47 protein-coding genes, 1 tRNA gene and 3 pseudogenes (1 of these 51 cut by a window edge) are annotated in these 57671 nt (G+C 72.5%); 32 read left to right on the top strand and 19 right to left on the bottom strand.

What is annotated here, in order from left to right; genetic code table 11:
• The 5 genes from ACQEVC_RS11675 to ACQEVC_RS11695 form a co-directional block, all read right to left on the bottom strand.
• Nucleotides 1–214, bottom strand: partial view of a hypothetical protein gene (locus ACQEVC_RS11675; protein ID WP_432876190.1) — the beginning only. Its footprint begins 218 nt before the window's first position; only the first 214 of its 432 coding nucleotides appear in the window; it begins with the start codon at nucleotides 212–214; its stop codon lies off the left edge, out of view.
• A 244-nt stretch (nucleotides 215–458) separates the two neighbouring features.
• Nucleotides 459–926, bottom strand: coding sequence for a hypothetical protein (locus tag ACQEVC_RS11680; protein ID WP_432876192.1), 468 nt, complete (start codon nucleotides 924–926; stop codon nucleotides 459–461).
• A gap of 655 nt (nucleotides 927–1581) precedes the next feature.
• Complete coding sequence (locus tag ACQEVC_RS11685; protein WP_432876194.1) at nucleotides 1582–2022, bottom strand: DUF4259 domain-containing protein; 441 nt, start codon at nucleotides 2020–2022, stop codon at nucleotides 1582–1584.
• A gap of 616 nt (nucleotides 2023–2638) precedes the next feature.
• The gene (locus ACQEVC_RS11690) at nucleotides 2639–3052 is read right to left on the bottom strand and encodes a VOC family protein (RefSeq protein ID WP_432876196.1); all 414 of its coding nucleotides are present in this window, start codon (nucleotides 3050–3052) and stop codon (nucleotides 2639–2641) included.
• A 133-nt stretch (nucleotides 3053–3185) separates the two neighbouring features.
• Nucleotides 3186–4238 (bottom strand): alpha/beta hydrolase, encoded by a 1053-nt coding sequence (locus ACQEVC_RS11695; RefSeq protein WP_432876198.1) that lies wholly within the window; start codon nucleotides 4236–4238, stop codon nucleotides 3186–3188.
• A gap of 423 nt (nucleotides 4239–4661) precedes the next feature.
• Between ACQEVC_RS11695 and ssd the strand changes: the two genes are divergently transcribed.
• The 8 genes from ssd to ACQEVC_RS11735 all read left to right on the top strand — a co-directional run bounded on the left by ssd (nucleotide 4662) and on the right by ACQEVC_RS11735 (nucleotide 10193).
• Nucleotides 4662–5726, top strand: coding sequence for a septum site-determining protein Ssd (gene ssd, locus ACQEVC_RS11700; protein WP_432891301.1), 1065 nt, complete (start codon nucleotides 4662–4664; stop codon nucleotides 5724–5726).
• Nucleotides 5723–5890 (top strand): hypothetical protein, encoded by a 168-nt coding sequence (locus ACQEVC_RS11705; protein WP_432876200.1) that lies wholly within the window; start codon nucleotides 5723–5725, stop codon nucleotides 5888–5890. Before ssd ends, ACQEVC_RS11705 begins: the two co-directional genes overlap by 4 nt.
• Nucleotides 5887–7116 (top strand): TadA family conjugal transfer-associated ATPase, encoded by a 1230-nt coding sequence (locus ACQEVC_RS11710; RefSeq protein ID WP_432876202.1) that lies wholly within the window; start codon nucleotides 5887–5889, stop codon nucleotides 7114–7116. Before ACQEVC_RS11705 ends, ACQEVC_RS11710 begins: the two co-directional genes overlap by 4 nt.
• Complete coding sequence (locus ACQEVC_RS11715; protein WP_432876204.1) at nucleotides 7113–8234, top strand: type II secretion system F family protein; 1122 nt, start codon at nucleotides 7113–7115, stop codon at nucleotides 8232–8234. The genes ACQEVC_RS11710 and ACQEVC_RS11715 overlap by 4 nt, the downstream gene beginning before the upstream one ends.
• 308 nt (nucleotides 8235–8542) lie before the next feature.
• Nucleotides 8543–9133 carry a type II secretion system F family protein gene (locus tag ACQEVC_RS11720; protein WP_432891304.1) on the top strand — a complete coding sequence of 197 codons (591 nt, stop codon included), beginning with the start codon at nucleotides 8543–8545 and terminating at the stop codon, nucleotides 9131–9133.
• Nucleotides 9134–9154: 21 nt separating this feature from the next.
• A complete protein-coding gene (locus ACQEVC_RS11725; RefSeq protein ID WP_101368449.1) occupies nucleotides 9155–9325 on the top strand; it encodes a DUF4244 domain-containing protein in 171 nt (56 codons plus the stop codon).
• Nucleotides 9322–9690: a TadE family type IV pilus minor pilin gene (locus ACQEVC_RS11730; RefSeq protein ID WP_318398863.1), complete on the top strand. Its 369-nt coding sequence runs from the start codon at nucleotides 9322–9324 to the stop codon at nucleotides 9688–9690. The genes ACQEVC_RS11725 and ACQEVC_RS11730 overlap by 4 nt, the downstream gene beginning before the upstream one ends.
• The gene (locus tag ACQEVC_RS11735) at nucleotides 9687–10193 is read left to right on the top strand and encodes an Rv3654c family TadE-like protein (protein ID WP_432876207.1); all 507 of its coding nucleotides are present in this window, start codon (nucleotides 9687–9689) and stop codon (nucleotides 10191–10193) included. The genes ACQEVC_RS11730 and ACQEVC_RS11735 overlap by 4 nt, the downstream gene beginning before the upstream one ends.
• Before the next feature lie 77 nt (nucleotides 10194–10270).
• Here ACQEVC_RS11735 and ACQEVC_RS11740 read toward each other — a convergent pair whose 3' ends face one another.
• Entirely contained in the window at nucleotides 10271–10813 is a 543-nt protein-coding gene (locus tag ACQEVC_RS11740; RefSeq protein WP_432876209.1) for a hypothetical protein, read from the bottom strand.
• A 206-nt stretch (nucleotides 10814–11019) separates the two neighbouring features.
• A complete protein-coding gene (locus tag ACQEVC_RS11745) occupies nucleotides 11020–11781 on the bottom strand; it encodes a fibronectin type III domain-containing protein (RefSeq protein WP_432876211.1) in 762 nt (253 codons plus the stop codon).
• A 311-nt stretch (nucleotides 11782–12092) separates the two neighbouring features.
• Between ACQEVC_RS11745 and ACQEVC_RS11750 the strand changes: the two genes are divergently transcribed.
• A complete protein-coding gene (locus ACQEVC_RS11750) occupies nucleotides 12093–12797 on the top strand; it encodes a GH12 family glycosyl hydrolase domain-containing protein (RefSeq protein WP_432876213.1) in 705 nt (234 codons plus the stop codon).
• 253 nt (nucleotides 12798–13050) lie between these two features.
• Here ACQEVC_RS11750 and ACQEVC_RS11755 read toward each other — a convergent pair whose 3' ends face one another.
• Both ACQEVC_RS11755 and ACQEVC_RS11760 read right to left on the bottom strand, forming a co-directional pair.
• Nucleotides 13051–13260: a hypothetical protein gene (locus ACQEVC_RS11755; protein WP_107262234.1), complete on the bottom strand. Its 210-nt coding sequence runs from the start codon at nucleotides 13258–13260 to the stop codon at nucleotides 13051–13053.
• A 116-nt stretch (nucleotides 13261–13376) separates the two neighbouring features.
• The gene (locus tag ACQEVC_RS11760; protein ID WP_432876216.1) at nucleotides 13377–15941 is read right to left on the bottom strand and encodes a DEAD/DEAH box helicase; all 2565 of its coding nucleotides are present in this window, start codon (nucleotides 15939–15941) and stop codon (nucleotides 13377–13379) included.
• 59 nt (nucleotides 15942–16000) lie between these two features.
• On the opposite strand from ACQEVC_RS11760, the gene ACQEVC_RS11765 reads away from it, so the two are divergent.
• The 6 genes from ACQEVC_RS11765 (at nucleotide 16001) to topA (ending at nucleotide 24500) form a co-directional block, all read left to right on the top strand.
• Nucleotides 16001–16357, top strand: coding sequence for an STAS domain-containing protein (locus ACQEVC_RS11765; protein ID WP_318398861.1), 357 nt, complete (start codon nucleotides 16001–16003; stop codon nucleotides 16355–16357).
• Between the two features lie 16 nt (nucleotides 16358–16373).
• Nucleotides 16374–16811 carry an ATP-binding protein gene (locus ACQEVC_RS11770; RefSeq protein WP_432891307.1) on the top strand — a complete coding sequence of 146 codons (438 nt, stop codon included), beginning with the start codon at nucleotides 16374–16376 and terminating at the stop codon, nucleotides 16809–16811.
• A gap of 288 nt (nucleotides 16812–17099) precedes the next feature.
• Nucleotides 17100–19475, top strand: coding sequence for a sodium-translocating pyrophosphatase (locus ACQEVC_RS11775; protein WP_432876218.1), 2376 nt, complete (start codon nucleotides 17100–17102; stop codon nucleotides 19473–19475).
• Between the two features lie 286 nt (nucleotides 19476–19761).
• Nucleotides 19762–20304 (top strand): hypothetical protein, encoded by a 543-nt coding sequence (locus ACQEVC_RS11780; RefSeq protein ID WP_432876220.1) that lies wholly within the window; start codon nucleotides 19762–19764, stop codon nucleotides 20302–20304.
• 269 nt (nucleotides 20305–20573) lie between these two features.
• Nucleotides 20574–21251, top strand: coding sequence for a hypothetical protein (locus tag ACQEVC_RS11785; protein WP_432891309.1), 678 nt, complete (start codon nucleotides 20574–20576; stop codon nucleotides 21249–21251).
• Between the two features lie 369 nt (nucleotides 21252–21620).
• Entirely contained in the window at nucleotides 21621–24500 is a 2880-nt protein-coding gene (gene topA / locus ACQEVC_RS11790) for a type I DNA topoisomerase (RefSeq protein WP_432891312.1), read from the top strand.
• A 396-nt stretch (nucleotides 24501–24896) separates the two neighbouring features.
• Here the strand turns inward: topA and ACQEVC_RS11795 are convergent, their stop codons facing one another.
• A complete protein-coding gene (locus tag ACQEVC_RS11795; protein WP_432876222.1) occupies nucleotides 24897–26219 on the bottom strand; it encodes a D-arabinono-1,4-lactone oxidase in 1323 nt (440 codons plus the stop codon).
• A gap of 195 nt (nucleotides 26220–26414) precedes the next feature.
• Here ACQEVC_RS11795 and ACQEVC_RS11800 point away from each other — a divergent pair, with 195 nt between their 5' ends.
• The gene (locus ACQEVC_RS11800) at nucleotides 26415–27059 is read left to right on the top strand and encodes a TetR family transcriptional regulator (RefSeq protein WP_432876224.1); all 645 of its coding nucleotides are present in this window, start codon (nucleotides 26415–26417) and stop codon (nucleotides 27057–27059) included.
• 42 nt (nucleotides 27060–27101) lie between these two features.
• On the opposite strand, the gene ACQEVC_RS11805 is transcribed toward ACQEVC_RS11800, so the two are convergent.
• Nucleotides 27102–28322 carry an amino acid deaminase/aldolase gene (locus ACQEVC_RS11805; protein WP_432876226.1) on the bottom strand — a complete coding sequence of 407 codons (1221 nt, stop codon included), beginning with the start codon at nucleotides 28320–28322 and terminating at the stop codon, nucleotides 27102–27104.
• A gap of 374 nt (nucleotides 28323–28696) precedes the next feature.
• Here ACQEVC_RS11805 and tmk point away from each other — a divergent pair.
• The 6 genes and pseudogenes from tmk to ACQEVC_RS11835 all read left to right on the top strand — a co-directional run.
• Nucleotides 28697–30742, top strand: a pseudogene (gene tmk, locus ACQEVC_RS11810) (dTMP kinase); the annotation flags it as partial.
• A 377-nt stretch (nucleotides 30743–31119) separates the two neighbouring features.
• A complete protein-coding gene (locus tag ACQEVC_RS11815; protein WP_432876228.1) occupies nucleotides 31120–32385 on the top strand; it encodes a DNA polymerase III subunit delta' in 1266 nt (421 codons plus the stop codon).
• A gap of 296 nt (nucleotides 32386–32681) precedes the next feature.
• On the top strand, nucleotides 32682–33008 hold the full coding sequence (locus ACQEVC_RS11820; protein WP_432876230.1) for a YbaB/EbfC family DNA-binding protein: 327 nt from the start codon (nucleotides 32682–32684) through the stop codon (nucleotides 33006–33008).
• On the top strand, nucleotides 33009–33314 hold the full coding sequence (locus tag ACQEVC_RS11825; RefSeq protein ID WP_432876232.1) for a hypothetical protein: 306 nt from the start codon (nucleotides 33009–33011) through the stop codon (nucleotides 33312–33314). It begins immediately after the preceding gene.
• Nucleotides 33314–33997, top strand: coding sequence for a hypothetical protein (locus tag ACQEVC_RS11830; RefSeq protein ID WP_432876234.1), 684 nt, complete (start codon nucleotides 33314–33316; stop codon nucleotides 33995–33997). Before ACQEVC_RS11825 ends, ACQEVC_RS11830 begins: the two co-directional genes overlap by 1 nt.
• A gap of 94 nt (nucleotides 33998–34091) precedes the next feature.
• The gene (locus tag ACQEVC_RS11835; RefSeq protein ID WP_318398850.1) at nucleotides 34092–34940 is read left to right on the top strand and encodes a PSP1 domain-containing protein; all 849 of its coding nucleotides are present in this window, start codon (nucleotides 34092–34094) and stop codon (nucleotides 34938–34940) included.
• A gap of 20 nt (nucleotides 34941–34960) precedes the next feature.
• Here the strand turns inward: ACQEVC_RS11835 and ACQEVC_RS11840 are convergent, their stop codons facing one another.
• The gene (locus ACQEVC_RS11840; protein WP_432876237.1) at nucleotides 34961–36685 is read right to left on the bottom strand and encodes a metallophosphoesterase family protein; all 1725 of its coding nucleotides are present in this window, start codon (nucleotides 36683–36685) and stop codon (nucleotides 34961–34963) included.
• Nucleotides 36686–36891: 206 nt separating this feature from the next.
• On the opposite strand from ACQEVC_RS11840, the gene ACQEVC_RS11845 reads away from it, so the two are divergent.
• Nucleotides 36892–36965 (top strand) — tRNA-Thr (locus tag ACQEVC_RS11845).
• A gap of 420 nt (nucleotides 36966–37385) precedes the next feature.
• On the opposite strand, the gene ACQEVC_RS11850 is transcribed toward ACQEVC_RS11845, so the two are convergent.
• A complete protein-coding gene (locus ACQEVC_RS11850) occupies nucleotides 37386–40391 on the bottom strand; it encodes an ABC transporter substrate-binding protein (protein ID WP_432876239.1) in 3006 nt (1001 codons plus the stop codon).
• A gap of 95 nt (nucleotides 40392–40486) precedes the next feature.
• Nucleotides 40487–40640: pseudogene (locus ACQEVC_RS11855) on the bottom strand (IS5/IS1182 family transposase); the annotation flags it as partial.
• 206 nt (nucleotides 40641–40846) lie between these two features.
• Here ACQEVC_RS11855 and ACQEVC_RS11860 point away from each other — a divergent pair.
• From ACQEVC_RS11860 to ACQEVC_RS11870, 3 genes are all read left to right on the top strand, one after another.
• Entirely contained in the window at nucleotides 40847–41362 is a 516-nt protein-coding gene (locus ACQEVC_RS11860; protein ID WP_432891315.1) for a DUF2231 domain-containing protein, read from the top strand.
• Between the two features lie 296 nt (nucleotides 41363–41658).
• Entirely contained in the window at nucleotides 41659–42234 is a 576-nt protein-coding gene (locus tag ACQEVC_RS11865; RefSeq protein ID WP_432876241.1) for an Hsp20/alpha crystallin family protein, read from the top strand.
• A 15-nt stretch (nucleotides 42235–42249) separates the two neighbouring features.
• The gene (locus tag ACQEVC_RS11870) at nucleotides 42250–43353 is read left to right on the top strand and encodes a glycosyltransferase family 9 protein (protein WP_432876243.1); all 1104 of its coding nucleotides are present in this window, start codon (nucleotides 42250–42252) and stop codon (nucleotides 43351–43353) included.
• Here ACQEVC_RS11870 and ACQEVC_RS11875 read toward each other — a convergent pair.
• Nucleotides 43295–44245: a glycosyltransferase family 2 protein gene (locus tag ACQEVC_RS11875; protein WP_432891318.1), complete on the bottom strand. Its 951-nt coding sequence runs from the start codon at nucleotides 44243–44245 to the stop codon at nucleotides 43295–43297. The genes ACQEVC_RS11870 and ACQEVC_RS11875 overlap by 59 nt on opposite strands.
• Before the next feature lie 299 nt (nucleotides 44246–44544).
• Nucleotides 44545–46554, bottom strand: a pseudogene (gene rfaE2 / locus ACQEVC_RS11880) (D-glycero-beta-D-manno-heptose 1-phosphate adenylyltransferase); the annotation flags it as partial.
• A gap of 172 nt (nucleotides 46555–46726) precedes the next feature.
• Between rfaE2 and ACQEVC_RS11885 the strand changes: the two are divergent.
• Nucleotides 46727–47275: a type 1 glutamine amidotransferase domain-containing protein gene (locus tag ACQEVC_RS11885; RefSeq protein ID WP_346257116.1), complete on the top strand. Its 549-nt coding sequence runs from the start codon at nucleotides 46727–46729 to the stop codon at nucleotides 47273–47275.
• 289 nt (nucleotides 47276–47564) lie between these two features.
• Entirely contained in the window at nucleotides 47565–49193 is a 1629-nt protein-coding gene (locus ACQEVC_RS11890; RefSeq protein ID WP_432876245.1) for an MDR family MFS transporter, read from the top strand.
• Nucleotides 49194–49288: 95 nt separating this feature from the next.
• Here the strand turns inward: ACQEVC_RS11890 and ACQEVC_RS11895 are convergent, their stop codons facing one another.
• Entirely contained in the window at nucleotides 49289–49783 is a 495-nt protein-coding gene (locus ACQEVC_RS11895) for an NUDIX domain-containing protein (RefSeq protein WP_432876247.1), read from the bottom strand.
• A 66-nt stretch (nucleotides 49784–49849) separates the two neighbouring features.
• On the opposite strand from ACQEVC_RS11895, the gene ACQEVC_RS11900 reads away from it, so the two are divergent.
• On the top strand, nucleotides 49850–51481 hold the full coding sequence (locus ACQEVC_RS11900; RefSeq protein WP_432891321.1) for a long-chain fatty acid--CoA ligase: 1632 nt from the start codon (nucleotides 49850–49852) through the stop codon (nucleotides 51479–51481).
• Nucleotides 51482–51613: 132 nt separating this feature from the next.
• Here ACQEVC_RS11900 and ACQEVC_RS11905 read toward each other — a convergent pair whose 3' ends face one another.
• Entirely contained in the window at nucleotides 51614–52558 is a 945-nt protein-coding gene (locus ACQEVC_RS11905; protein WP_432876249.1) for a DUF559 domain-containing protein, read from the bottom strand.
• Between the two features lie 416 nt (nucleotides 52559–52974).
• On the opposite strand from ACQEVC_RS11905, the gene ACQEVC_RS11910 reads away from it, so the two are divergent.
• The 3 genes from ACQEVC_RS11910 (at nucleotide 52975) to ACQEVC_RS11920 (ending at nucleotide 56114) form a co-directional block, all read left to right on the top strand.
• Nucleotides 52975–53889 (top strand): NADP-dependent oxidoreductase, encoded by a 915-nt coding sequence (locus tag ACQEVC_RS11910; RefSeq protein WP_432876251.1) that lies wholly within the window; start codon nucleotides 52975–52977, stop codon nucleotides 53887–53889.
• Nucleotides 53890–54216: 327 nt separating this feature from the next.
• Nucleotides 54217–54720 carry an RNA polymerase sigma factor gene (locus ACQEVC_RS11915; RefSeq protein WP_432876253.1) on the top strand — a complete coding sequence of 168 codons (504 nt, stop codon included), beginning with the start codon at nucleotides 54217–54219 and terminating at the stop codon, nucleotides 54718–54720.
• A gap of 47 nt (nucleotides 54721–54767) precedes the next feature.
• On the top strand, nucleotides 54768–56114 hold the full coding sequence (locus ACQEVC_RS11920; protein ID WP_432876255.1) for a hypothetical protein: 1347 nt from the start codon (nucleotides 54768–54770) through the stop codon (nucleotides 56112–56114).
• Between the two features lie 32 nt (nucleotides 56115–56146).
• Here ACQEVC_RS11920 and ACQEVC_RS11925 read toward each other — a convergent pair whose 3' ends face one another.
• Complete coding sequence (locus tag ACQEVC_RS11925) at nucleotides 56147–57172, bottom strand: NADPH:quinone reductase (RefSeq protein ID WP_432891323.1); 1026 nt, start codon at nucleotides 57170–57172, stop codon at nucleotides 56147–56149.
• Between the last annotated feature and the right edge of the window lie 499 nt (nucleotides 57173–57671).

Genomic DNA, 57671 nt, shown 5'->3' on the forward strand with positions numbered 1-57671 from the left:
CATGATACGGATGAAGCCCTGTGTCCGACGACTCTGAGACGAGGCACCCAAGCCAAAACAGCAGTGCCTTGGTTGAGGGTGGCTGGCTTGTGTTAATGTCCGGCATTGCCGGGATGATCTTGCCTAGGGCAAGATCGAGGTTTCCGATGCCGTCCAGTGATATATGGATGGGCTGCCTTGCCAGCAAATCCCCATATTCGCGGCTTCCGGCCAACCATGAGTTCTGCGTCCGGCCGAGCGAGTCCGACGACAGTGTGAGGATGAAGTAGTGCTTGGAGAGGCTAGGGGAGTGTTGGAGGACAAGAGTGTTGGAGGAGTGTTGGAGGAGCAGACTGCCGAATAGCTCTCATTAGGATCAAGAGCGCCGCGCAAGCGCGGCGCCGCCCGCCGCACTCGGCCTGCTGGCGGCCTCCGGCCGGCATCGGCCGGCGCGACGGGCCACGGGCCTTGTCACCCCGTCAGGGCAGATCGGCGATCGATACGTCGAACCCGGAGGTCTCGTCGCGCAGGGTGACCTGCCACATCTCTGCCGCCGACTCGCAGATCTCGCGGACGATCTTCCAGTCGATCAGGTCACCGAGGAGCGTCACCTCAATGAGCGCATCGCACTCGCTGAGCGACGCTGGTCCGCCCTCACCGATCCCCCAGGAGACCATCTCGCGAACCGAGTCTGGCCGCGTTGTCACCTCCAGCGCGAGAGGCCACCTACGTGGCGGCCCTGGAAGCAAGTCCTGAACCAACTCGTCCAGGTCTGCGCTCAGGTCATGGTCCGCCGATAGATCACAACTCATCCAGCCGACACCATCGCCGGTAGGTACGGCAACTACTGCCGGATCCCGGCGTTGGACCGACGACACCAGACGCGGAAGAACGTGGTGCGCGACGGGATCACCAACGTAGGCGAAGAGAGGCAGTTGGTAGGCCAAGCCGTACTCCTCTCCTGGCTGCCCGCTGGCGGCCTCCGGCCGGCAACGGCCAGGCGCGGCCGGCCTGATCTGCTAAGTCCGAAAATCATTGACCGCCGCCTCGACCCGCAGCCCGATCCCCGTCAGGGCAAGGAGGAACGCGAGGACATGCGGTTCGGTGGACCCGCTGGCGCTCCACATCGTGAACAGGGAGATCAGAAGCCCTGCCACTATCGCCATAGTTCCGAGTACACGTTTGCCAGCCGCTCGCTCAGATCGAAGGTCCACGGCCCGGACGGTACTCGACTTGCATCGAGACTGGCCGCCTGTGGAAGAACAAACGCCTACTTGCGTCGGGACGATCGCCTGGGGGGCCGGCCGCCGTCGAGGGCGGGGCGATCGCTGCCGCGCCGCTTCGCGCCTTGCCACCGGAGTACGTGGTCCAGGCACGCGGTGACCCGGCGACACGGCAAGCCGCCCCGGCCCGAAGGCCGGGGCGGAAAGCCGTACGACGCCGGCCGGCCGCGCGCCCGCCCGGGCCATTCACGGGCCATAAGCCGGTGCCGTAGACGGTCATCAGCGGGCAGGAGCGGGCACCACTACCCCGCCATTGACCAGGCACTCCGGACAGACCGGCGCAGCCGGAAACGATCTTCCAAACTGAAGGTGTCGCCAGCTAAAGCAGGGCGATCTGACCGGGCAGTTCAGACGGACCGGACAGCACTGCACGGAGCTTGTTGATCTGCGGGAACTCACTCACTCCCGCCTCGGCCCACGGGGCCCGCCACTCCGAGTTGTCGCTGAGGACCCGATCTAGTGCCTCGACTGCCAGTTGTGGCAGGTCGTGGTCCAGGTCGAGGGCTTCACCGGCAAGCAGAAAGTCTGGTGCGTACGGCGAGGTTATCGGTTCTCCGCCGGGCATCTGGGACGCCACTATCGCGGCCGCGGCGATGGCCGAGACGGCATCGCAATCGTCGAGGTATCCCGTGTTGAGCGCTGCCGTTGTCAGGGCAGCACGAACAATTGCCGGCCGTTCAGACGGATCGGCATCGTGGAGGTCGCCGCACCAGTCGGCGGCGCTGTCATTGTCAAACGGACCGTCATCCCAGGTGCCCATGTGCTCCTCCACCCGTTTCGGTGAACGATCATGAAGTCAATTGCGGGCGGACGCAAGGGCGCGAGAGCGCTGGCTGTACAGCCAGCGGCACAGCCAAGCCGGCCGACAGGCGTGCGTGACGAACGGCGGCAACCGACAGGGCGAGCAGGTCAGCTACGGTTACCGACGCCGGCCGACAGTAGTCTTGATCTTTGCAAAGCAGAGGTTGGCCTGTGGTCGTGGCGAGTGGCGGCGTGCAACCGGGTCGCCGCCCGGAGTCAGCAGAAAGTCAGCGAACGCCGTACCGCGCGACCGACGACGATCATGCTCCGCAGCACGACCCTCACTTCTGACCACGCGGTACGGCACTCGATCACACTCGGCGCTACGGCCGATCACTCTCCCCCCGACGGGGGTCGTCGCTTTTGCCGGTGAAGCGCATTCACGCTGGTCACGGCCGTCCGGGTATCTCCGGCGCACGTCGGTCGGGCCGACCTGTCCGGGGTTGACGCGGGTCGGGCCACGCCGTCCGTCGCGCGGGTCGCCGACCCAGCGGTGTCGGCCAGGGCCACCCCCGTTGCTACTCAAGTGATCCGGCGCCCCTACTCAATTGTCGAGCGAGCGGCCGAACGGGCAGCTACCCGAAGTCGGCGGCCGTGATGCCGTCGGCGTGCCCGGGCGGCCACTGCACCAACTCGATCCGGTAACCGTCCGGGTCGGTGAGCCACGAGGTCTGCGGGCCGCCCGGGCCGGCGGGCTGTTCCACGGGACCGGGCCAGAGGCCCGCTCTGATCAGCGCCTCGACCGTGCCGGCGAGGTCGTCGACCTGGACGACGAGGTGGCTGAACCCGGTACCGACGTCCACCGGCCCGTCGGCCGGCCGGTGCACCAGCTCCAGCGTGACGACATCCTCGTGCGGGAACTTGAGGACGGTCAGACTCGCACCGTCCCCGACGTCGACGCGACCGACCAAGGTGTATCCGAGCGCGGTGTAGAAGGCGAGCGACGCGGCGAGGTCCGAAACGCGGTACGCCGTGTGGAGGGTCTTCACCAGGCCAACCATACGAGGACGCGACCGAGACGGCTCGGTTCCCGCGGCCCCGTCCGTGGTCAGCCCCTCCCGTCGTACGGCCTCCAACACTTGAAGGCTGGCACCTTCGACGCCGCGCCCCGTCCCCCGGGGGCTACTCGTGATGCAGAGCCCGGGCCAACGTCGTCGCGGCCTGCGCGGTGACCGCCTGCGCCGCCTGGGTGGTTGCCAGCGAGTCCAGCATCGCCATGTCGTGGATGATGCCCTGGTAACGCACCTGGGTCACCGGTACGCCGGCCCTGCGCAGCTTTGCCGCGTACGCCTCGCCCTCGTCGCGCAGCACGTCGGCCTCGTTGGTGGTGACCAGGGTGGGCGGCATGCCCCGGAGCTGCTCGGGGCTGGCCCGCAGCGGTGACGCCATCGGATCGGCCCGTTCGGCCCGGTCCGGCAGGTACTGGTCCCAGAACCACATCATCAGCTCTCGACTCAGGTAGTAGCCGGTGCCGAAGTCCCGATAGGAGGCGGTGTCGAAGTCGGCGTCGGTCACCGGATAGAGCAGCACCTGCCGGGCGAAACGGGGACCGTCGCGCCGGGTGGCCAGCATCGCCACCACCGTCGCCAGGTTGCCGCCCACCGAGTCACCCGCGATGGCGATCCGGGTCGGGTCGAGGCCGTAGTCGTCGCCCTGGCTGGCCAACCACTGCGCCACCGCGTAGCACTCCTCGATCGCGATCGGATACCGCGCCTCCGGCGACCGGCTGTATTCGGGGAAGACGATCGCCGAGTTGGACTGCACCGCGAGTTCGCGGATCAGCCGGTCGTGGGTGAGGGAGTCGCCGAAGACCCAGCCGGCGCCGTGGATGTAGAGCACTGCCGGCAGCATGCCGCCGACTCCGCGCGGCCGCATCATCTCCTGGGCGGCGGAGCGGAGGCGGTCGCCCAACCCCCCACCCGCCCCACCGAACCGGCCGGCGCCCCGGGGCTTGACGATCCGCACCGGTACCTGCCCGGTGGGGCCGCCGGGCACCATGATGTCCTCGATGTCGACCTCTGGGCGGGGGAGGCTGCCCGACTGCATCTCGACCAGCGTCGCCCGTCCCTTCTCCGGAGCGAGCTGGAACGGAAACGGCGGATTCGCCGTCATCCGGATTACCTCCTCCGCGGCCGGTTCCAGCACCACCGAGGCCGTGCTCACGGACTGCGCCATGACGGCTTCCTCCCCCGATCTTCACCGCTGCGTCGCGCGGTAGCGACCCGCACCGCCCGGATACCCCCGTAGGTGGCGAATATGGCCTGGCCGGCGGAGGTCCGCACGCTCCGCGCGATCGTCCGCCGCGCCCTGCCCCCGCATTCCCGCGAAACCCCATCGGGTACGCACACGGCCGCCCGCGCCCGCTGCCGGGACCGCCGCTGACCGCCCCCGGTGCACATACCAGATCCACTGGCTCGACGGGCGTTATCCACAGCCGGTCCAGTTATCCACAGCGCAGATTTCCGGTGCCTGAAACGGAGGTTCGGGACGCCAGGGTGTGGCGGTAACCGGACCGCCCGTTGGAGCCGGATCCCACCGCTGGAGGACGTGATGCCACCGCGTACCCCGGTCCGTCCCGGACCGCGCCTGCCCCTGGTCGTGACCTCGGACAACGAGCTACTCGACGAGCTGCTCCGGCTCGCCGCGGCGGGTGGCGGCGAGGTGGAGGTGGCCGCCGATCCGGCGTCGGCCCGGTCCCGGTGGGCCGCCGCGCCGCTGGTGGTGGTCGGCACCGACCAGGCGCAGGCCTGCCTACGGGCGAGGCTGCCCCGCCGGCCCCGGATGGTTCTGGTGGGCCGTGCCGGGGAAGGGGATGGCGGCTGGGAGGTGGCCGAGCTACTCGGCGCCGAGCACGTCGCCGTGCTGCCGGCGGCCGAGCCCTGGCTGGTCGACCGGTTCGGCGAGTGTGTCACCGGTCAGGGTGCGGTGGGTGGCCCGGCCCGGATCGTCGCGGTGATCGGCGGCCGCGGCGGGGCCGGCGCCAGCGTACTGGCCGGTGGGCTCGCCATCACGGCGGCCCGGTGCGGCCTGCGCACGCTGCTGGTCGACGCCGATCCGCTCGGCGGCGGCCTCGATCTGGTGCTCGGCTGGGAGCAGTTGGAGGGCCTGCGCTGGCCCGCGTTGACCGAAGCGGACGGTCGGGTCGACGCGCCCGCGCTGGTCAGGGCACTGCCGAGTCGGGGCGACCTGGTGATGCTCTCCTGGGATCGCGGCGACCTGCTGGCGTTGCCGGCCGAGGCGATGGCGGCCACCATGGACGCCGGCCGGCGTGGCCGGGACGTTGTCGTCGTCGACCTGCCCCGACAGCTCGACGACGCGGCGGTGATCGCACTCCAAGCGGCCGACCAGGCGTTCGTACTCGTTCCCGCCGAGTTGCGGGCCACCGCGGCGGCGGCCCGGGTGGCCGCGGTCGCCGGGCTGCACTGCGCCAACCTCTCGGTCATCGTGCGCGGCCCGGCCCCGGGCCGGCTCAAGGCTCGGGAGGTCGCCCGGGCACTTGACCTGCCACTGGTCGGCACGCTGCGACCCGAGCCCGGGCTCTGTCGCAACCTGGAACGCGGCGAGGCCCCGGCGGCTGCCGGGCGCGGTCCGCTGGCGGCGCTCTGCCAGCGCATCATCACCGACCTCACCGGTGCGGCCGGCGTTCCGGCCGAGGCGCGATGACCGCCCGGAAGCGGGTCTCCCGGACCGACGCGGCCCAGGGTTGGGTTTCCCGGACCGACGTGGCCCAGGGCAGGGTCTCCCACACCGGCGCGCCGCAGGATCGGGTTGCCCGCACTGACGTGGCCCAGAGTCGGGGCGCCCGCGCCGAGGCGGCCCGGCAATGAGGCACGATCTGGCCGCCCGGGTCCGGCGCCGGTTCGCCGCCGAAGGGACGACCGTGACCCCGGCCGCCGTCGTCGCGGCGGTACGTGCCGAGCCCGGCGCCGCCGTCCTCGGCGACACCACCGTGCTGCGAATGGCCACCCGGGTGCACCACGACCTGGTCGGTGCCGGCCCGCTGACGCCCCTGCTCGCCGACGACCGGGTCACCGACGTGCTGGTCAACGGCACCGAGGTCTGGGTCGACCGGGGCACCGGGCTGTCTCCGGTGTCGGTGCCACTCGGCGGCCCCGACGAGGTACGCCGGCTGGCCCAGCGGCTCGCCGCCGCCTGCGGTCGACGGCTGGACGAGGGCAGCCCGTACGTCGACGCGCGGCTGCCGGACGGCACCCGGCTGCACGCCGTACTGCCGCCGGTGGCGACCAGCGGGCCCTACCTGTCGTTGCGTACCTTCCGCCAGCGTCCGTTCACCCTCGACGACCTGGTACGCCACGGCACCCTGCCTCGCGCCGCCGCCACGTTGCTCGCGGCGGTGGTCGCCGCCCGGCTCGCCTACCTGGTCGTCGGTGGGACCGGGTCGGGCAAGACGACGCTGCTGAACACGCTGCTCGGCCTGGTGCCACCGACCGAACGGATCGTGCTGGTCGAGGACGCTGCCGAGCTGCGGCCCGTGCATCCACACGTTGTCGGCCTCCAGGCCCGCACCTCGAATGTGGAGGGCGCCGGCTCGGTCGGGCTGAGCGACCTCGTGCGCCAAGCCCTGCGGATGCGGCCTGACCGGCTGGTGGTCGGTGAGTGTCGGGGCGCCGAGGTGGTCGACCTGCTCTCCGCCCTGAACACCGGGCACGACGGTGGGGCCGGCACCTTGCATGCCAACGCCCCGGCGGACGTGCCGGCCCGGTTGGAGGCACTGGGGCTGCTCGGCGGGCTGCCCCGGCCGGCCCTGCACGCCCAGGTGACCGCCGCGCTCCAGGTGCTGCTCCAGGTCCGCCGCGCATCGACGGGGCGGGTGCTGGAGGCGGTCTGCCTGTTGCTGCCGGCGGGGCCGGAGCGGCTGGTCACCGTCGTACCGGCCTGGCGCCGGGACCGGGGTCTCGGGCCGGCCGCTCCGGCACTGGCCGCGCTGATCGCCGAGCGGGGAGTGCCGGTACCGCCCCTGCTGGACGCCGCGTCCCGGTCCTGGCCACAACCCTCGCCCGGCCGGCGGGAGATCACCCGGGGGACGCCGTGACCGCCTGGTGGCTGGCGGCCGTCTGTCTGGCCGGCGCGGCGATCCTGGTCGGCTGGCCGGTCGGCCGCGCTCGGGCCCGACGCCGGGCCGTGATCGGCGGGCGCCATGCCCTGGAGAGCACCGCGCGGCGGCCCGACCCGGGAGGCTGGTCGGCAGAGGTCGGTTCGGCGAAGTCACGGGCGTCCTGGTCGACCGTGCTGGATCGGCTGTTGGCCTCTGTGCCGCCTCGGCGGGCCGTGGTCGTCGGTGTCGTGCTGGGTGGCGTCGGCGGGACGCTCGCCGGTGGCCCGGTCGCTGGGCTCGCCGTCGCTGCCTACACCGGACTGGCGATACGCGGTCTGTTGCGCCGCCAGGCCGGCCGGTCGGCCGAGCGGGCACAGCGCCGCCAACTCGACGCACTCTGCGGCCTCGCTGCCGACCTGCGAGCCGGGCTGCCACCGTCGACCGTCATGTTGGCGGCCGACGGGTCGGACCGACTGGCCGGTCTTGCCCGGTCGGCGGTACGCCTCGCCGAGCAGACCGGGGCGCCCTTGGCCGACCTGGTGGAGCGGATCGAGGCCGACGCGCGGGCGATGGGCCGAGGGCTGGCCGCCGCCGAGGCGCAGGCAGCCGGTGCACGTGCCACCGCCTGGTTGCTGGCGGGACTACCGGCCGGCGGCATCGCCCTGGGCTATGGCATCGGCGTCGACCCGCTGGAGATCCTGTTGCACACCCCGATCGGTGCCGCCTGCGCGGTCGGCGCCATCCTCCTGCAACTCACCGGCCTGGTCTGGGCGAGTCGCCTCAGCGGCGCCGGCCGCGCGGACCGGATCGGCAGCGGGGCCGACCGGGACGACTGGGTTGACAGGGTCGACCGGGCTGACGGGGTCGACTGGGTTGACGGGGTCGGTCGGGTTGACGGGGTCGACCGGGCTGGCGGGGCCGACTGGGTTGACGGAAATGCCGGCGGCGCCGACAGATTGCGCGGCGGGTTCGGCGCGGCTGACGGCTCCGGTGGAATCGACAGGTTCGGTGGTGGGTTCGGCGGGCTCGCTGGTGGGGCCGATGAGATCGACGGGTTCGGTGGCCGAGTCGATGAGGCTGGCCGGTTCGCGTCCGTCGCCACCTCGGGGCGCTGACGACGGTGCGGACCCTGGTCCCGGGAGTTCTGACCGGTCTCGCTCTGCTGCTGACGCTGGTCGGGGTGCCCGCCCGCCGGTCGTCCCGACGGCGGCTCTCCGCGCTCGGTCGACTCCGCCAACGACCGCGGCTACGTAGTCCCGCCGGACTGTCCGCTCGGGCAGCCGGGCTGACCGGTCGCCGAGCGCGCCACGTCACGACCCACGCGCTCGACGACCTCGGTGAGCGCGCCGATGGACGGTCTGGACGCGGGTCGGGGCAGAGTCGGCGCGGGTGGGACGAGAGCCGGCCGGGCTGGTCTGGCCGGATCGATCTCGTCCGGCTCGTTGCCGGGTTGGCTGGGCTGGCGGCCGGGGTGCTGCTTGGCGGCTGGTTAGGCGTGCTGCTCGGGGTGACGACGGCGGTCGGCCTCGACCGGTTGCTCCGCCAGCTCGAGCCAGCGGCTGTCCGGCGGCGTCGGCTGCGCGAGTCAGCCGACCTGCCGCTCGCCGCCGACCTGCTCGCGGCGGCACTACGGGCCGGCGCACCGGTCGACCGTGCCGTCTGCGCCGTTGCGGAGGCGCTCGCCGGCCCACTCGGTGAGCGCCTCACCGAGGTCGGCCGGACCCTCCGGCTCGGCGGCACGGCGGAGGAGGCGTGGGCGCGTCTCGGGCCGGTGCCGGGCGCGGAGCGGCTGACGTCGGCGGCGGTCCGCTCCTCGGCGAGTGGCGCGGCACTGGCTGGAGCGTTGACCCGACTTGCCGACGACCTGCGGGCCGACCGGGTGACCCGCGCCGAGGCGGCGGCCCGGCGGGCCGGTGTGCTGATCGTGTTGCCGCTCGGCCTGTGTTTCCTGCCCGCCTTCATTCTCGCCGGCCTGGTGCCGGTGATCGTCGCCGTACTCGGCGACGTGCTGTGACCGATTCGAGAAGGGAACTCAATGCTGCGCAAGTTGATTGCCCGGCTCCGCGGCGACGCCGGGATGAACACCGCCGAGTACGCCGTCGGTACCCTCGCCGCCGTTGCCTTCGCCGGGATCCTGCTGAAGGTACTCACCTCCGGCCGGGTGCAGGCCGCACTGGCGAGCGTGATCGACCGGGCCCTGTCGTGAGCCGGCGCTGGCTGGGCGACCGCGACCGGGGCTCGTTCACCGCCGAGTTGGCGGCCGGCCTGCCGGCGCTGTTGTTGTTGCTGCTCGCCGGGCTCACCGCCGTGAATGCGGTGACCACCAAGGGGCAGTGCGTGGACGCGGCGCGGGAGGCGGCCCTGGCCGCCTCCCGCGGTGCCCCGGGAGTACCTGCCGGTGCCCGGGCGGCACCACCGGGCGCGGAGGTGTCGGTCTCGGTGGACGGCGACCGGGTGGTGGCTACCGTACGGGCACCGGTGCGCGCGCTCGGTGCGCGGTTGCCCCGGTTGACGGTGAGTGCGATCGCGGTGGCGGCGGTCGAGCCTGGTGCACCGGAGCCGCTGTCATGACGGCCGACCGCACCGCGAGCGCGACCCGGGTGCGTCCCGGACTCGACTGGACCCGGCGGGGGCGGGTTCGGTGCCGCCGAACGGTCCAGGGTCCTGATGGGCAACTCCGCTCGACCAGACGCTCCGCAGCAGGCTACCGGCCAGGCCCGAACGGCGGCGGATCCGATCGGGGCAGCGCCACCGTGTGGCTGCTCGCCGTGGGCCTGGTACTGGTGGTGTTCAGCCTTGGCGCGGCGGCGATCGGCGTCGCCCGGGTGGCCCGGCACCAGGCTCGGGTCGCGGCAGACCTCGGCGCGCTCGCTGGCGCGGCCTACGCGCTGGACGGTCCGGATCGGGCCTGTGCCCGGGCGGCGGCCATCGCCGCCGCCAACAGTGCCCGGATCACCGGCTGCACGCTCGACGGGTTCGATCTCCAGGTCACCGCCGAGGTGACGGTCGAACCACTGCCCGGGATGACCAGGGTTGCCCGCGCGACAGCCCGAGCCGGACCGGTCCGGGGGTGAGGGGAGCCAGCCCGGCTGACACGTCGGCGACGATCCGCCCCGGTGCTGCATGCGCTCGGCCGTCTCGTTCGGCTCGGCTACCTCCGGTCGAAGTTCCACTGTCGAGGCAGGTCACCGGCACAGGCGACGCAGCCGAAGTCGTCGTCCCGCACCACGTTGCACAACCCGCAGTCCGGGCAGCGGCGAAAGACCAGGCCGGCGGTGAAGCCGTCCGGGTGCGGCAGTTCGGCGCGGTCGAGCGCAGAGGCCACGGCCGGCCAGGAGTCGAGGTCGGGGCAGTAGCCGGTCGACTGGTTGCTGACATAACTGACGACCCAATGACCGGACGGAGCATTCTGCCCGCCGGCCCGCTCGTGCGTGAAGGCGACCTCCCCGGCACCGAGTACGTCCTGCCCACCGGCGCAGGCGACGTGCTCACTGCGCCTCGGCGCCAGCCGGAGTACACCGGTCAGGTCCACCACGTAGCTGACCGGTTCGGCCAGTTCCGGTACGGCGACCGACGCCACCCAGCGTGCGAAGTCCGCCGGACAGGTGATCCGGTACCCGGCACCTTCCGGGCGGATTCCGGCCCGGATGTCGGCGGGTCCGACGTACCGGTACCGGCGTGCCGGGGTGGCCATGCGCCGACGGTAGCCGTTCGCGGTACCGCCCCGCGAGCGTGAAATCGGCGGTGCACGCCCGATCGACGGCGTTGAGCAGCCCCGGTATGAGCGGTACCGGAACAAGGATCACCCGCTCACCGGGTCGCCGCCCCGACCGCGCCCGGTCAGGAGACCGGACGCGCATGTTGGGTGACGCCTCGCCGAGCTGCTCGCCGGGGCCCTGATTACCGGCTGGCCGGCGGCGTCGGAGGTGGCAGGAGTCGCACGCTGGGACTGCTGCTGGCGTTCCACGACGCGTCGTACGCGACGAGGTAGACCGTCTCGTAGCCGCCACGCGGCGCGATCACGGCGGTGTTGGTGCTGACCTTGGCGTCGACCCTGACCTCGTCCACAACGAACACGTGGTAGACGTGGTATTCGACCACGCCGATGTCATCCGTCGCCGGTTCCCAGGTGACCAGATAGCCGTCCGGGGTGACGGCGGTGACCACCGGGGTTCCCGGCGGGCTGGGCGGGACGGTGTTGTCACCACTGCGCGGGAAGGTCGGCGGCTGCCGGACGGACGCGCGGGCGGAGAACCCGGACGTGTTGCCGGCCGAGTCGCGGGCGGCGACCGAGAAGTGGGTCTGCGCCGCCGTCGGGGCGAGTTGCAGCGTCAGCGGGGAGTTGTCCGGTACGACCCGGGCCAGATACTGCGAATAGAACTGGTCACCCTGGTAGCTGGTGGCCAGGCCGATCCGGCCGCTGGCGAACTGGGCGTCGGTGGCGGTGACCGGGACGGTCCCGAACTGCCCGACCAGGTGGTCGCCCCGGAGTGCGAGCCGCAGCGTCTGCCAGCCACCGATCGCCGCTGTCACCGGGACGGGTGAGGGCAGGACGGCCGCGAGGGCGGCGGTGGTGACCAGCGCCAGGCCGGCGGCGATCGGGGCGTACGGGCGGCGGTCGGGTCGGTGGCGGTCCGCCACGGTGCTGACGGGGACGGACACGGCGACGACCTGCCTTCGGCAACGGACCGGGCGGCGTCGCAGTCGAACGACGGCGACCCGAGCAGCGGTGATAACTGAGCGTGAGGGAAGTCAACCCTCTGCGCGGAAATTTGACTGCGTCAATGCGATCGCGAGGGGCGCGGCTTCGCCCGAATATGGTCGCTGGGCATCTATTGACTTAGTTTGGAGGCAAAACTAAGTTCTCGGTGAGCGATGTCGCGCGCGCCATCTCCAGGCCGCAGTCGAGCCCTCGACTGCTCCGGCTATCCCGGCGTCCGTCCCGTCAGCGCCGGGCCGACAAGGAGGTCATCGTGCTGCGCACCGCACGTCTGACGATCGGCGCGTTCGCGCTCGCCGTCGTGCTGACCGTCACCGCCGCACCCGCGCCCGCCCAGGCCGTCGTCTGGAGTTCCAGCGACCGCTGGGGCACCTGGTCCAGTGGCGGCTACACGCTCTACAACAACATATGGGGCTCGGGATACGGCCCGCAGACCATCTGGGCCAACTCGCCGAGCAACTGGGGAGTCTGGGCCGACCACCCGAACACCGGTGGGATCAAGGCGTACCCGAACGCGACCCGGTACATCGGGCGCCGGGTCAGCGCCCTGGGCAACGTCACCAGCAGCTTCAACGTGACGGTGCCGACCAGCGGCAGCGGCATCGCCTACACCACGGCGTACGACATCTGGACCACTGACCACGGGCACGAGATCATGCTCTGGATGAACAAGTACGGACCGGTCGGCCCGCTCGGCAGTTTCCAGGTCAGGGCATCTGTCGGCGGGCACTCCTGGGATATCTACCGGGGTTCGAACGGATCCAACCAGGTCTACTCGTTCATCCGGACCAGCAACACCAATTCCGGCACCGTCGACATCCGGGGTATCGCCACCTGGATCCGCGACCGTGGCTGGTTCGGTGACGTCACGATCGGGGACGTCCAGCTCGGCTACGAGATCACCTCGTCCTCCGGTGGCCGGGACTTCGTCACCAACAGCTTCTCCGTCTCCGGCTGAGGCCAAGTCCGGCTGAGGCCAAGTCCGGCCGAGGGCAACTCGGGCTCATGGCAGCTCCGGCTGAGGCAACTCGGGCTCATGGCAGCTCCGGCTGAGGGCAACTCGGACTGCGCGGAAGGGACCCCTTCGCGGAAGATCCGCGGGACGGGGTCCCTTCTGTATGTCTCACGGAGGACGGTGCCACGCCTCGGTGGACGGCGCCGCCCTCGGCGGACTGGCCGGTGGCTGACCGGGTGGCCCGCTGCCAACGCCGTCAGCGAATGCTGCCCTCGGTGGCCCGGCGTACCACCCAGCTGTTCAGCACCTGGTGGATGCTGTGCAGCATCTGGTGGATCTGGTCCAGGCGTTCCGCCTGGGCCAGTGCCGCGTACGCCTGCGAGAGAGCGATCTGCTGGTCGACGGTCAGATGTGCCTGGTCGATGGTGTACAGCAGTTCGACGGTCTCGGCGATGGTGTCGGCCACGACGTCCTCCTCAGGCGGATCCGTGGAAGCGCTCCCAGCGTAACTTAACCGGATCCACATAGATCCATGCATGCGAATACCGACTATCCGCGGTCAGCCTGGTGATCGAGCCGCGATCAGGTGTCGGCGGGCTCGGCCGGAGCCATCCTGGCCAGGTTGGTCAGCACCACGTCGAGGACCCGGACCGCCTCCGGCTTGGCCAGCGGGTTGTTGCCGTTCCCGCACTTCGGGGACTGCACGCAGGACGGGCAGCCGGCCTCGCAGCCGCACTCGGCGATCGCGTCCCGGGTCGCGGAGAGCCACGCCGACGCCGCCCGGTACGCCCGCTCGGCGAAGCCCGCGCCGCCCGGGTGTCCGTCGTAGACGAAGACCGTCGGCGCCTCGGTGTCCGGATGGTTGGCCGTGGAGAGCCCGCCGATGTCCCAGCGGTCGCAGGTGGCGACCAGTGGCAGCAGCCCGATCGCGGCGTGCTCGGCCGCGTGCAGTGCACCGGGCACCTCGGCCGCCTCCACCCCGGCCGCCGCCAGCGACTCCGGCGAGACAGTGAACCAGACCGCGACCGTACGCAGCTCCCGGGCGGGCAGGTCCAGCGGCAGGGTGGCCAGCACCTCGCCGGAGGCGAGCCGGCGGCGCTGGTACGACACCACCTGGCTGGTCACGTCGACCTCGCCGAGGAACATCCCGACCGGGCCACAGTCGAGGTAGGAGCGGACCGAGACGACCGAGAGCGAGGTGACGTCCCGGGGATGGGTGGACCAGTCCGGCTCCTCGGCGTGCACCAGCGCGCAGCCGTCGTCGAGATCGAGGTCGTCCACCACGTACGACACGCCCTGGTGCAGGTAGACCGCGCCGGGGTGGACCTGGAAGTGCGACGACGCCGGGTCGACCGTGCCGAGCAGCCGGCCGGTCGACGACTCGACCACGTCCACCGGGGCGCCGCCGGTGCCGCGCAGGTCCACCTCGGGCCGCCCGGTGTGCCGCCAGTACCACCCGGTCGGGCGCCGCCGGAGCGCGCCGCCGGCCACCAGCGCCTCGACCGCCTCCTTCGCCCCCTCGCCGAAGAGTTCCAGGTCGGCCGGGGTCAGCGGGGACTCCGCCGCCGCGCAGCAGAGCTGCGGCCCCAGCACGTACGGGTTGGCCGGGTCGAGCACGGTCGCCTCGACCGGCCGGCCGAACAACGCCTCCGGATGGTGCACCAGATAGGTGTCCAGCGGGTCGTCCCGCGCTACCAGCACCGCCAGCGCCTCCCGGCCGGAGCGCCCGGCCCGGCCAGCCTGCTGCCAGAGCGAGGCCCGGGTGCCGGGATAGCCGCAGATCAGCACCGCGTCCAGGCCGACCAGGTCGACGCCGAGTTCCAGCGCGCTGGTCGAGGCGAGCCCGAGCAACTCACCGCCGAGCAGCGCCTGCTCCAGCGAGCGGCGTTCCTCGCGCAGGTAGCCGGACCGGTAGGCGGCGACCCGGGCGCCCAGGCCGGGCACGGCCTCGTCAAGCGAGCGCCGGGCGGTGGTGGCGATCACCTCGGCCCCGCGCCGGGACCGGACGAAGGCCAGCGTCCGGACTCCGGCCGCGACCGTGTCGCCGAGCAGGTCGGCGGTCTCCCGCAACGCGGAGCGGCGTACCGGGGCGGCGTCGAGCCCGGCGCCCGCCCTCACCTCTTCGGCGAGGTCGGCCGGGTCCGGGCCGCCGGTCGGGGGCGGCAGCAGCGGCGGTTCCCAGAGCGCGAAGGTCAACCCGCCGCGCGGCGCGGTGTCCTCGGTGATTGCGGTGACCGGCAGCCCGGTCAGCCGCTCGGCCGCCGCGGCCGGGTCGCCCGAGGTCGCCGAGGCCAGCACGAAGACCGGTCCGTCCGGTGTCGGCCCGGGACCGCCGGTCGCGCCCCGCTGCCCCGGCACCGACCTGGGGGTACCCGGATAGCGCGCCGCCTGCCGTCGCAGCCGGCGCAGTACGTGTGCCACGTGCGACCCGAAGACGCCCCGGTAGGTGTGACACTCGTCGACCACCACGAACGCCAGCCGGCGCAGGAAGGCGGACCACCTGGCGTGCCCGGGCAGGATGCCGTGGTGCAGCATGTCCGGGTTGGTCAGCACGAACCGGGAGTGCGCTCGGATCCAGTCCCGCTCGGCGCGCGGGGTGTCGCCGTCGTAACACGCCGGCCGTACCCCGTCGAGGCCCAGCGCGGCGACGGCCCGGAGCTGGTCGGCGGCGAGCGCCTTGGTCGGAGCCAGGTAGAGGACGGTGGCCCGGGGGTCGGCGAGCAGCGTGGCCAGCGCCGGGAGCTGGTACGCGAGCGACTTTCCCGACGCGGTACCGGTGGCGACCACCACGTGCCGGCCGGCGTACGCGTGCCCGGCCGCCTCGGCCTGGTGCCGCCACGGCGCGACCACGCCCTGCCCGGCGAGGGCCGCGCGCAGCTCGGCCGGCACCCACTCCGGCCAGTCGACCGCCGTGCCCGGGCGGGCCGGCACCCGTTCGACATGTGTCACCGGGGTCCCGGTCGTGCCGCCGTGCGCCCGGGCGCGCAGCAGGTCCAGCAGCTCACCCGCGCCGGGGCGACCGGTCGGGCGGGAGTCCCCGACCCCGGTACCGGCCGATACTGTTGCGGGAAACGTCACGCCCTGCACTCTCGCACTCTCGTACGTGCGTCGGAAGGCCGGGTCGCGGTCGGGCCGCCGTCGCTGCACGGTCCGCTGGTCGATGGTTAGATGCCCAGGAGCGTTCCTGGCCGGTCAGAGGAGGACTGATGGATCTGTCGCTGACGACCCGCGCCATCGGTGAGTACACGGTGTTGGAGGTTGGCGGCGAGGTCGACGTCTACACCGCTCCGCGGCTGCGCGAACGTCTGGTCGAGCTGATCGACGGCGGGTCCCGGGCGATCGTGGTGGACCTGGGTCGGGTGGACTTCCTCGACTCGACCGGCCTCGGTGTGCTGGTGGGGGCGCTCAAGCGGCTGCGTCCCGTCGGCGGGACCTTCGGGCTGATCTGCGACAAGGAGCCGCTGCTCAAGATCTTCCGGATCACCGCCCTCGACCAGGTGTTCCCGATCTACCCCACGCTGGACGCCGCCACGTCGGCCGACTCCTCCGGTGCCGATGCCTGATGTCGACGGCCGACGCGTGATGTCGAAGGTCAGACTCTCCTTCACCCCGGCCCCGGTCCACGTCCGCACCGCCCGGTTGGTCGGGGTCGCGGTGGCCCGGCGGGCCGGCGTGCCCGAGGAACTGCTCGACGAGGTGCGACTGGCGATCGGTGAGGCCTGCGCCCGGGCGGTCGCCCTGCACCGCCAGTACGGGCTGAGCGATCTCGTGCTGGTCGAGATGTCGGACGGTCCGGCGTACACCGTCCGGGTGATCGACCGGGCGCCGATCGAGGCCGGGTTGGGGTTGGCCGCGCTGCCCCCCGACGAGCTGGCCGACGAGGCGCTGACCGACGAGGCGCTGACGGTGGGTGTCGGGTTTGCCCTGCTCGCGGGCTTTGTCGAGGACCTCCAGGTGCGTCCGGTCGACGAGGGCGTCGGTACCGAGGTCCGGATGGCCTGGCCGCTCGGGCGGTAGCCCGGCTATTCGCCGGCACCCGCATTATCAGAACCGCGCGGCTAACACAGCGACGAAGATCATCGCGACCGGGCGGGTCCTCTGTGTGACCTCCAACACGACGGCCCGCTAGAGTACCCGGGGTTATCAGCAAGTGTGCTGGTCCCGCTCCTGTGGGTGGGGGAGCATCGCCGATCGCGGGGGCAGGTGGGTCGGCGGAACGCTTGCGAATTTGTCGCTCCACGCGTGGAGACGTCTGGCCGGTTCGTCCGCCGGCCGGGCGCGAGTGTTCGGTACAGGAGGACATAGATGTCCGTATATAGGGCCGCTGATGGTGGCGGGCTGTCCCTCGGCGGCGAGAACCTGTCGTACGTCGTCGTCGCGGCGGTTATCGCCCTGGTGGCGCTCGGCTTCGCGGGTGCGCTGACCAAGGCCGTGCTCTCGACCGGCAGAGGCACCGAGAAGATGCAGGAGATCGCGGGCGCCGTGCAGGAGGGGGCCTCGGCCTACCTGCTCCGGCAGTTCCGCACCCTCGCCATCTTCGTCGTGGCCGCCGTGATCCTGCTCTTCCTGCTGCCGGTGCACGACACCGAGGGCAACGAGACGCTGGTGAAGATCGGCCGATCGGGATTCTTCGTGGTCGGTGCCCTGTTCAGTGCGTTCATCGGTGGCGCCGGCATGGCCCTGGCCACCCGGGCCAACCTGCGGGTCGCGGCCGCCGCCCGGGAGCACCAGGGCGGCCGGGAAGCGGCGATGCAGATCGCGTTCCGCACCGGCGGCGTGGTCGGCTTCCTCACCGTCGGCCTCGGCCTGGTCGGTGCGGCGGCGGTTGTCCTGATCTACAAGGGTGACGCGCCGACCGTGCTGGAGGGCTTCGGTTTCGGTGCCGCGCTGCTCGCCATGTTCATGCGGGTCGGCGGCGGCATCTTCACCAAGGCGGCCGACGTCGGTGCCGACCTGGTCGGCAAGGTCGAGCAGGGCATCCCGGAGGACGACCCGCGCAACGCGGCGACCATCGCCGACAACGTGGGCGACAACGTCGGTGACTGCGCCGGCATGGCGGCCGACCTGTTCGAGTCGTACGCGGTGACCCTGGTCGCCGCGCTGATCCTCGGCCGGGCCGCCTTCGGCGAGCACGGGCTGGTCTTCCCGCTGATCGTTTCCACCATCGGCGTGCTGATCGCCATCCTCGGGGTGTTCATCACCCGGCTGCGGGCCGGCGACCGGTCCGGGCTCACCGCGATCAACCGGGCGTTCTACGCCTCCGCGGTGGTCTCGGCGATCCTGGTCGCGGTGATGGCCTTCGTCTATCTGCCGGCCACCTGGGCCGAGCTGCTCGGCAACGAGTGGCGCAGCGCGCTCGGCCTCGCCGAGGGTGCGGCCGAGCCGATCGACCCGCGGATCCTCGCCATCGGCGCCGTGGTGATCGGCATCGTGCTGGCCGCCGCCATCCAGGCGCTGACCGGGTACTTCACCGAGACCAACCGGCGGCCGGTGCAGGACATCGGCAAGTCGTCGCTGACCGGCCCGGCCACCGTGGTGCTGGCCGGCATCAGCGTCGGGCTGGAGTCGGCGGTCTACTCCGCACTGCTGATCGGCGCCGGAGTCTTCGGCGCGTTCCTGCTGGGCGGCGGCTCGCTCACGCTCTCGCTCTTCGCGGTGGCGCTGGCCGGTACCGGTCTGCTCACCACGGTCGGCGTGATCGTCGCGATGGACACCTTCGGGCCGATCTCCGACAACGCGCAGGGCATCGCCGAGATGTCCGGCGACATCGACGAGCAGGGTGCGCGTACGCTCACCGAGCTGGACGCGGTCGGCAACACCACCAAGGCGATCACCAAGGGCATCGCGATCGCCACGGCGGTGCTCGCCGCCACCGCGCTCTTCGGGTCGTACACCGACACGCTCGGCACGGCGCTGCGGGACGCGGGTTCCGACCTGTCGATCGACGGGCTGCTCAATGTGGCCAACCCGCGCAACCTGGTGGGTCTGATCGTCGGTGCCGCGGTGGTCTTCCTCTTCTCCGGTCTGGCCATCAACGCGGTCTCCCGCTCGGCCGGTGCCGTGGTGATGGAGGTACGCCGGCAGTTCCGCGAGCTGCCCGGGATCATGGATTACAGCCAGCGGCCGGAGTACGGCAAGGTGGTCGACATCTGCACCCGGGACGCGCAGCGCGAGCTGATGACCCCGGGGCTGCTCGCCATCCTGGCGCCGATCGCGGTCGGCTTCGGGCTCGGCCCGGGCGCGCTGGCGGCCTACCTGGCCGGCGCGATCGGGGCCGGCACCCTGATGGCGGTCTTCCTGGCCAACTCGGGTGGTGCCTGGGACAACGCCAAGAAGCTGGTCGAGGACGGCGCGTTCGGCGGCAAGGGCTCGGACGCGCACGCGGCCACGGTGATCGGTGACACGGTCGGTGACCCGTTCAAGGACACCGCCGGGCCGGCGATCAACCCGCTGATCAAGGTGATGAACCTGGTCTCGCTGCTGATCGCCCCGGCAGTGGTCGGCTGGAGCGTCGGCGAGGACAAGAACACCGGGCTGCGGATCGGGGTCGCGGTCGTCGCGGCGCTGATCATCGTCGCGGCGGTGGTGTTCAGCAAGCGCAAGCCGGTGGCCATGTCGGACTCCGACACCGGTGCCGGCAGCGGCAGCTCCGACCAGCAGCCGCAGACCGCCAACGTCTGAGGCGGGACAGTCCGGATCCGGGCCCGTCGCGTACGCGCGACGGGCCCGGATCCGTTCGGCGACGGCGGGCCCTCCCACCGGCCGGCTCGGGGCGGACTGATGTCCGGCACCGCTGGCCGGCACCGCTGGCCGGCTCGGGGCGGTTCGACGTGCGGCACCGTCGGCCGGCTCGGGGCGGTTCGAGTGCGGCACCGCTGGCGGGTCGGGGTGGTTCGACGGGTGGTCCGGGGCGGCTCGGCCGATTACCCCCCTCGCGAAGCCCGCTCCAACCCGTACGCTGCAACGCATGCGTACCCCCCGCACGGCATCCGCCGGAAGGTTCACGGCGGCCCTGTGCACGATCGCCCTGCTCCTCGGGGGCTGCGCCGGGGGACCCACCCCGCAGGCCTGGGCCGCCGCGGTCTGCGCGGCACTGGCACCGTGGCGGGCCGAGATCGGGACGCTGACCCGGAGCACCCAGCAGCAGATGACCGCGCAGACCAGTCCGGCGCAGGCCAAGGAGAATCTGGTCCGGCTGCTCAGAGGTGCCGAACAGGCCAGCGAGACCGCCCGGCAGAAGGTGGAGGCGGCCGGCGTACCGGACACCGAGAAAGGTGAGGCGGTCTCCAAGGGCTTCGTCGCCTCGCTGACCGCCGTCCGGGACGCCTACGGCCGGGCCGGCGCGGCGATCGAAGCACTCGGCACCGGGCAGGCCGGCGAGTTCTACGACGGTGTCAAGGCCGCGGTCGACACCCTCAACAAGGAGTACGAATCCAGTTCGCTCGACACCAGCGAGCTGGATTCGGTGGAGTTGAAGCGGGCCTTCGACGAGGTTCCGGAGTGTCGCTGACGCCCCCCGTCCCGCCCGTACCGGCCGAGTCGCCCGACCCGGCCGGCATGGCCTCCGAGCCACCCGAGCCACCCGGCCCGCCCTCGGAGCCACCCGACCCACCCTCGGAGCCGACCGGCCCGATCCCGCCCCAGCCCCAGCCGCCCGGCGTGGCAGCGGGCGAGCGGCCCGAGGCAACGGATGAGCAGCCCCGAACAGCGGGCGAGCAGCCCGGGACAATGCATGAGCAGCCCGGGGTAACGGGCGAGCAGCCCGAGCTGGTCGGGGTGTTGCCGGAGCGACCCGGCCCGGATGCCGAGCCGGCCGGCGCGGCGCGGGAAGGGCCCGAGCGGCCGGACGGGGCGAGGAGTCCGACCACCCCGCCGGTACGGCAGCTCTCGCTCTTCGGGGTGGAGGCCGCCGACCCGTCCGTCGGTGACCTCGCCGGGCTGCTGGCCGGGCCGGGCGAGCTGGTCCGGATGGGTGGCACCGCCCGGATCACCATGGTGGTGGACGCCGCCTGGCGGGTGCACGTACTCGTCGCCGAGCTGGCTCGCCGGGGGTTGACCGCGAGCTGGCTGGGTCGGGTGGCGGAGCAGCACGGGGTGCAGACCTCCTACAGCACCCTGCTCGCCCCGCTGGCGGCGGGTTGGCTGCGTGGCACGGTGAAGCGGCCGCCCGGCAACTTCTTCCTGACCGGTCCCCGGCTGCGGCTCTGGGCGGCGGCGGCCGGCACTCCCGAGCCGCTCGGTTTCGTGCTCCGGCTCGGTGCCGCCGACGAGGCGTGCTGGGAGCCGGTCGGTGCGGCGCTGGCCGCGATCGGCCTGCCGGCGGTGCTGCTCGACACGGGGGCCGGCGGTCCGGCGTACCGGATCACCGGGCGACGCCGGCTGGCCCGGCTGGCGGAGTTGGTGGGTGACCGCCCACCGACCGCGCCGCCGAGCCAGTGGCCGGGTGGTCCGGCGTGAGTACCCTCGATGGAGTACCCGCCGGAGGCCCGGAGGGATCGACCGGTGTCGTATCCCGGACAGCCGGAAGTCAGATTTGTTCGGTTAATCCGGTTAGCAACCCACTGGGTGGGGCATGATCCGTCCGGTTGGTCCCGCACGGATCGCCCGTGGGTGTACGGTGTCGCCGTCCGGCATGACCGCCCGTCCCGTGTTGTTGCACCCGGTGTTACCGCAGCGTAGCGGTGCTCTTCTCGGGCCGCGCAACTCCGCGGTCGGGGAGCGCGTTACGTTGGACGTCTGGCCACCGGGCGGCCGATCCGGCCCCGGCGGCGAGCGCGGACAGGGCGGTCCGCAGGGGGAAAGATCGTGAGTGAGGTCAGGAGAGACGTGCCGAGCAACGCCAGGAGCACCCGTCTGGTCATCGTCGAGTCACCGGCGAAGGCCAAGACGATCTCGGGCTATCTCGGCCCGGGATACGTCGTCGAGGCCAGCCTGGGTCACGTCCGTGACCTGCCGCGCAACGCCGACGACGTGCCCGCCAAATACAAGGGCGAGTCGTGGGCCCGGCTCGGGGTCGACGTCGACAACGGGTTCGCCGCCCTCTACGTCGTGTCGCCGGACCGCAGGCAGCAGATCAGCAAGCTGACCCGGCTGGCCAAGGAGGTGGACGAGGTCTTCCTCGCCACCGACGAGGACCGCGAGGGCGAGGCCATCGCCTGGCACCTGGTCGAGACGCTCAAGCCCAAGGTGCCGGTCAAGCGGATGGTCTTCCACGAGATCACCCGGCAGGCCATCCAGGCCGCGGTGGCGAACCCGCGCGAGATCGACCGCGACCTGGTCGACGCCCAGGAGGCCCGGCGGATCCTGGACCGGCTCTACGGCTACGAGGTCTCCCCGGTGCTGTGGCGCAAGGTCCGCTCCGGGCTGTCCGCCGGCCGGGTCCAGTCGGTGGCCACCCGGATCGTGGTCGAGCGCGAGCGGCAGCGGATGGCGTTCCGCAGCGCGGAGTACTGGGACATCCTGGCCACCCTCGCCGTGCGGGGCACCGCCGAGGGCCCGCGCAACTTCTCCGCCACCCTGGTCGCGCTCAACGGCGACCGGATCGCCAGCGGCAAGGACTTCGAGCCGACCACCGGCCAGGTGAAGCCGGGTGCCGGGGTGATGCACCTCGACGAGGCGGGCGCCCGTGGACTGGCCGCTCGCCTCGACGGGCGGCCTTTCACTGTGACCCGGGTGGACGAGAAGCCCTACCGGCGCCGCCCGTACGCGCCGTTCATCACCTCGACGCTCCAGCAGGAGGCGGCCCGGAAGCTGCGCTTCTCCTCCCAGCAGACGATGCGTACCGCCCAGCGGCTGTACGAGAACGGCTACATCACCTATATGCGTACCGACTCGGTGAACCTGTCGGAGACGGCCATCGCGGCCGCCCGCCGGCAGATCGCCGAGCTGTACGGCGAGCGGAACGTGCCGCCGGAGCCCCGCCGCTACACCGGCAAGGTGAAGAACGCCCAGGAGGCGCACGAGGCGATCCGTCCCGCCGGGGACAACTTCCGCACTCCGGGTGAGCTGGCGAACGAGCTCTCCGCCGAGGAGTTCCGGCTCTACGAGCTGATCTGGCGGCGGACCATCGCGTCCCAGATGACCGACGCGGTCGGCTCCAGCGTCTCGGTGCGGATCCGGGCGGTCTCCGGCGCGGGCGAGGAGGCCGACTTCGGCGCGACCGGCAAGACCATCACCGAGCCGGGCTTCCTGCGGGCGTACGTGGAGTCGTCCGACGACGAGAACGCCGAGGCCGAGGACGCCGAGCGGCGGCTGCCGAACCTGGTCAAGGACCAGCCGCTGACCGCCGAGGAACTGGCCGCTACCGGGCACCACACCCAGCCGCCGTCCCGCTACACGGAAGCGTCGCTGGTCAAGTCGCTGGAGGAGCTGGGCATCGGCCGGCCGTCCACGTACGCCTCGATCATGGCGACCATCCAGGACCGGGGGTACGTCTTCAAGCGCGGCCAGGCGCTGATCCCGTCGTTCCTGGCGTTCGCCGTGGTCGGCCTGCTGGAGCGGCACTACCCGCGACTCGTCGACTACAACTTCACCGCGGCGATGGAGAACGAGCTGGACGAGATCGCCGGTGGCGACCACGCGGCGGTGGACTTCCTGACCTCGTTCTACTTCGGCAGCGAGATGGGTGGCGACCAGTCGGTGGCCCGGTCCGGCGGGCTGAAGAAGATGGTCACCGAGAACCTGAGCGAGATCGACGCGCGCAGTGTGAACTCGATCCCGCTGTTCCGGGACGACGAGGGGCGCGACGTCGTGGTCCGGGTCGGCCGGTACGGCCCGTACCTGCAACGGAGCCTGCCCGGCGCGGAGCCGGCAGCCCGGGACACCGGCGACGGCGGCCCGCCCGAGGACACCTCCCCGGCCGGCGACCGGGCGCCGATCCCGGAGGGTGTGGCCCCGGACGAACTGACCCCGGAGAAGGTGCACGAGCTGTTCCTCGGCGGTGGCGGCGAGCGCAAGCTCGGCGAGCACCCGGAGACCGGCGAGCCGATCGTGCTCAAGTCCGGCCGGTTCGGCCCGTACGTGGCCAGTGGCGAGCGCAAGTCGTCGCTGCTCCGCTCCCAGTCGCCGGAGTCGCTGACGATGACCGAGGCGCTGCAACTGCTCACCCTGCCCCGGGTGGTCGGGGTGGCTCCGGACGGCGCCGAGGTGCTGGCCGCGAACGGCCGCTACGGCCCGTACGTGAAGCGCGGGGACGAATTCCGGTCGCTGGAGTCGGAGGAGCAGCTCTTCACGGTCACCCTGGACCAGGCGCTGGCCCTGCTGGCGGCGCCGAAGACCCGGCAGCGCCGGGCGGCGGCCCCGCCGCTGCGGGAGATGGGCGCGGATCCGCTGACCGAGAAGCCGCTGGTGATCAAGGACGGCCGGTTCGGGCCGTACGTCACCGACGGCGAGACCAACGCGTCGTTGCGGCGCGGCCAGACTCCGGAGGCGCTGACCCTGGAGGAGGCGTCGGAGATGCTGGCCGAGAAGCGGGCCAAGGGCCCGGCGCCGCGCAAGCGGGCGGCCAAGAAGGCGACCGCCAAGAAGACGGCGGCGAAGGCGACCGGCGGCGAGACGGCCGCGAAGAAGGCGACCGCGAAGAAGACGGCGGCCAAGAAGACCGCCGCGAAGAAGACCACCGCCGCGAAGGCGACGGCGGCGAAGAAGGCTCCCGCCAAGAAGGCCGCCCCGCCGAAGGCCACCACCACCGCCGACCCGACCGACTGACCCCTGCACCCGCCCGGTGTGGGTGGGTCGGCAAGATCTTGGCGAGTTGCGGTTCCCTGCGAGCCACAACTCGCCAAGAATCTTGGCTCGGCCTGAAGCCGGCCGGCCGGCGCGGTCAGGTCGTCGAGCCAGTAGACGGTAAAGGCGGCGATCCGTCCGTCCGGTGCCTCGGCGACGATCTCCCGCTCGGCGGAGTAGCCGGGCCCGGTCGTCACCGCCGACCGGTACAGCTCGGCGATCCAGGCCGCGAAGGTCCGCGACAGGCGCGGCAGGCCGGCGGTCCCTCGTCATCGGTCCTCGCAAGCGTCCGAGTAGGGCCGTATCCGCGCATGGGGCTCGTCACCGGGCCGGTATGAGGCATCGCCCGGCCCGGGGGCCGAACGATTTCCGGCCGGGTCAGGCCCCGAGCACCTGCTCGGTGTAGGAGTTCGCGAAGACCCGGTCCGGGTCGAGCCGGTCCCGCACGGCCACGAAGTCGGCGAACCGGGGGTACGCCGGGCGCAGCGACTCGGCGTCCCGGTAGTGCAGCTTGCCCCAGTGCGGCCGGCCGCCCAGTTCGGTGGCGATCCGCTCGAAGGCCCGGAAGTACGGCTCGGCCGGCATCCCGGCGTACTGGTGGATCGCCACGTACGCCGACTCGCGCCCGTGGCCGTGCGAGAGCCAGATGTCGTCCGGGGCGGTGAACCGGACCTCGACCGGGAAGAGCACCCGGAACGGCAACTCGTCGATCACCCGGCGCAGCCCGGCCAGCGCCTCCGGCAGGGCGGACCGGGGCAGGGCGTACTCCATCTCCTCGAACCGGACCCGGCGCGGGGTGCAGAAGACCCGGTCGGAGCGGGCGGTGTAGCTGCGCGCGGTGAGCGCCCGGGCGGAGACGGCGGAGATCGTCGGTACCAGGGCCGGGGCGGCCCGGCCGAGCCGGCAGGCTCCGGCGAAGACGGAGTTGGCGAGGAAGTCGTCGTCCAGCCAGCTCCGGAACCGGGGCAGCGGCCGGTCGTCGGCGGGTACCCGGTTGTTGACCTTCACCTGCACCCGGTCGGTGTACGGGAACCAGTAGAACTCGAAGTGGTCGTTCCGGCCGACCAGGTCGGGCAGCTCGGCGAGCACCTCAGCGAGCGGTGCCGGGCGCTCGTCGGCGCGGAGCACGAAGGCGTCCACGCAGTTCAGGGTCACCTCGGTGATCACCCCGAGGGCACCGAGCCCGACCCGGGCCGCCGCGAAGACGTCGGCGTTCCGGTCGGCGGAGCACTCCAGCAACTCACCGGTCCCGGTGACCAGGGTCAGTCCGGCGACGAAGGTGGAGAGGCAGCCGTAGCCGGCGCCGGTGCCGTGGGTACCGGTCGAGATCGCCCCGGCCAGCGTCTGCGCGTCGATGTCGCCGAGATTGGCCAGCGCCAAATCGTGTCCGGCGAGCACCTCGTTGAGCGCGTGCAGGGTGATTCCAGCCGGTACGGTGATCAGCCGACGCCCGGAATCGACCCGGACCGGTCCGGTCAGCGCGGTGAGATCGACCCGCTGGTCGTCGGCCCGGGCGATCGCGGTGAACGAGTGGCCGCTGCCGACCGGCTTGATCCGCCGGCCGGTGGCCCGGGCGGCCTGGATCGTGGCGACGACCTCGTCCACGGTCGACGGTCGCAGCGCGTCGCCGGTGACGCGCTGGTTGCCGGCCCAGTTGGACCATGAGGAGGTGACTCCGGGTGGTGCGGTACGCCCGCTCATCTGACCTCCCCTGGCTCTGACCAGGTCGCCGATGGACAAACATGAATTAGACTCGCGTCAAGGTGTACCAGGGCGAGTAAATCAGGATCGTCACGGCGAGTAAATACCGATATCCGTTCGGCTCGTTAGTCCGGATAGCGTTTCGAAACCGTGACGCCTAGTAACCTTCACCCCGTCGAAAGGGAGTGGCGACGAGTGTCCACGTCAACCGCCACATCCGGTCCACTGCGCCGCGTACCGGTGCAGGGCCGCAGCGTCGCCCGGGTCCAGCGCATGCTCGACGCCTGTGCCGAGATAGTCGACGAGGTCGGCTACGAGGGGCTGACCACGACCCTGCTCGCCGAGCGCGCCGGAGTGGCCATCGGGTCGGTGTACCAGTTCTTCCCCGACAAGCGAGCGATCGTGCAGGCACTGACCCTGCGCAACATGGAGGCGTACCTGGAGCGGCTCAGCGACCGGTTCTCCCGGGGCGACCTGACCCACTGGTGGGACGGGGTCGACGCCGCGATCGACGAGTACATCACGATGCACCGGAGGGTGCCCGGCTTCCGTACCCTGCACTTCGGCGACGTCGTCGACGTGCACCTGCTGGACGAGGACCGGGACAACAACGGCGTCATCGCCGAGCAGTTGGCCAGGGTGCTGGTCGAGCAGTTCGGCACCGCCGACGCCCCCCGGCTGCGCTTCGCGCTGGAGATCGCGGTCGAGGCGGCCGACGCGTTGATCAAACTGGCGTTCCGGCGCGATCCGGAGGGCGACGAGAAGGTGCTGACCGAGGCGACCGCACTGATCCGGGAGTACCTGCACCGGCACGTCGACGCCGCTCCCTCGGCCGGCTAGCCGGCCACCGGTCCACCAGTACCGCGGCCGGCCGGTGCGCGCTCAGAGAAAGGCCCGGCCCTCGCCGCGATAGGTCGGCACCGTGCCCACGACCCGGTCCGACTCCACCAGGTGCAGTTCGCCGACGTGTTCCGCCAGCTCGCCGGCCTTGGCGTGCCGGAACCAGACCCGGTCGCCGACCCGCAGCGACTCGGCGGCGGCGCCGGTCACCGGGGTCTGCACCTCCCCGGCGCCCTCGGTGCCGGTCAGCCGCAGACCCGGCGGCAGCCACGGGGTGGGCAGCCGGGTCCGGTCGGCCGGCCCGGACGCCACCCAACCACCGCCGAGCAGGGTCACCACCCTGGCGGCGGGACGGCGGACCACCGGCAGCGCGAAGAACGCCGCCGGTCGGGGCCGCCAGCTCCGGTAGGCGTCGAACAGCGTCGGCCCGTACAGGCCCGACCCGGCGGTGATCTCGGTTACCGCCGGGTCCGCCGCGGTCAGTGCGACGCTGCCGGTGCCGCCACCGTTGACGAACTCCAGGTCGGCGTGGTCGCGTACCGCCGCGACCGCCGCCGCGCGCCGGTGCACCAGTTCCCGGTACGACCGCCGTTGCAGCAGCCGGATGGTGGCACCGCGAACCGCCTGCCGGGGCGGTGCGTCGCCGAGCCCGGCGATCTGTGCCTCGTACGCCATCAAACCGACCAGCCGGAAGCCCGGCCGCTGCGCGATGGCGCCGGCCAGCGTGCCGGCCTCGCCGGCCGAGTGCACCGGTGAGCGGCGGATGCCGACGTGCAGCCGGCCACCGAAGGCGTCGGCCATCGGCCGCCAGGACGCGTCCAGATCGAGGCAGGTCCGGATCTCCGCGCGGGAGCCGGCAGTGGCGACCGCGTCGACCAGGTCGAGTTGGGCGGGGTTGTCCACCATCAGGCAGATCTTGGCGGCCAGCTCCGGGTCGGCGGCGAGCTGGGCCAGCGCCTGCCGATCGGTGCTCGGGTAGCCGACCAGCGCGTCGTCGGTCACGCCGCTGCGGACCAGCCAGATCGCCTCGGCCAGCGTGTACGCCATCACGCCGCCCCAGCCGGGTCCGGCCAGGGCCCGGCCGAGCAGGGCCTGGCAGCGCAGCGACTTGCTGGCGACCCGGAGCGGCTTGCCGCCGGCCTGGTCGGTCAGGGCGCTGGCGTTGGCGTCGAACGCGTCGAGGTCGACCACGGCGAACGGTGGTTCGAGGTGCGCGGTCGCCCGGTCCAGGCGTTGGCGCAGGATGTCGCGTTCGGTGGCCATTTGAGCACGCTAACGCCCGAAGCGATAATGCGAAACTGTCTCGCATATCTGGGCGTGGCGTCCGGGGCGACCCGTAGCTGCCCGACGCCGCTTGCCGGGGAGATCCACGATGCGTCCCCTGGGTCCCCGCTCCGGGGAATGTCGGGGTCGGGGCGGATCCGTACCGCGATTAGAGTGTGCTCGGGGGAGCCCAGCCATGGGCCGGGGCGCGGAGGGGTACGACCATCGACGACAACGACAGGAGCGCGGAGCGCACAGCGCAGTCGCCGCCCGGTACTCCCACGCCACCCACCGCCGCCGGTCCGGTCGACCGGACCGGCTACCAGGCGCTCCGCTCGGTCATGCGGATCCGTCCGTTCCGCCGGCTCTGGCTGGTGCTCGGCGCCGCCTCGTTCGGTGACTGGCTCGGCCTGCTGGCCACCTCGCTCTTCGCCGCCTCCCAGGTCACCGGCGACACCGCCAAGGGCCTCGCCTTCGGCGGCGTGATCGCGGTCCGGCTGCTCCCGGCGCTGGTTCTCGGCCCGATCGCCGGGGTGCTGGCCGACCGGTTCGACCGGCGCCTCACCATGGTCATCTGCGACCTGCTGCGGTTCGTGCTGTTTGCCTCGATCCCGCTCGCCGCCCTGCTCGACGTCGGCGGTGGCCTGGTGGTCGGCTGGGCGGCGGTCGCCACCTTCCTGATCGAGGCGATAACCCTGATCTGGATCCCGGCCAAGGAGGCCGCGGTCCCGAACCTGATCCCACGGACCCGGCTGGAGGTGGCCAACCAGCTCACGCTGATCACCACCTACGGGGTCACCCCGGTGCTGGCCGCCATCGTCGCCGCGGTGTTGGACCGCAGCGTGCGAGCCGCCGCCGGTGGACCGCCGCCGGACTGGGCCGAGCCGGCCCAGTTGGCCCTCTACGTCAACTCGTTGAGCCGGCTGGCCACTGCGCTGGTGGTCTTCTTCGGAATTCGGGAGATCAGCGGCCGGGGCGATCGTCGGAGTGTCCAGCAGATCGAGCAGAGCGCGTTGCGCCAGTTCGTCGACGGCTGGCGGTTCATCGGCAAGACTCCGCTGGTCCGGGGTCTGGTGCTCGGCATCTTCGGCGCGTTCGCCGGTGGCGGTGTGGTGATCGGCACCGCGAACTTCTTCACCAAGTCGCTGGCCGCCGGTGAGGCGGCATTCTCCCTGCTCTTCGGCGCGATCTTCCTCGGCCTGTCGCTCGGCATCGGGCTCGGGCCGATGATCGTCCGGGAGATGTCCCGGCGGCGCTGGTTCGGCATGAGCATCGTGCTGGCCAGCGCCTCGGTGCTGGTACTCGCCGGCTCCATCCACCTATCCATGGCGATCCTCGGCGCGGTACTGGTCGGCGCGGGCGCCGGAATGGCCTTCCTGGCCGGTACCACCCTGCTCGGCGGGGAGATCGCCGACGAGGTACGCGGCCGGGTCTTCGCCGTGGTGCAGACCGGGACCAGGCTGGTGCTGATCCTGGCCATCTCGGTGAGCAGCCTGCTGGTCGGCGTCGGCGGCTCCTGGCAACTGCGCATCGCCGACCTGGGCATCTCGGTCTCCTCGACCCGACTGCTGCTGCTGGTCGCCGGGGCGGCCGGCATCCTCACCGGGATCAAGGCGTTCCGCCAGATGGACGACAAGCCGGGCGTACCGGTGCTGTCCGACCTCTGGGGCTCGATCCGGGGGCGTCCGCTCTTCCCGGCCGAGCCGTTCACCGCGACCGGAGCCTTCGTGGTCTTCGAGGGCGGTGAGGGCGCGGGCAAGTCGACCCAGGCGAACAAGCTGGCCGAGGTGCTGCGCCGGCAGCACCACGAGGTGGTGGTGACCCGGGAGCCGGGCGCGACCGGGGTCGGGGAGCAGATCCGCGGCCTGGTGCTCGGCCGTACCACCGGACAAGACGCGCTCGCCCCCCGGGCGGAGGCACTGCTCTACGCCGCCGACCGGGCCCACCACGTCGCCACGGTGGTCCGCCCGGCGCTGGCCCGCGGCGCGGTGGTGATCAGCGACCGGTACGTCGACTCGTCCCTCGCCTACCAGGGCGCCGGCCGGACCCTGCCGGTCGAGGAGGTCTCCTGGCTCTCCTCCTGGGCCACCGGCGGCCTCAAGCCCGACCTGGTGGTACTGCTCGACATCGAGCCCCGGACCGGTCTGGCCCGGGTGGACGCCCGGGGCGGCGACCCGGACCGGCTGGAGGGCGAGTCGATCGACTTCCACGACCGGGTCCGGTACGCCTTCCTCGACCTGGCCGCCGCCGACCCCAAGCGCTACCTGGTGCTCGACGCCTCCCGGCCGGTCGACGAGCTGGCGGGGGCGGTGGCCGAGCGGGTCACCGGGATGCTCGCCGACCCGGATGCGACCGGCCATCCGGAACCGGCGAGCCCGCCGGACACCTCGGCCCGACCGGAGTTATCCGAAGCCGAGCTGCGGATGCTGGCGGAATCGCGGGCCGAGGCGGAGTCCCGGACCGGGGCGGATCTCCCGGTCGCCACCGAGACGGTCGCGGAACCGGAGCGGGCGGCCGGGGCCACCCGGGGACGCGGCGACGGAGCCACCCGGGCACGCGGCGAGGGGGCCACCCCGGGGCGCGGCGACGAGGACGCCGGGACCGATGGCGACGGGGCCACCCGGGCGAGCGAGGAGGCCGCCACCGGCCGGCCGACCGACCAGGAGGGTGCGGCCACCGCTCCGGTCCGGTTGGTGGGCCGGCCCGGGCAGCCGGTCGACGACGGCGCGCCGGGCCGGGCCGGGCCGGGCCGCACCGGCGGCGCGACGGGCGGCTTCGAACTCGAACGGCGACCCTGATGCCCGAGGTCTTCGTCGACCTGGTGGGCCAGCCCGAGGCGGTCGACCTGCTTCGCCGGGCCGCCGCCGCCGCGGAGACGATCCGTGCCGCCGCGGTCGCGGAGAGCGTCGCCCCCGACGGCACGGGCCCGGCCGTCGGGGACGACCCGGCCGGCGGTACCCCGGACGTGGCCGGTGCCGGCAGCGCGATGACGCACGCCTGGATCTTCACCGGGCCACCCGGCTCCGGGCGGTCGGTCGCGGCCCGGGCGTTCGCGGCGGCGCTCCAGTGCCTCCGGGGCACCGGCTGCGGCGAGTGCGCCGGCTGCCACACGACGCTCGCCGGAACCCATGCCGACGTACGGTTCGTGGTGCCGGAGGGGCTCTCCATCGGGGTCGGCGAGATGCGGGCCCTGGTGCTGCGGGCGGCCAGCACGCCGAGCGGGGGACGCTGGCAGGTGCTCGTCATCGAGGATGCGGACCGGCTCACCGAGGCGGCCGGCAACGCGCTGCTCAAGGCGATCGAGGAGCCGCCGCCGCGTACCGTCTTCCTGCTCTGCACCCCGTCCACGCACCCGGACGACATCTCGGTGACCATCCGCTCCCGGTGCCGGGTGGTGGCGCTGCGCCAGCCGCCGGCCGAGGCGGTGGCGGCCGTACTCCGGGACCGGGACGGCATCGCGCCAGACGTGGCCGTGTGGGCGGCAGCGGCGGCCCAGGGGCACGTCGGCCGGGCCCGCCGGCTGGCCCGGGACCCGGAAGCCCGCAAGCGGCGGGAGGCCGTGCTGGCCCTGCCGCGCAAACTGACCGGCGTCGGCGCCTGCTTCGACGCCGCCTCCGCGCTGATCGAGGCGGCCGAGGCCGAGGCGGCGTCGGCGGTGGTCGAGGCCGACGCGGCCGAGCGGGCCGCGCTGGAGACCGCGCTCGGCGCCGGGGGCACCGGGCGGGGCGCGTCGGGCGCGATCCGGGGCGCCGCCGGGCAGCTCAAGGACCTCGAACGCCGGCAGAAGTCCCGGGCCACCCGCGCCCAGCGGGACGCGCTGGACCGGGCCCTGGTCGACCTGGCCGGCTTCTACCGGGACGTGCTGACCCTCTCGCTGCGTGCCCCGGTCGAGCCGGTGCACACCGACGTCGCCGGGATGGCCGGCTCGGCCGCCGCGAAGTGGACCGCCGAGGGCACCCTGCGCCGGCTGGAGGCGGTGCTCGGCTGCCGTACGGCGATCGAGACCAACGTCAAGCCGCGGATCGCCGTCGAGGCGATGATGCTCGCCCTCTGGCGCGGCTGAGCGGCCCGTCCCGGCCGGCGGCCGATTCGCCGACTGCCCGGGAGTTCCGTCCTGATCAGGGAGATCTTGGGGCGAAGGGTTCCCTTCGGGCGGGTCGCCCGGTACGGTTCGGTGCCGTAACGCAGCGAAGGCGGCACATTCGGTGAGCCGATGTGCACGGCTTCGCCTGGCGTGGCCGACGACGACCCGACCCGCCCGGCCCCGTGCGGGGTGGCGGCTCACCGGCCAATCGGGTAGCGGCCAATCGGGTAGCGGGCATCGGGGTAGCGGGCATCGGGAAGCGGGAGGACCTGCCGGTGGCGCGGGAGATCGACCAGTCGTGGGTCGAGGAGGCGATCGAGCGCTATCGGCGCGTCGAGGCGCTGCGGGCCGAGTTCGACGAGGCGATCCGGCGGGTGCAGGTCACCGTCCGCTCCCCGGATGGGCTGGTCGAGCTGATCGTCACCGCCGACGGCTCGGTCGACGACGTGCGGTTCGTGGGCGCACCGCAGGTGCGTACCGGGCCGGAGGTGGCCCGGTCGGTCCGGGCCGCCATCACGGCCGCCGACGACGCCGCCCGGTGGGCCCGGGAGAAGCTCTACACCGAGACGTTCGGCGAGTACCGCCGACTGACGGAGGCCTGAGTGGACAGCCTCCGGGACCTCGCCGGCCGGCTCGACGGCGCGGGTGGCAGCCTCGCCGAACTCGCCCGGCGGCTGCCGTACGCCGGGCCGTCCGGCAGTGCCTTCGGTGCCGACGGCCCGGGGCGGCTCGGCGAGATCGGTGGACTGCTGCACCGCCAGTGGTCGGCCGCGCTCGACAACCGGGCCCGGGAACTGCTGGCCACGGCCGAGCGGCTGACCGACACCGGCAGCGCACTGCGGATCGCCGGGACGGCGTACGCCGACAGCGACGCGGCGGCCTACCGCCGTCGGCCGGAGGAGGCGTGATGGACGTCCTCGAGCAACTCGCCGAGCCCGCCGTCACGCTGTCCGGGCGGGTCGACGACCTCCTTGCCGCCGCCGGTGCGCCGGACCGGCACCGGATCTGGCCGCTGCTACGCCGGCTCCGGGTGCTGCCCGGCGACGCCGTGCGGGCGGTGCTCGGGCTGCGGCCGGGGGAGCTGGCCGCCGCCGGGGGTGAGGTGAGCGGCGAACTGCGCCGGACCTACCGCGAGGCCGGGGCGGTCGTGGCCGACGGCGGCTCGTGGCAGGGCCCGGCCGCCGAGGCGTACGCGGCACACCGCACTGGGCTGGCGGGTCACCTGACCGGCCTGGCGGGGCGGGCGGACGCCACGGCGGCGTACGCCGAGGCGGTCGCCGGGTGGATCGCCGACACCCGGTACGCGCTGGCCCGCACCCTCGCCGACGTGCTCGGCTCGGCGGAGGCGGTGGCCGTGCTGACGGTCCGGGACGGCGGGTTCGGGGCGGCGCCGTCCGGCGTCACGCCCGGAGGACTGCCGGTCGAGTCGGCCGCCGCCGAGATCGGCGCCCGGATCCTGGCCACGGTCGCCGAGGCGTACGACCAGGCGGAGGCGCTGCCCCAGCGCTGGGCGGCCGAGCTGGACCTCCTCGACCACCGTCCCCCGGACGCCCCCGTCGTACGCCCCGACGGCGGCCGGATCGTGCTGTGATCTCCGGGTGCGGCCGTGCGGCCCGAGCCGGCCGCTGACCGCCGGGCTTCGTACGAGGTTCGGCGGACGCCGGGATCCGTCGTAGGGTGAGCGGATGGGCATGCTGTGCGCGGTCAGTTTCAACCGTTACGGCCGCCTCTACTACCTCGACCCGGGTGAGCTGCGGCCGGCGGTCGGCGACCGGGTGCTGGTCCCCACCGACGAGGGGACCGAGGTGGCGGAGTGCGTCTGGGCCGCGCAGTGGGTGTCGGACGACACCAGCGGCTTTCCCCGGCTGGCCGGCCTGGCCGGCGAGGAGGACCTGCGCCGAGACGAGATGCTGCGCAAACGGAAGGCGGAGGCGAAGGTCGCCGCGAAGCGGCTGATCCGGGAACACGGGCTGCCGATGAAGGTGGTCGCCGTCGACCACGTCATCGAGTCGACACCGAGCGGGGGGTCGAACGGGTCCCGGACCACCATCTACTTCACCGCGCCGCACCGGGTCGACTTCCGGTCGCTGGTCCGCGACCTGGGCGCCACCCTGCACTGCCGGGTCGAGCTGCGCCAGCTCTCCGCCCGGGACTCCGCCCGGGTGCAGGGCGGCATCGGCTCCTGCGGGCGTGACCTCTGCTGCGCCACCTTCCTGACCGACTTCGAGCCGGTGACCATCCGGATGGCCAAGGACCAGGAGTTGCCGCTCAACCCGCTGCGCATCTCCGGTGCCTGTGGGCGGCTGATGTGCTGTCTGAAGTACGAACATCCGCTCTACCAGCAGTTCCAGGCGTCGGCGCCGGCGATCGGGTCCCGGGTCTCCACTCCGGAGGGCTCCGGTCGGGTGGTCGCGCACAGCGTGCCGCGCGACTCGGTGGTGGTCCGGATGGACGCCGACGGGTCCCGCTGCTCGTGCAGCCGCGCCTCGGTCTGCGGCCCGCGCAAGGCCCACGACGAGCACTACGCCGGCTGACTTCCCGCCGGCCGGCCGGGTCAGCGGAGCGTGAACGGCGGTTCGGCGAGCCGGAACGGCAGTGGCTGGCCCGGTGTGAGCCAGGCGGCGTCCGGGGCGCCGTCCGGGTCGGCCCGCCAGCGCCGGCAGATCCTGTCCACCGCGACCGGATAGCCGGTGAGCGTGCCGTCGGCGGCGATGTGCAGCCGGAGGAAGCTCTTCGCGTCCTCGATGCCCTGACCGGCGAAGAGTTCGTTGAGGTTGACCCCGAACGAGCCGGCCACCAGCAGATACAGCGCGGTGAGCTGGCTGGCCACCAGGCCGGCGATCGGCCCGTAGACCACCGCCGCCGCGACCACCGGCAGCGGCCACGGCCAGGCGTGGAAGAAGAGCTGGAGCCAGAGCCAGGTGCCGGCGGCGGCCAGCCCGATGTGGGCGAACCCGTGACAGAGCCCGAGGATCCAGTGCCGGGCGTGCCGTTTGCCGCTGGCACTGGGCGGCTTGGCGAAGAAGACCGCACCGACCAGCGTGACGATCAACATGATGGCGAGCGGGATGCTGAACAGCCGCTGGGCTGTCGCCTCGGAGCGCGGCGCCACCACCCCGGCCATGGCCAGCATCAGCAGCGTGTGCAGCCCGCCGAGCAGGGTGGTGAAGCCCGGGTTGCGCAGCGGGAGCCGGCCGAAGATGCCCCAGCCGTACCGCCGGGACCGGGCCGCGTCCGGATAGCGGCCGGCCAACTCGTACGACTGGCTGGTGCTGGCCCGCCGGACCAGGGTGTCTTTCGGCGGCACCTCGATCCGGGCCGGCAACTTGTGGGTGGGATAGAGGTAGGCGCCGCCGCCACCGCAGGTGACCAGGTCGCGGTCCGGTCCGGTGTACCGGGCGTAGTGGTGCAGGTCGCCGGAGAGCAGCAGCCGCACCCGGGCGCCGGTCGGCGCGACCACGGTACGGATGAAGTAGTCGATGGTGTCGTACTCGTGGGGCTTGTCGACGGCCTTGACCCAGCTCGGTTCCGGCACCGCGATGATCACCTTCGACTCGGCGGTGAGCTTCTTCGCCGCCTCCTCGAAGTAGCGCAGTTGCGGGTCGTCGAGGTAGACCCCGGACTGCCCGTCCAGCCCGAACAGCCACCAGTCGGCCGGTAGTCCGACCGCGAAGTACGACCGGCTCTGCGGGGTACGCCAGCCGCCGACGTTGTCGTCCCGGGAGCGGACGAAGAGCCGCAGGAACGCAGTGAGGCCGTCGTACCAGTCGTGGTTGCCGGGGACGGCGTAGAGCACCGGAGGCGGGCCGTCGGCCGGCGGCTGCGGCATGGCCGCCTGGTAGGGCCCCTTGCACCGGTTCTCGTACGCCTCGCCGCTGGCCGTCGGATAGACCTGGTCGCCACCCATCAGCAGCATCTGGCCACGCGGCAGCCGGTGCCCGTCCACCTCCAGCTCCGGGCGGGTGAGCAGGTAGGCGACCGAGTAGGTGGCGTTGAACCCGTCGCCGAGGTCGGCCACGAAGTCCAGCCACAGGTCGCCGTCCGGGCCGACCTGCCGGGTCACCGTGCCGGGCAGCGAGTTCTGCAACTCCCGCTTGTCCAGGTACGCACCGAAGAGCAGGGCCAGCAGGGTACGCAGCCCGGTGCTGATCAGGAGCAGCGGCGCCAGCCAGGGCACCGGGCGCTGCGGGGTGAAGCCGAGTTCGCGCGGATCGAGGCTGCCGGGTCGGGGTGGGGCCGCCGGCTGCGCCGGGATCGGCGGCGCCTGGTGATCGGTCATCGATGGAAGCCTAGTCGGGGCGCCCGTTACCGCACTGTCCGCCTGCCGACCGTTCGGGGCGGTGTGCGGCGGCTCTCGGCCCGGATCCGGCGGAGCGCCTCGGCCGGCCGGGGCGGGTTCGGCGGGTGCCTGATCGTCTCCCGGGGCACACCGCCGGGAAACCCCCGAGCCGGGTCGGCGCCCGGTGTCGTACACTTGCCGGCGTTGCCGCCTTAGCTCAGTCGGTCAGAGCGACGCACTCGTAATGCGTAGGTCGACGGTTCGATTCCGTCAGGCGGCTCAGAGAAGAGGCCCTGACCAGCAGAAATGCCAGTCGGGGCTTCATGTTTGTCTATGTGGTTTTGAATCGGCCCCCGAACCCCCCAAAAACGCCTGTGGGCGATCAGGTTCGACATGTCCGCTGGTGCGGCGCTGCTGTCCGGGTAGGGGTTCGGCGGCTCGACGCGGCCCGTGACCTCGGCGTTCAGGGTCGGTGGCCGCCTGACTTGGGCCAAGCTGTTCATGTATGTGAGAACTGTCCGGGACGAGGGTGGGCTTGACGATGTAGCGCTCCTTGACGATCTCCTTGGTCCCGTGGTCGAGCTGGGCGGCGGCGCGGTCGGCGTCGGCCTCCTATCGGCGAGGGGGCGACGGTCTTGCCGAACGTGTGCGGAGTCACCTATTCGGGACCGGTGTCGGCGCGGGCGTCAGTCGCTGGTTGTCACTTGGCCGTGACGGAGAGCGTGTTGAACCGTTCGTCTCTCAGCGGGCTGACGACCAGACCCGTAACGTCCTTGGTCACCACGATCGCCTGCGGTGCGTGCCAGATCGGCACGGCCGGCAGCCACTTGCTGGCGATGTCCCGGTTGACCTGCTCCCAGGCCGTCTTCTTCGCGGCCTCGTCAACGGTCCCGTCGGCCTTGGTGATGGCGCCGAACATGTCGGTCATCGCCTGGTCGCCGAACTCGGCACTGTCCCGACCGAAGAACGTCCCGACGAAGTGACCCGGGTCGCTGTATTCACCAATCCAGCCGAGGAGGTGCAGGTCCTGCTTGCCGGACTCCCGCACGTCCTGCAGAAAGTAGTGCCACGGCCGTGGGACACCGTTGACCTTGACGCCAACGGCCCGCAGGTCGTTCGCGAGAGCGGTGAAGGACTCCCGCGGGTTGGGCATGTACCCCCGGGAGACGTCCGTCGGGTAGTAGAAGTTGAGGGTCAGCCCCTCGGCGCCGGCCTCCTTGAGTAGCTGCTTGGCTCTGTCCGGGTCGTACTCGTACTTCTGCGCGTCCGGCGCGTGGCCGAGCACGGTGTCCGGCATGAACTGACTGGCCACCGTGGAGCCGGCGGGGGCCAGGGTTCGCACCATCTGCTCGCGGTCGAGCGCGTACGCGATCGCCTGCCGTACCCGCAGGTCCTGCAGCTTCGGGTTGTTCCTCTGGTTGATACCGAGGTAGAGGATGTTGAAGGCCGGGCGGTTGAGCACCTGGAAGCCCTCGATGGCCAGCGCCTCGCGGTCCGCCATGGCCGGGAAGTCGATGCCATGTACGGTGCCGGCTCGCAGTTCTTGCTCACGGGTGCTCTCGTCCTCGATGACTCTGATGATTACCTTTTCGACCTTGGCCTTGTCGCCCCAGTAGTCCGGGTTGCGGTTCAGCGTGATCTCGTTCTTGGCCTTGTCCCAGCCACCGAAGGCGAACGGGCCGGTGCCGACCGGGTTCGCGGTGGCGAACTGGCTGGGCCGGTAACTGAGGCGGTCGTCGTCCTCTACCGGGTCGGCGGCGTACTTCTTCAGCGCCGCCGGGCTGGCGATGGAGAACGCGGGGAGCGCGAAGGCACCCGGGAAGGCGCCCCTGTACCTGTTGAGGATGAGGACCGCGGTGGCATCGTCCTTGGCCGCGCAGCTCTTGTAGACCGGGTCGCCTACGTCCGTGACCTCGTTCTTCGCGAACCCGTCGAAGACGTCCTTGTAGTGGAACATCCGGTCCTGGGCGCTGGGGCTCTTCATGTTGTACCAGCGCTCGAAATTGAAGCAGACCGCGGCCGCGTTGAAGGGCGTACCGTCGTGGAACTTCACGCCCTTACGCAGCTTGAACGTCCAGACCTTGCCGTCGGCGTCGTGCTCCCAGCTCTCGGCCAGGCCGCCGGTCAGCTCCGCCGTACCCGGCTTGTGGGTGACCAGGGTTTCGTACATCTGCCGGATGGGTCGGAGCGACTCCTCGTTGAAGTTGAAGATCGGGTCGAAGTCATCCGGCTCAGCAGCACCGGCGAAGATGAAGGTGCCGCGCGGTTGATCGCCGGATGAGTCCGGCCCGGTTGGCAGGAAGCGCCATAACCCGGTGGTGGCGATGATGGCCAGTACCAGGGCAACGGTGCCGCCGATGGTGGCCCTGTCGCGGCGGGTTCGGGGCGGCCAGCGTGGCCAGCGGACCGGGGTGGCGTCGAGGCTGCCGCGCTCCGCTGTCGCATCGCCAGGGGTGGTATCGATTGCTGTTGGCTGGTCGATGTGGTGGGCATCGGCGCCGGCGGTGGTCGAGGTGTCGGCTGGGGGTGCTGGGTTCGTCGGGGTCGGTGTGGCGGGTGTCGGGACCGGCTCGGTGGGTGTCGGTGCCGCTGCTGCTGGCGGGGTGGGTTTGGTTGGCGGGTGGGTGCTGGTGGTGGTTGGGGTGTGGAGGGCGCCTTCGGCGACGACGAGTTCGGGGTGGTCGAGGGCGGTGGGGGCGATGCGGAGGGTGCGGTGCAGTAGGGAGGCGGTGAGGGGTACCCGGGAGGAGCCGCCGACGAGGAAGATGCCGGCGATGTGTTGTCTGGGTAGGCCGGTGTCGCGCAGCAGTGTGGCGGTGAGGTCGACGGTGCGGTCGAGGTGGGGGCGGGCCGCTGTTTCGAATTCGTCGCGGGTCACGTGGACGACGGTGTCGACCAGCGGGATGTGCAGGTCGGCGGTGGTGTGTCGGGACAGTTGTTCCTTGGCGGTACGGGCGTCGCGCCACAACTGTTGGTGGGCGCGTTGGTCGGTGGGGGTTCGCGGCCACTCCAGCCGTCCCCAGGCATCACCGGCGGCGGTGGTCAGTGAGCGGGCGTGGGTGACGATGGCGGCGTCGAGGTCCAGGCCGCCGACGTCGTCCAGCCCGGCGGTGGCGACCACCTCCAGCCCGCCTGCGGTGCGGCGGACGATGCTGACGTCGCAGGTGCCGGCACCGAGGTCGTAGACGACGAGGCAGCGGCCGACGGGCAGGTCGCGGCCGAGGACGTGGGCGAAGTACGCGGCTGCGGCGACCGGTTCGGCGACGAAGGAGCAGTCGCCGAGTTGTGCCCGGTCAGCGGAGGCGGCCAGGATGCCGAGCCGGGTATGGCTCCACCCGGCGGGGTGGGTGAGCACCACCGCGTCCGGTGGCCGGCCGGCGACCCGGCGTGCCTCGACGCTGATTCGGGTCAGCACGGCGGCGATCGCGTCGGTGACCGTGACTTCCCGTTCGGCGAGCCAGATGACGTGGTCGTCGATCCGCCGTTTCGGGTTGGCCTCGAAGCCCGCGGGGTGGGCCGACGCGGCCCGTTCGGCGTCCGTCCCGGTGAGCAGCGGCCCGGTACCGGGGCCGGCGTACACCCCGGACGACAGCAGCGGCGACGCGTCGAACAGCAACGGCCTCGCCCGTCCGTCCGGACCCGCGAGCATCGCCACCGTCGACGAGGTACCGAAATCGACCCCGAGCCGATACCCACCCAGTGTCACCCGATCACCCTAGAGGGCGCCGCCAAATCATGGTGCGCCTCAGCGCGGCGACCTCGCGCCGCTGGCGTTCACCCGAATACGGACAGGCGCGCCTTGACGGCCTGCTGCCGCCGTGACAGTCGTGGCCGGTGCCGGTGGTGGCGTTTGAACGGCGTCTTGATGCTGCCGTCGGCGCACTGATAGCCCTTGCCGAGCAAACGTGAGGACATCACTGCTGGTCAACACGTCGATCAGGCCGTGGGTCGCCGCCTGGCGGGCGCTGGCCCGGCACCCGAGGGCCCGCCAGTACCACCATTCAGCCCCGAAATAGCGGAACAGCTCGGTACGGAGGGTTTGCGGGCGGACAATTCGGGTACGGCGTCAGCAGCGTGCGGACGTGTCGACCTACGCATGACGAGTGTGTGGGTACGACGGCTGCGGCGCCGGCATCCGCATGAGCCTGGGAGGCGACGATGATGGAGAGCCGACTCAAGGTGCTCGGGCACCCGGTCCATCCGATGCTGGTGATGTTCCCGATCGCCCTCTTCGTGTCCGCCACGATCTTCGACATCATCGACGTGGCCGGCGGCCCGGCGTTCCTCGGCGAGCTGGCCTACTGGAACATCCTGGTCGGCCTGATCGGCGGGGTACTGGCGGTGATGGCCGGCGCGGTGGACCTGCTGGCCGTACCGGCCGGGACCCGGGCCAAGCGGGTGGGGGTGGCGCACGCCTCGACCAACATCGCCGTGCTGCTGCTCTTCGCCGCCGTCTGGGCGGTGCGGCTGGCCGCCGATACCCGGGCGGCCGGCGGTGCCCTGGTCGCGATCGAGGTGGTGGCGGTGGCCGGTGCCGGGCTCGGTGCCTGGCTCGGCGGCGAGCTGGTGGACCGGCTCGGCGTCGGGGTGGACCCGGAGGCCGACCTGAACGCGTCGAGTTCGCTGCGTCCCAAGACGACCGCTGCGGCGTCCGCGGACCGACCCGAGAAGCGGTGAGTGGCGGCGACGACCGCGACCACCGGCCGATCCGCGTGGTGTCGGTCCGGATCGCCAACCGGTCAGGAGCCAGGACCCCGGCCAGGAACCAGGACTACGTGGCGGCGGCCGGCCGCCGCGAGCGCCGCGCCGGCTGTCGCGGCCGGTCGGCGCGACTACGCCCGCCGGGGCGCCGAGTACCGCGGGTCCGGACGCGTTGACCCGGCCCGAGGACGGGTATCCGGGACCGTGTCGCCGGCCGGTGGCGGGCGGTGACTCCGACGAGTGGCGGACACGACGGGAGGGAACACGGCGGCATGGCTGAGCCAGGACGTGGCACCGGAGACCGGGGTTGGGATCCGCTCGGTGAGTTGCAGGCGCTCCGCGCGGAACTCGGCCGGCTGGTCGGCTCCGCGCTGGTCGGCGGCCGGGGCGGGCAGCCGGACGTCGAGCTGAGTCCGAGCGACGACGGCTGGACGGTGGTGGCCCGGCTGCCCGGGGTGGCCCCGGAGGAGGTGGCCCTGGAACTCGACGACCGTGAGCTGTGCATCCGGGCGCGCTCCGAGGCCGAGGTCAACGCCGACCACGGAATGGTCGGCAGCGGATCGCAGGCCCGCGCCTTCGAGCACCGGGTGCACCTGCCGGCGCCGGTCGACCCGGATCGGATCGACGCCGTGATGGACCACGGTCTGCTCACCGTCAGGCTGCCGAAGGCGCCCCGGCCGGGCCGGCGGACCATCACCATCGGCGGCCGGCGCCACGACCCGGGCCAGCGCGCCGGGCGTACCAGCGGAGCCCGCACCCAGCCCGCCGCCGTGGACCCGGCCGCCGACCGGGAACTGCACCGGCCGGACACCGCCGCCGGTACCCCGGGTCCCGGGTTCACGGGCTGAGCGGACCCGTACCAGATGATCGGCAAGGTGCGCGACCTCGTCGGCGACGTCGAGCGGATTGCCGTACTCCGGGCCAACGCGCTCGGCGACTTCATTTTCGCGCTGCCGGCGCTCGACGCGCTGCGGGCCGGCTATCCGGACGCCGAACTCGTGCTGATCGGCGCACCCTGGCACGAGCGCCTGCTCCGGGCCCGGCCCGGCCCGGTCGACCGGGTGATGGTGGTGCCGCCCGCGCACGGGATCCGGGTGGCCGGGCCGGGCGAACCGGCAGCGTCGGCGGAGTCGATGGACCGGTTCCTCGACGCCGCCCGCCGGGAGCGGTTCGACCTCGCGCTCCAGATGCACGGCGGCGGTGCCAACTCCAATCCGCTGGTGGCCGGGCTCGGTGCCCGGGTGACCGCCGGATTGCGCAGCGAGGACGCGCCGCCGCTGGACCGGTGGCTCCGGTACGTCTACTACCAGCCGGAGGTGGTCCGCTACCTGGAGGTCGCCGGCCTGGTCGGCGCCAGCCCGACCGGCCTGGTGCCCCGGCTCGTCGCCACCGAGGCGGACCTGACCGAGGCGCGCACGGTGCTGGGCGAGCCGGTGCACCCCCGGATCGCCCTGCACCCCGGGGCGAGCGATCCGCGTCGCCGCTGGCCGCCGGAGCGTTTCGCCGAGGTCGCCGACCAACTCGTCGACGACGGCTACGAGGTGCTGGTGACCGGTACCCCGGACGAGCGGGACCTCGCCGGGCAGGTGGTGGCGGCGGCCCGCCGGCCGGTCCGCTCGGTGGTCGGCGAACTCTCGCTCGGCGGCCTGATCGGCTGCTACGCCGGCTGCGAGGTGGTGGTGGCCAACGACACCGGTCCGGTGCACGTCGCCGCCGCGCTGGACACCCCGACGGTCGGCATCTTCTGGATCGGCAACGTGATCAACTGTGCGACGCCGCTGCGCGGCCGGCACCGGCCGATCGCCTCGTGGACCCTGAACTGCCCGGTCTGCGGCCGGGACTGTAGCCGGGAGATCTATCCGGCCCGGGGCGGCGGCGGGCCGGCCTGCCCGCACCGGGTCTCCTTCGTCACCGACGTACCGGTGGTGGAGGTGCTGGCGGCGGTGGCCGATCTGACCGGGCGGTGACCTCCCAGGCCTCCATGGTCCGCTCGGTCACCGTGGTCGGCGCCTCCAGGTGGTACGCCCCGCTGGGCAGGACGCCGGCTCCGGCGTACCGGGCCATCACGGCGAGCTGGGCGGCCACGTCCTCGCCCTGGTGCCCGGGGTCGAGCCGGGTCCAGAAGTCGAACCCGCCCGCCGCGCGCAGCCGGAACCGGTCGTAGAGCACGCAGCCGCCGATCCAGGAGACCTTGTACGCCCGCCACTGCCCGGCCCGCAGCCGGCGCGCCTCCGTGACGTGCAGCAGGTTGGCGGCGGAGTGGATCTGTGCCCGGTCCCACTCCGGCGTGCCGGGGCGGAGCCGTTCCGGCTCCGGCGGACCGTCCCACTCGGCGTAGTGCCGGTGCGTCTCCGGCCGTACGTCGTCCAGATAGGAGAGCCCGTGCACCGCGTTGCCGACGAAGCCGCAGCCGAGTTCCCGGATCGCGGTGAGCAGTCGGTCGACGCTGCCGGGTTCGAGCCAGACGTCGTCGTCGAGGAAGAGCACGTACCGGGCCGCCGAGGCGGCCAGCAGGTAGGCGCGGTGCTCGGCCAGGCCCCGCCGGGGCAGCCGGCGGGTGAGCAGCACCGGATGGCCCCGGTGCCGGAGTACCCGCACCATCGCCGCCGCCGCGGGTTCGGCCCAGCCGGGTTCCCCGTCGGACTGGTCGCTGACCACCACCCCGAACCCGTCCGACCCCTCCGGCCCGGCGGGGTCGGGGTCGGCGGCCTGCGTGCCGGCCCCGGCGGGACGCTGGGCGGCCAGCCCGGCCAGGGTGACCGCCAGTTCGGCGGGGCGGTTCCGGGTCGGCACCAGCACGTCCAGCAGACGGGGCGTACGGAAGTCCGCCGCGCTGCCGGGGTCGAGCGGGCGGGTGATCGTCCTCGGTGCCGCGCCAGCCTGGGCGCGATGTGGCCCGGCGCTCACGCCCGGCGGCTCGGCCCGGACGCCGTCCCGCCGGGGTCCGCCGAAGCGGGAACGGCCTCCCTGCTCCCGTCCGGCGAGGCGCCCTGGGCGCCGTCGGGGGCGCCGTCGGGCGACGAGTGGCGCTGGGTGCCGTCGGGCGGCGAGGCGCCTTGGGCGCCGTCGGGCGACGAGTGGCGTTGGGCGCCGTCGGGCAGGCGGCGCCGGTCGGCCTCGTCCCCGGGACGGGCGGCCGCCGCCTGGCGCCGGTCCTCGCCGTGTGAGCGGATCCGGTCGATCACCGCCGAGGTGGACTTGTCGGGTACGTAGCCGAGGGTGCGGACCTGGCCGCCGAGCCGGCGTACCAGGGGTGCCTCCGGGACCATGTCCGGCGGGTAGTCGCCGCCCTTGACGTACACGTCGGGGCGGATTGCCTCGATCAGCGCGCTCGGCGAGTCCTCCTCGAAGACCACCACATGGTCCACACAGGAGAGCGCGGCGAGTACCGCCACCCTGTCCTCCACCGGGTTCACCGGCCGGTCCGTGCCCTTGAGTCGCCGTACGCTGTCGTCGGAGTTGACCGCCACCACCAGCAGGTCGCCGAGATCGCGTGCCTGGTCGAGATAGCGCACGTGCCCCCGGTGCAGTACGTCGAAGCAGCCGTTGGTGAAGACGACGGCCCGCCCCTCGGTCCGGTGCCGCTCGACGAGTTCCACCAGGGCGTCCCGGTCGAGCACGATCCGGGGCGGTTCGTCGCCGGCCGAGCCGAGTGCGGCGAGCAGGTCCTCGCGCAGGCAGACACAGGTGCCGGTGTCCGAGACGGTGGTGGTGGCGGCGAGCTGGGCCAACTGGGCGGCGGTCGGCAGTGGGGCGTTCGCGGCCAGCGCCAGCGTCATCGCGGCCAGGTACGCGTCACCGGCGCCGACCGCGTAACTTGCCGGTACCGGAGTCGCGTGGCTGCGCCGGGACCGCCCGTCGGCCCCGCCCACCACCGCGCCCTCGGCGTCCAGGGTCACCGCCACCACGTCCGCACCGGTGCGTTCCCGCAACTCGGCGAGGCGGGCCTGGGCGACCAGCGCCCGGCTGGCGCCGCCGGCCGCGACCGGACGCCCACCGGCGGCACTCGACGTCTCGTCACCGGCCACCACGATGTCGTCGCCGGAGACCCCGATCTCGTCACTGGTCACCGTGAGGCCGTCCCCGCCGACCGGACCTCCGCCGTCGCCGCTGCCCGGCGGCGTACCCTCCGGCGCGGCGGGGCCGTCGCCGTCCCGGCCGCCTTCCTCGGTGCCACCGGCGGCGACCGCCGGAGCCGGCCGACCGGCGATGCCGGCGCCGGGTCTCCTGAGCGGGCCACCGTCGGCATCCTTGCCGGCGTCCGCCGGAGCCGGCCGACCGGCGATGCCGGCGCCGGGTCCCCTGGCCGGGCCACCGTCGGCATCCTTGCCGGCGTCCGCGCCGTCGCCCCTTCCGCTGTCGGCGTCGCCCTTTCCGCCTGTGGCGTCGGCCTTTCCGCCGGTCGCCACCGTGCTGCCGTCCTCGGCGACGCTGACCCGGGTGCCGGCGACCGCCGAGGCCGGGCTGGCCGGGCCGGCCGAGACCGCCTCGTTGAGCAGCCGGGTCGCCTCGGCGAAGCTCGGGGTCACCACGGTCGGGGCGAGCCCACGCCAGTAGGCCAGGTCGTGCGCGTCCAGGGCGACGGTGGCGAAGGAGTCGCGGTGCCGGACCAGCCAGCTCCGTACCGCCTCGGGTAGCGCACCCAGGCCGTAGTCGCAGACCACCAGGGTCGGTGGCTGGCCGTCCCGGTCCGCCCGCAACTCCTCGGTCGCCCGGGCGAGCGCGTTGAGCATCCGGCGTACGCCCTCGTCGGGCAACGTCTCGTCGGCGTCGCCCTCATCCTCGCGGAGCAGGATCTGGTCGGCGGCGAGCAGTCGACGCTTCACCGGGGTCGGCCGACCGGGCTGGCTGATCGTGCGGTCCCAGACACCGGCCCGGTCCAGGCAGTCGTGCAGTTCGTCACCGGCCACGTCCGCGCCGACCGGGGCGACCAGTGCTGCCCGGCCGCCCAGCGCGGTGAGGTTGACGGCGGTGTTCGCGGCGCCACCGGCTGCGGTCAGCCGACGGCGCAGGGTCAACACCGGCGCCGGCGCCTCCCGGCAGAGCCGGTCCGACTCGGCGAACCGCCATTCGTCCAGCATCGCGTCGCCGACCACCAGTACGCCCCTGCCGAGCCAGCTCTCCACCACCGAGGCCAACCGGCGCTGTTCCGCTGCGTCTGTCGCCATGTGGCGCGGGTCCCCGGTGCCCGGCCGGGCAAACCTGGTCCTGCCGGGCGCCGCGACCCGGCGGTGGCCGTACGGCGGGTTTGGCACCTGGCGTACCGGGAACGTCTTTTTGACGGGATGCGACCGAAAGGTTCTCGCCGCATATCCCCCCGATTCCTGAGAGGAGAAGCGAATGACCGCGACGTTGCAGGGCAAGCGCATCGCGTTCCTGGCCACCGATGGCGTGGAGGAGGTCGAGTACACCCGACCCCGGCAGGCGGTCGAGGCGGCCGGCGGCCGGGCCGAGCTGGTCTCCCTGGAGGGCGGCCGGATCCAGGCCTTCAGCCACCTGGACAAGTCCGGGACGTACGACGTCGACACGACCGTGGCCGAGGCGGACCCGGCGGCCTACGACGGCCTGGTGCTGCCCGGCGGGGTGGCCAACCCGGACGCCCTGCGGGCGAGCCCGGACGCGGTCCGGTTCGTCCGGGCGTTCTTCGACGCCGGCAAGCCGGTCGGGGCGATCTGCCACGCGCCGTGGACGCTGATCGACGCCGACGTGGTGAAGGGGCGCACCGTCACCTCCTGGCCCAGCCTGCGCACCGACCTGTCGAACGCGGGCGCGCACTGGGTCGACGAGGAGTGTCACGTCGACAACGGCCTGGTGACCAGCCGCAAGCCGGACGACCTGCCGGCGTTCTGCGCCAAGCTCGTGGAGGAACTCGCCGAGGGCCGGCACTGATCCTCCGGCACGTGGCTGGAGAGAGGATGCCTCCGGCACGCGGCTGAAAGGCGACTCCTCCGGCGCGGCGGCTGGAACTGCACTCCTCCGCCAGCGTCCAGAGGCGAACGAGAAGACCCGCCCCGCCGGGCCCCGCCGACCGCTCGCCGGACCGGCGGGGCCCCGGCCGGCGTGGCCTGCCGAGGGCGCATGATCGTGATCACAGCGTTCGTGTTCGCCTGGGCCGGGCGGTGGCCCAGGCCGAGACTGGCGGTAGGCATTTTCTGTGCCAACGGGGGGAGAAGGCACTATGACCACCGCTGAGGACGCGCGGCCGGCCCTGACACACCGTCAGATCCTGCTCCTGATGAGCGGTCTGATGACCGGCATGCTGCTCGCCGCACTGGATCAGACCATCGTCGGAACGGCGCTGCCGACCATCGTCGGCGAACTCGGAGGGATCAACCACTACTCGTGGGTGGTCACCGCGTACCTGCTGGCGTCGACCGCCTCGACCCCGCTGTACGGCAAGATGGCCGACCTCTTCGGCCGCCGCCCGGTCTTCCTCTTCGCCATCGGGGCGTTCCTGGTCGGCTCGCTGGCCGCCGGCTTCGCGCAGGACATGACCCAGCTCATCATCACCCGCGGGGTGCAGGGGCTCGGCGCGGGCGGTCTGATGACGCTGGCCTTCACCATCATCTCCGACGTGGTGTCGGCCCGGGACCGTGGCCGTTACCAGGGCCTCTTCGGCGCGGTGTTCGGGCTCTCCTCGGTGGCCGGGCCGCTGGTCGGCGGCTACTTCGCCGAGCACGACTGGCGATGGATCTTCTTCCTGAACGTGCCGCTGGCGGTGATCGCCATCATCGTCTGCTACCACGTGATGCGGCTGGTCCCGTTCCAGCGCCGGCAGCACGCCATCGACTGGCTCGGTGCCGGCCTGCTGGTGGCCGGGGTGAGTTCGCTGCTGCTCGCGCTGAGCTGGGGCGGCAACGAGTACGCCTGGGGCTCCGGGGTCATCATCGGGTTGTTCGTGGCCGGAGCGGTGCTCGGCGTGCTGTTCCTGGTCCAGGAGGCCCGGGTGTCCGAGCCGATCCTGCCGCTCAAGCTGTTCCGCCGGTCCACCTTCGCGCTGGCCAACGCTGCGGGCTTCATCCTCGGTCTGGTGATGTTCGGGTCGATCATCTTCATCCCGCTCTATCTCCAGATCGTCAAGGGCGCGTCGCCGACCGACAGCGGTCTGCTGATGCTGCCGATGATGGCCGGCGTGATCGTCACCTCGGTGCTCTCCGGGCGGGCGATCAGCCAGATCGGCCGGTACAAGTGGTTTCCGGTGGTCGGGGCCGTCGTGCTGGTCACCGGCATGCTGCTCTTCACCCAGTTGCAGGTCGACACCCCGCTCTGGAACGCCTTCCTCTACATGGTGCTCATCGGCGTCGGGCTCGGCCTCTGCATGCAGCCGCTGATCCTCGCCGCGCAGAACGCGGTCGAGATGCGCGACCTCGGCGCCGGTACCTCGGCTGCCACCTTCTTCCGGTCGTTGGGCGGTGCGTTCGGGGTGGCGATCCTCGGTGCGGTGCTCTCCACCGGGCTCTCCGGCAGGCTGGCGGACCGGCTGCCCGGCGCGATCGCCCAGCTCCCGCCCGAGCAGCGGGCGCAGTTCGCCGGCGCCACCACGGAGTTCTCGGTCAACGAGCCGTCCCGGATCCTGGCGCTGCCGGACCCGATCCGGGCCGCCGTGCAGGAGTCGTTCGTCGGCGCGCTGCACACCGTCTTCCTGGTCGCCGGGCTGATCGCCCTGCTGGCGGTGGCGGTCACCCTGGCGATGCCGAACCACGAGCTGCGCGGCGGCCCGCCGGCCGGCTCCGGCGAGGGGCTGGCCCGGGACAGGAAGGGCGACGCGGCCACCGAGATGGAGGCGAACGCCCAGACGCTGATCTGACCCTGAGCGTCCGCGACCTCCTCCGGGTCGAGGAAGCGCGCACCCGCCGCGAACCGGGCCCGGCCGCCGGACTACTTCAGGACGACCTGGCCGGACTACTTCAGGACGACCTGGCCGGTCTGCTCGAACGCGGCCAGGTCGTCCAGGGTCTCCAGCACCGTGGAGGAGACCGGCGTGGGCAGCGCCCGGGGCGGGAAGAATCCGGCGCCGGTGGTCTCGTCGGTGCTGGTGAGCAGCTCGCCGGACCAGGCGTCGACCCGGAAGGCGACCACGAAGAGCTGGTACGTGTCGCCGTACATGTTGGTGAAGGTGCGGTCCGGGCCGGTGTACATGGCGAACGGGGTGACCTCGGTGGCGGTCAGCCCGGTCTCCTCCCAGACCTCGCGTACGGCACACTGGGCGATCGACTCGCCGAGTTCCATCGCGCCGGCCGGCATTGCCCAGTAACCGTTGTCCGAGCGCTCGATCAGCAGCACCTGGCCGGCCGCGTCGCGTACCACGCCCCGGGCGCCGACGAACATCAGCGTACGGTCACCGGCGAGGGCGCGAAGCTGGCCGAGGTACGACTCGGCCCACGGGATACTGCTCATCGGTTGCCTTCCGGGTGGTCAGGTGTGAGCTGCGACACTAGGTTGTGGTCCATGCGTAGCACGATGATGGACGCACCCCTGCTGATTTCCCGCATCCTCGAACACGGCAGCACGGTGCACGGCACCGCCGAGGTGGCCACCTGGCTGGGTGACGGCTCCCGCCGAATGACGTACGCCGAGGTGGGTGCGGCCGCCGCCCGCCTCGCGCACGCGCTCCGCGACGACCTCGGGATCACCGGTGACCAGCGGGTTGCCACCTTCATGTGGAACAACGCCGAGCACCTGGTCGCGTACTTCGCGGTGCCGAGCATGGGTGCGGTGCTGCACACGCTCAACATCCGCCTCTTTCCCGACCAGGTGGCCTACATCGCCAACCACGCCGAGGACCGGGTGGTGCTGGTCGACTCGACGCTGATCCCGCTGCTGGCCAGGGCGCTGCCCGAGATGTCCACTGTAGAGCACGTGGTGGTGGTCGGCGGCGGTGACCCGGCGCCGCTGCGCTCGGCCGGCGGCGGGCGGATCGCCGTACACCGCTGGGACGACCTGCTGCGGGACCGGCCGGACCGGTACGACTGGCCGGAGCTGGACGAACGTGGCGCCGCCGCGCTCTGCTACACCTCGGGGACCACCGGCAACCCCAAGGGCGTCGCCTACTCGCACCGGTCGATCTGGCTGCACTCGATGCAGATCTGCCTGCCGGAGTCGTTCGGGCTCGGCCCGACCACCCGGGAACTCGCCATCGTGCCGATGTTCCACGCGATGTCCTGGGGCATCCCGTACGCCGCCTTCCTCTCCGGGGCCTCGCTGGTGATGCCGGACCGGTTCCTCCAGGGCGCCCCGATCGCCGCGATGATCGCGGCCGAGCGGCCGACCCTGGCCGGCGCGGTGCCGACCATCTGGACCGACCTACTCAACCACCTGGACGCCAACGAGGTCGACACCTCCTCGCTGACCGAGGTGATCGTCGGCGGCTCGGCCTGCCCGCCCGCGCTGATGCACGCCTTCGCCGAACGGCACCGGATCGACGTGATCCACGCCTGGGGGATGACCGAGATGTCCCCGCTCGGCTCGGTGGCCCGACCGCCGGCCGGGGCGACCGGCGAGGAGGCCTGGCGCTACCGCTACACCCAGGGGCGGGTACCGGCCGGAGTCGCCGCCCGGATCGTCGGCCCGGACGGCACGCAGTTGCCCGCCGACGGCAAGGCCGTCGGCGAACTGGAGGTCCGGGGCCCGTGGGTGACCGCCCGGTACGTCGGCGACGACGCACCCGAGGAGGAGAAGTTCCGTGACGGCTGGCTGCGTACCGGTGACGTCGGCACGCTCTCGGCGGACGGCTTCATCACCCTCACCGACCGGGCGAAGGACGTGATCAAGTCCGGTGGTGAGTGGATCTCCTCGGTCGAGTTGGAGAACGCGCTGATGGCGCATCCGGCGGTGCGGGAGGCGTGTGTGGTCGGCGTACCGGACCCGCGCTGGGACGAGCGTCCACTCGCGACGGTGGTACGGCAGGAGGGCGCCGAGGTGAGCGCCGAGGAACTGCGGGACTTCCTCGCCGACCGGGTGGCCGGATGGCAGTTGCCCGAACGGTGGGCCTTCGTCGACGCCGTACCGAAGACCTCGGTGGGCAAGTTCGACAAGAAGCGCGTCCGCGCCGACTACGCCACCAACGCCCTCACCGTAACCGTACTCCCCACCTGACCGCCGCCCCCCACCTGACCGCCGCCCCCACCTGACCGCCGCTCCCGACCTGACCGCCGCTCCCCACCTGACCGTCCGTGTGCTGTTGCTACCCCTGGAGGGGCAGTGGGAGAACACGTTCGCCGGTCGCCTTCACGGGCGCCAGCCGGCGGCCAGCAGGGCGGCGCGCAGTTGCGCGGCCACCTCGGCCGGGCGGTCCCGTACCAACCAGGCGGGGAAGCGGAGTATCCGGATGCCGCTGATCCAGAGATCGTTCTGCCGGCGCATGTCCGCCCACCAGTGGCGTACCTCCAGATGCTGTGCGCCGTCGATTTCGACCATCACCTTCCACTGCTCGAAGTAGACGTCGAGATAGCGGCGGCGCCCCCGGGAGTCGGTACGCCGTACCTGCCGGCTGGGTGGCGGTAGGCCCTCCCGCCGGCAGAGCCGGAGCAGGTCTGACTCCGCGACGGACTCCGCACCGACACGCGCGTCCGCGGCTGCCGCCACGATGAGGCCCCGCCGACGCAGCCGGGGTAGCCGGGCCAGGGCCCTGTCCAGTTCCGGGCCGTCGACCAGCCGCTGCTGGAAACCGGCGGCGATGATCGCCCGGGCCCGCTCGTCGTCCCCGGCCCACTGTGCCGCGTCGAGCAGTGACCGGGCCGGCATCGTGCACGGCGGCTGGCCCAGCCGATGAACGTCGGCGGCGGTCAGATGCCGGGTGCGGTGCACCACGACACCCGGTGGGGGATCGCGATCCTGGCGACGCGCGGAAATCAGGACGTGCAGCGTCGCGCTGTGGTAACCGCGCATCCCCAGCACCTCCAGGGCGGAGAGTCCGGCCAGCACGGCACGCCGTCCGGCGCCGGCCGCCAGCACCGCCGCCCAGCGTCGCTGCTCGCGGGTCACCGGGCCGTTGTGCGCGAGGTAGACGCCCCGGGACATGATCTGCCACCGGCCGGTCGCCAACCGGTGTTGCAGCGCCTTGGCCGACAGGTGCCGCAGCGCCTGTCGCCGGCTCACTACGTCGTCCTGGAGCCAACGCAGGTAGGTCAACTCGTCCGCGTCCGGTGGCGGTGGCGGCCGCAATCCGGGCACTACCTCCCGACGCGGTCCCGTTCCGCCAGCGCGACGAGGTTGGGGATCCCTGGCAGGGCGCGGCATCCGCCGACTATCCCGCGCCCTGCCACCCGCCTCCACCCCCAGCCCTGCCCCTGTGGACAACCGATGGGTGCCGCTGGATCGTGTGCTGTTGGTACCCCCAGAGGGGCAGTACCAGCACACGATCCAGCGCGATCCCTCCCCGCGCCGCCCGAGATGTGCGAGAGGTGTATCGGGTGGGACCCGGGTTGGGGCGGGTGGTGCGAGACGGGGCTCGACGCACCGCCCCGCCGGCCGGGTGATTGCGCTCAACGGCTGCTCGTCCTGCCGCCGGCCGGTCGGGTCGCGATCCGACCCGTTGCCAACTCGATGTCGTGCCGGGAAGGATGTTGGCCACGCGGAAGGGGCGAGCGATGCGAGCGGTGGCGGTGACGGCACTGGGCGGTCCCGGTGTGCTGGGGGTGGTCGAGCGGCCGGACCCGGTCGCCGGGCCCGGCGAGATCCTCGTCCGGGTACGCGCCGCGGCGGTGCACCCCGCCGACCTCGCCGCCAGGGCGGGACAGATCCCCGGCGGCCCGGTCGAGCCGCCGTTCCTGCTCGGCTGGGACTTCGCCGGTGACGTGGTGGCCCTCGGGGACGGGGTCACCGACTACCGGCCCGGCAGCCGGGTCGCCGGAATGGTGCCGTGGTACCTCACCCGGGGCGGTGTCGGGGCGTACGCCGAGTTCGTGGTGGCCCGGCCGGACTGGCTGGTCGGCGTACCGGACGAGCTGGACGCGGCGGAGGCGGCCACCGTGGCACTGAACGCGCTGACCGCCCGGCAGGGGCTGGAGATGATGTCGCTGGCCTCCGGGTCGACGGTGCTGGTCACCGGCGCCAGCGGCGGGGTGGGCGGCTTCGCCGCCCAGTTGGCGGCCCGGGCCGGTCACCGGGTGATCGCGGTGGCCAGCTCCGACGACGAGGAGTGGGTACGCGGCCTCGGCGTCGCCGAGGTGGTGCCCCGCTCCGCCGAGCTGGCCGAACTCGGCCCGGTCCCCGCGGTCTTCGACGCGGTACCGGTCGGGGCAGCGGCCGGCGCCGCGGTTGCCGACGGCGGCGCGCTGGTGACGACCCGACCGGTACCGCCGCTCGATCCGCCGCGCGGGGTACGGCAGCAGACGGTCATGATCCGGCTCGACCAGCCGATGCTGGCGGAGCTGATGACCGAGGTGGCCAAGGGGCGGCTGCGGACCCGGGTCGCGGCCTCGCTGCCGCTGGCGGAGGCGGCCGACGCCCACCGGTTGGTGGCGGCGGGGCGGCTGCGCGGAAAGATCGTCCTCGTGCCGTAGCGGCGCCGGGGCACCTGCCCCCGCCTACCGGCACGCCGAGCCGGCCGGAGCCGCACCCCAGGACCGAGCGGTCACGGTGCCGTGTCGACAGTCCACGATGCCGGGTGCCGGCCGCAGCACGGAGAGCGGGTTCGAGGTGACCACCCGTGGCGGCCGGGTTGACAGTTCGCGATGCCGGGTGCCGGTGCACGGTGCCGGTGTGCACGGAGCCCCGGTTCGGGCGGCCCGCCGATTCGGATGTCACCGGACGACCCGCCGGAGGGTCGTACTGGGTGAACGGGTCGGTAGGCAGGGGATGGTGTGGACGGACATCAGGCAATTCGAGAGGTGTACGCGGCTTCGGCGGCCCGGCTGGTGGCCCAGCTCTTCGCGGTGACCGCCGACTACGCCGAGGCGCAGGACGCCGTCCAGGAGGCGTTCGTCCGGGCGCTGACCCGGACGGGCCGGTTCCGGCAGGTCGACAACCCGGAGGCGTGGCTGCGTACCGTCGCGCTGAACGTGGCCCGGAGCCGGTTCCGGCGGCAGTTGCGGCTCGACCGGCTGATCCGCTCCGGACGGCTGGCCGGTGCCGAGCCGAGTCCCCCGGAACTGTCGCCCGACCACGTGGCGCTGGTTGCCGCCCTGCAACGGCTGCCCCGGGCCACCCGGGAGACCGTGGTGCTGCACCACATCGGCGACCTGCCGGTGGCCGAGGTCGCCGCGACGCTCGGCTGCTCGGTGGAGGCCGTCAAGACCCGACTGGTACGCGGCCGGCAGGCGCTCGCCGGGCATCTGGCCGAGCCGCCCTGGCCGGTCACCGACGACGCCGCGGCCAGGACGAACCGCCGCTGACCCGTTCGATCTTCATCCACGTCGCACATTCACACCGGAGGATTCCCATGCCGGAACTCGACTTCTCCGGTCTGGGCCAGGCGGCCCAGGCCGCGTTCAGACCGCACTTCGCCGAGGTGGAACGCCGGGCGCGGCGCCGGCGGCGGCGTACCCGGATGGCCGGTGCCGCCGCGCTGGTCGCCGTCGTCGCCGTCGGCGCCGGAACGGTCTGGCGCGCCATGCCCTCCGACGACGGCGGTGACCGGTACGGCACCCTGGGCCCGCCCGTCGCGCTCGACCGTACGCCCGACTTCGTCCCGACGCCGGCCCCGAGCGCCACGCCAGGTGTCACCACACCGCCCCCGCCCACCGTGACCGGCACGATGCTCGCCGGCGACCTGCGCCGCCTCTACCTGCGGTACCGCGACTGCCAGGGGGAGAACTGTGCGATCCGGCTGGCGACCAGTGCCGACGGTGGGGCGAGCTGGCAGTCGTACCCGCTGCCGGTGCCGGACAACAGCCTGGTCGGCCTGCGGGTGGTCGGGCCGCGGACGCTGGTGGCCGAGGTGCAGACCAGTCCGAAGCGCGACGACGGCATGATCGAGGGCGACGGGGTCGAGCAGCAGTTCTGGCTTGCCAGCAGCGACGGCGGGGTCACCTGGCGGGAGATCCAGATCACCGAGGTCGCCGCCGTGCCGGAGACGTACCGGCCGGTGGAGTGGATCCCCGACTCCGACGGGTTGACGGTGCTGGCGGCGGACCCGGCAACCGGAGAGGTCGTTCGATTGGCCACGAAGGCGCCGCTGCACCACGCGCGGGTGATCGAGGGCGGGACGGCGGCGGCCGGACTGTGGGTGAGCGGCTGGACCGACCGGACCATCGGTCCGGTGCTGGAACCGAACGGCACCATCTCGGAGAACAAGGCGACCTTCAACGGCAGCGCGATCCAGGTGAGCTGGGACGGTGGACGCAACTGGCGGCAGTCGGTGCTGCCCGAGGACGTCGAGGCGGGTGGCAACGCGGGGGCCGCCGCACTGGCGATCGGCGACCGGGCCGCGTACGCGGTCGGCCAGGTCGAGGGTGAGCTGCGGGTCTATCGCAGCGTCGACCAGGGGCGGACCTGGCGGCGTACGGCGGCGCGGGCCCAGGTCGGCGATCGGATGATCCACGCCGCGGTTCGGCCCGACGGTGTGCTGGTGATCCAGGCCGGCATCCTGGCCGGCGAGAACCCGATCATGTTCGAGGGCCTCGACCAGGGTGAGCGGCTGCGGGAGATCCCGGTCGGCCCGGGTGCCTCGGCGGTACCCGTTCCCGGCGGCTACGTCCAGTCCGGCAACCAGGACTCCTCCGGCGGATGGCTCTCCCCGGACGGCATCACCTGGTCGTACGTCGGCCCGCCCACGATCGAGCGCTGACCCCGTCCGGCGGGCCGACGGACCGGTGGTGATCAGGACTCGCTGGTCACCACCAGCACCTTGCCGACCGCCGAGTTCTGCACGGCGGCATGCGCCTGGGCCACGTCGTCCAGCGGGTAGTAGTGCAGCGGTAGGCCCGCGTCGGTGCCGATCCGGAGTACCCCGGACGACGCGGCGGCGGCGACGTCCGTCACGGCCTGCGCCTTGGCCACCGTCGACAGGGTGTAGACCAGCACGAACTGCCAGCGGACGTTCGGCACCATCAGCGGCCGGACCGGCAGGGTGAGCGCGGCGCCACCGTCGTCGGCGTACACCGCAACCGCGCCGTTGGCACCGATCACCTGGCAGTCGATCTCGGCGTTGCGGGCGGCCGCGACCTCGACGATCGCGTCCACCCCGTCCGGCGTGATCTTCCGGACCTCGGCCACCACGTCCTCTTCGCGGTAGTTGATCACATATGACGCGCCGGCCGCGACCGCGAGCTGGGCCTTCTCCGCGCTGCTGACCGTGGCGATGACGGTGGCGTCGGCCCACCGGGCGAGCTGGATGGCGGCGTTGCCGACCGCGCCCGCCCCACCCTGGACCAGGACGGTGCGCCCGGTGAGCGCGCCGACGTCGAGGCGGTCCGGCATCGTCTCGCCGACCGTCAGACAGCGATGCGCGGTCATGAACGGAATGCCGAGGGCCCCGCCGAGGTCGAACGAGGCCGAGCCGAGCCGCACCACCTGCCGGACCGGCACCACGGTGTACTCGGCCGCGGTCCCCCACGGCCGCTGCCAGGCCGCCTCCCAGATCCAGACCCGCTCACCGGTGAGCTTCGCATCGACGCCGGTACCGACCGACTCGATGATCCCCGCGCCGTCCTGGTTCGGAATCTGCCAACCGTGCCGGGGCGGCGCGCCGGAACCGTCGCCCTGCCGCGACTTCCAGTCGGTGGGATTCACCCCCGAGACGGCGACCCGGACCAGCACCTCCCCCGGACCCGGCTCCGGCACCGGCCGGTCCACCACCTCGAGCACGGACGGATCGCCGGTGCGCTGGTAGACCGCCGCCTTCATCGTCGACCTCTCCGGTGCTGCCACGCTCGACCACCTCTCGTCTCGATCCGCGGGCCGGCCCACTCGCCCCGATCCGCCGGCCGGACCCCGCACGCGTTACGACCGATCACCATCTTGCTGCCCGAACGGGTGGATCGCCGGAGTTTCGGGACCGGGCCCGGGTGTGCGGCGTCACAGACTGGGCCGGGCGGCCGCCTCTCGTGCCGCCGTCGCCACGGGTCCGACCCGGCGGTCGACCTTTGACGTCCGGCGGGCGGTCGGCCGGGTCGGGGCGCGGGAGCGACGGGGAACACGCCGCGAAGGGCCGGTCAGGGATCGTTCAGGTTTGTCGGGTAGGACTGTTGGGCAAGGGTCCGTCTGTCGAGGGCGCCGGCCTGCCGGGCGGTTCCGCCGGAGCTGGTGGCTGGGCGGGCGGCGTTGGCGGGGTGTCGCCGGAGGTGTTCCGGGCCGCCCGTGCCGACGACGTACGAGTCGCCCGGGACCGTCGGGCGCGGCCGAC

The sequence above is a fragment of the Plantactinospora sp. CA-294935 genome (assembly GCF_050936445.1).
GTDB lineage: Bacteria > Actinomycetota > Actinomycetes > Mycobacteriales > Micromonosporaceae > Plantactinospora.

What these genes read in the sequence shown, in the direction of transcription:
- ACQEVC_RS11710 (WP_432876202.1), top strand. Translation starts at nt 5,887, where the DNA reads ATGAGGCACGATCTGGCCGCCCGGGTCCGGCGCCGGTTCGCCGCCGAA.
- ACQEVC_RS11895 (WP_432876247.1), bottom strand. Translation starts at nt 49,783, where the DNA reads ATGAGCAGTATCCCGTGGGCCGAGTCGTACCTCGGCCAGCTTCGCGCC.
- ACQEVC_RS11740 (WP_432876209.1), bottom strand. Translation starts at nt 10,813, where the DNA reads ATGGCCACCCCGGCACGCCGGTACCGGTACGTCGGACCCGCCGACATC.
- ACQEVC_RS11920 (WP_432876255.1), top strand. Translation starts at nt 54,768, where the DNA reads ATGCCGGAACTCGACTTCTCCGGTCTGGGCCAGGCGGCCCAGGCCGCG.
- ACQEVC_RS11890 (WP_432876245.1), top strand. Translation starts at nt 47,565, where the DNA reads ATGACCACCGCTGAGGACGCGCGGCCGGCCCTGACACACCGTCAGATC.
- ACQEVC_RS11900 (WP_432891321.1), top strand. Translation starts at nt 49,850, where the DNA reads ATGGACGCACCCCTGCTGATTTCCCGCATCCTCGAACACGGCAGCACG.
- ACQEVC_RS11925 (WP_432891323.1), bottom strand. Translation starts at nt 57,172, where the DNA reads ATGAAGGCGGCGGTCTACCAGCGCACCGGCGATCCGTCCGTGCTCGAG.
- ACQEVC_RS11685 (WP_432876194.1), bottom strand. Translation starts at nt 2,022, where the DNA reads ATGGGCACCTGGGATGACGGTCCGTTTGACAATGACAGCGCCGCCGAC.
- ACQEVC_RS11860 (WP_432891315.1), top strand. Translation starts at nt 40,847, where the DNA reads ATGGAGAGCCGACTCAAGGTGCTCGGGCACCCGGTCCATCCGATGCTG.
- ACQEVC_RS11840 (WP_432876237.1), bottom strand. Translation starts at nt 36,685, where the DNA reads ATGACCGATCACCAGGCGCCGCCGATCCCGGCGCAGCCGGCGGCCCCA.
- ACQEVC_RS11870 (WP_432876243.1), top strand. Translation starts at nt 42,250, where the DNA reads ATGATCGGCAAGGTGCGCGACCTCGTCGGCGACGTCGAGCGGATTGCC.
- ACQEVC_RS11910 (WP_432876251.1), top strand. Translation starts at nt 52,975, where the DNA reads ATGCGAGCGGTGGCGGTGACGGCACTGGGCGGTCCCGGTGTGCTGGGG.
- ACQEVC_RS11865 (WP_432876241.1), top strand. Translation starts at nt 41,659, where the DNA reads ATGGCTGAGCCAGGACGTGGCACCGGAGACCGGGGTTGGGATCCGCTC.
- ACQEVC_RS11795 (WP_432876222.1), bottom strand. Translation starts at nt 26,219, where the DNA reads ATGAGCGGGCGTACCGCACCACCCGGAGTCACCTCCTCATGGTCCAAC.
- ACQEVC_RS11805 (WP_432876226.1), bottom strand. Translation starts at nt 28,322, where the DNA reads ATGGCCACCGAACGCGACATCCTGCGCCAACGCCTGGACCGGGCGACC.
- ACQEVC_RS11835 (WP_318398850.1), top strand. Translation starts at nt 34,092, where the DNA reads ATGGGCATGCTGTGCGCGGTCAGTTTCAACCGTTACGGCCGCCTCTAC.
- ACQEVC_RS11725 (WP_101368449.1), top strand. Translation starts at nt 9,155, where the DNA reads ATGCTGCGCAAGTTGATTGCCCGGCTCCGCGGCGACGCCGGGATGAAC.
- ACQEVC_RS11735 (WP_432876207.1), top strand. Translation starts at nt 9,687, where the DNA reads ATGACGGCCGACCGCACCGCGAGCGCGACCCGGGTGCGTCCCGGACTC.
- ACQEVC_RS11765 (WP_318398861.1), top strand. Translation starts at nt 16,001, where the DNA reads ATGGATCTGTCGCTGACGACCCGCGCCATCGGTGAGTACACGGTGTTG.
- ACQEVC_RS11695 (WP_432876198.1), bottom strand. Translation starts at nt 4,238, where the DNA reads ATGGCGCAGTCCGTGAGCACGGCCTCGGTGGTGCTGGAACCGGCCGCG.
- ACQEVC_RS11885 (WP_346257116.1), top strand. Translation starts at nt 46,727, where the DNA reads ATGACCGCGACGTTGCAGGGCAAGCGCATCGCGTTCCTGGCCACCGAT.
- ACQEVC_RS11705 (WP_432876200.1), top strand. Translation starts at nt 5,723, where the DNA reads ATGACCGCCCGGAAGCGGGTCTCCCGGACCGACGCGGCCCAGGGTTGG.
- ACQEVC_RS11815 (WP_432876228.1), top strand. Translation starts at nt 31,120, where the DNA reads ATGCCCGAGGTCTTCGTCGACCTGGTGGGCCAGCCCGAGGCGGTCGAC.
- ACQEVC_RS11830 (WP_432876234.1), top strand. Translation starts at nt 33,314, where the DNA reads ATGGACGTCCTCGAGCAACTCGCCGAGCCCGCCGTCACGCTGTCCGGG.
- ACQEVC_RS11775 (WP_432876218.1), top strand. Translation starts at nt 17,100, where the DNA reads ATGTCCGTATATAGGGCCGCTGATGGTGGCGGGCTGTCCCTCGGCGGC.
- ACQEVC_RS11780 (WP_432876220.1), top strand. Translation starts at nt 19,762, where the DNA reads ATGCGTACCCCCCGCACGGCATCCGCCGGAAGGTTCACGGCGGCCCTG.